Source organism: Pseudomonas sp. 2822-17 (assembly GCF_002742485.1).
Classification (GTDB): domain Bacteria; phylum Pseudomonadota; class Gammaproteobacteria; order Pseudomonadales; family Pseudomonadaceae; genus Aquipseudomonas; species Aquipseudomonas cyclaminis.
This window is the reverse complement of record NZ_LJRZ01000350.1, coordinates 57,554-114,208: the sequence shown is the minus strand read 5'-3', so window position 1 is coordinate 114,208 and position 56,655 is coordinate 57,554. Positions and strand designations below refer to the sequence as shown.

54 protein-coding genes, 1 pseudogene and 1 riboswitch (2 of these 56 only partly in view) are annotated in these 56,655 nt (G+C 61.1%); of the genes and pseudogenes, 18 read left to right on the top strand and 37 right to left on the bottom strand.

The features are described 5' to 3' along the window. The 9 genes from AOA60_RS08950 to AOA60_RS08910 form a co-directional block, all read right to left on the bottom strand. Nucleotides 1-916: the 5' portion of a ketoacyl-ACP synthase III gene (locus AOA60_RS08950; RefSeq protein ID WP_099584110.1), read on the bottom strand. 14 nt of this gene lie to the left of the window's left edge; 916 of the gene's 930 nt are visible here — the first part of the coding sequence; the start codon lies at nt 914-916; its stop codon lies off the left edge, out of view. A gap of 276 nt (nt 917-1,192) precedes the next feature. Continuing rightward, a complete protein-coding gene (locus AOA60_RS08945) occupies nt 1,193-2,833 on the bottom strand; it encodes a flagellar hook-associated protein 3 (RefSeq protein WP_099584109.1) in 1,641 nt (546 codons plus the stop codon). 14 nt (nt 2,834-2,847) lie between these two features. Continuing rightward, nucleotides 2,848-4,899, bottom strand: a complete 2,052-nt coding sequence (gene flgK / locus AOA60_RS08940; protein ID WP_099584108.1) for a flagellar hook-associated protein FlgK — start codon at nt 4,897-4,899, stop codon at nt 2,848-2,850. 10 nt (nt 4,900-4,909) lie between these two features. Continuing rightward, the gene (flgJ, locus tag AOA60_RS08935; protein WP_099584107.1) at nt 4,910-6,181 is read right to left on the bottom strand and encodes a flagellar assembly peptidoglycan hydrolase FlgJ; all 1,272 of its coding nucleotides are present in this window, start codon (nt 6,179-6,181) and stop codon (nt 4,910-4,912) included. Between the two features lie 4 nt (nt 6,182-6,185). After that, complete coding sequence (locus AOA60_RS08930; RefSeq protein ID WP_081797739.1) at nt 6,186-7,274, bottom strand: flagellar basal body P-ring protein FlgI; 1,089 nt, start codon at nt 7,272-7,274, stop codon at nt 6,186-6,188. A gap of 27 nt (nt 7,275-7,301) precedes the next feature. Continuing rightward, complete coding sequence (gene flgH / locus AOA60_RS08925; protein ID WP_099584105.1) at nt 7,302-7,997, bottom strand: flagellar basal body L-ring protein FlgH; 696 nt, start codon at nt 7,995-7,997, stop codon at nt 7,302-7,304. 53 nt (nt 7,998-8,050) lie between these two features. Then, nucleotides 8,051-8,836 carry a flagellar basal-body rod protein FlgG gene (gene flgG / locus AOA60_RS08920; RefSeq protein ID WP_076952969.1) on the bottom strand — a complete coding sequence of 262 codons (786 nt, stop codon included), beginning with the start codon at nt 8,834-8,836 and terminating at the stop codon, nt 8,051-8,053. Nucleotides 8,837-8,898: 62 nt separating this feature from the next. Beyond that, nucleotides 8,899-9,639, bottom strand: coding sequence for a flagellar basal body rod protein FlgF (locus AOA60_RS08915; protein WP_099584104.1), 741 nt, complete (start codon nt 9,637-9,639; stop codon nt 8,899-8,901). A gap of 326 nt (nt 9,640-9,965) precedes the next feature. After that, complete coding sequence (locus AOA60_RS08910; protein ID WP_099584103.1) at nt 9,966-11,528, bottom strand: sigma-54-dependent transcriptional regulator; 1,563 nt, start codon at nt 11,526-11,528, stop codon at nt 9,966-9,968. A gap of 257 nt (nt 11,529-11,785) precedes the next feature. Between AOA60_RS08910 and phhA the strand changes: the two genes are divergently transcribed. From phhA to AOA60_RS08895, 3 genes are all read left to right on the top strand, one after another. Further along, nucleotides 11,786-12,577: a phenylalanine 4-monooxygenase gene (gene phhA, locus AOA60_RS08905; protein WP_099584102.1), complete on the top strand. Its 792-nt coding sequence runs from the start codon at nt 11,786-11,788 to the stop codon at nt 12,575-12,577. 99 nt (nt 12,578-12,676) lie between these two features. Continuing rightward, nucleotides 12,677-13,033: a 4a-hydroxytetrahydrobiopterin dehydratase gene (locus AOA60_RS08900; RefSeq protein ID WP_017134918.1), complete on the top strand. Its 357-nt coding sequence runs from the start codon at nt 12,677-12,679 to the stop codon at nt 13,031-13,033. Further along, entirely contained in the window at nt 13,033-14,226 is a 1,194-nt protein-coding gene (locus AOA60_RS08895) for an amino acid aminotransferase (protein WP_099584101.1), read from the top strand. Before AOA60_RS08900 ends, AOA60_RS08895 begins: the two co-directional genes overlap by 1 nt. A gap of 62 nt (nt 14,227-14,288) precedes the next feature. Here AOA60_RS08895 and AOA60_RS08890 read toward each other — a convergent pair whose 3' ends face one another. Then, nucleotides 14,289-15,098: a UDP-2,3-diacylglucosamine diphosphatase gene (locus tag AOA60_RS08890; RefSeq protein WP_099584100.1), complete on the bottom strand. Its 810-nt coding sequence runs from the start codon at nt 15,096-15,098 to the stop codon at nt 14,289-14,291. 75 nt (nt 15,099-15,173) lie between these two features. On the opposite strand from AOA60_RS08890, the pseudogene AOA60_RS08885 reads away from it, so the two are divergent. The 3 genes and pseudogenes from AOA60_RS08885 to AOA60_RS08875 form a co-directional block, all read left to right on the top strand. Next, nucleotides 15,174-15,314, top strand: a pseudogene (locus tag AOA60_RS08885) (AraC family transcriptional regulator); the annotation flags it as partial. A gap of 147 nt (nt 15,315-15,461) precedes the next feature. Further along, nucleotides 15,462-16,346 (top strand): DMT family transporter, encoded by an 885-nt coding sequence (locus AOA60_RS08880; protein WP_099584099.1) that lies wholly within the window; start codon nt 15,462-15,464, stop codon nt 16,344-16,346. A 132-nt stretch (nt 16,347-16,478) separates the two neighbouring features. After that, entirely contained in the window at nt 16,479-16,760 is a 282-nt protein-coding gene (locus AOA60_RS08875) for a hypothetical protein (protein WP_099584098.1), read from the top strand. Between the two features lie 39 nt (nt 16,761-16,799). On the opposite strand, the gene AOA60_RS08870 is transcribed toward AOA60_RS08875, so the two are convergent. Beyond that, nucleotides 16,800-17,087 carry a SelT/SelW/SelH family protein gene (locus AOA60_RS08870; protein WP_099584163.1) on the bottom strand — a complete coding sequence of 96 codons (288 nt, stop codon included), beginning with the start codon at nt 17,085-17,087 and terminating at the stop codon, nt 16,800-16,802. Nucleotides 17,088-17,171: 84 nt separating this feature from the next. Between AOA60_RS08870 and AOA60_RS08865 the strand changes: the two genes are divergently transcribed. Further along, entirely contained in the window at nt 17,172-19,361 is a 2,190-nt protein-coding gene (locus AOA60_RS08865; RefSeq protein ID WP_099584097.1) for a patatin-like phospholipase family protein, read from the top strand. Nucleotides 19,362-19,464: 103 nt separating this feature from the next. Here AOA60_RS08865 and AOA60_RS08860 read toward each other — a convergent pair whose 3' ends face one another. Both AOA60_RS08860 and recQ read right to left on the bottom strand, forming a co-directional pair. Beyond that, entirely contained in the window at nt 19,465-19,899 is a 435-nt protein-coding gene (locus tag AOA60_RS08860) for a MarR family transcriptional regulator (RefSeq protein WP_028617350.1), read from the bottom strand. A gap of 121 nt (nt 19,900-20,020) precedes the next feature. Next, nucleotides 20,021-22,147, bottom strand: coding sequence for a DNA helicase RecQ (gene recQ, locus AOA60_RS08855; protein WP_099584096.1), 2,127 nt, complete (start codon nt 22,145-22,147; stop codon nt 20,021-20,023). 279 nt (nt 22,148-22,426) lie between these two features. Here recQ and AOA60_RS08850 point away from each other — a divergent pair, with 279 nt between their 5' ends. The 3 genes from AOA60_RS08850 (at nt 22,427) to AOA60_RS08840 (ending at nt 27,009) form a co-directional block, all read left to right on the top strand. Continuing rightward, nucleotides 22,427-23,014: a YecA family protein gene (locus AOA60_RS08850; protein WP_099584095.1), complete on the top strand. Its 588-nt coding sequence runs from the start codon at nt 22,427-22,429 to the stop codon at nt 23,012-23,014. A 20-nt stretch (nt 23,015-23,034) separates the two neighbouring features. After that, nucleotides 23,035-23,418: a YbaN family protein gene (locus AOA60_RS08845; RefSeq protein ID WP_099584094.1), complete on the top strand. Its 384-nt coding sequence runs from the start codon at nt 23,035-23,037 to the stop codon at nt 23,416-23,418. A 120-nt stretch (nt 23,419-23,538) separates the two neighbouring features. After that, on the top strand, nt 23,539-27,009 hold the full coding sequence (locus tag AOA60_RS08840; protein WP_099584093.1) for a PAS domain-containing hybrid sensor histidine kinase/response regulator: 3,471 nt from the start codon (nt 23,539-23,541) through the stop codon (nt 27,007-27,009). Nucleotides 27,010-27,071: 62 nt separating this feature from the next. Here the strand turns inward: AOA60_RS08840 and rmuC are convergent, their stop codons facing one another. Both rmuC and AOA60_RS08830 read right to left on the bottom strand, forming a co-directional pair. Next, nucleotides 27,072-28,436: a DNA recombination protein RmuC gene (gene rmuC / locus AOA60_RS08835; protein ID WP_178075336.1), complete on the bottom strand. Its 1,365-nt coding sequence runs from the start codon at nt 28,434-28,436 to the stop codon at nt 27,072-27,074. A 175-nt stretch (nt 28,437-28,611) separates the two neighbouring features. Continuing rightward, nucleotides 28,612-28,935 carry a hypothetical protein gene (locus tag AOA60_RS08830; RefSeq protein WP_099584091.1) on the bottom strand — a complete coding sequence of 108 codons (324 nt, stop codon included), beginning with the start codon at nt 28,933-28,935 and terminating at the stop codon, nt 28,612-28,614. Nucleotides 28,936-29,392: 457 nt separating this feature from the next. On the opposite strand from AOA60_RS08830, the gene AOA60_RS08825 reads away from it, so the two are divergent. The 4 genes from AOA60_RS08825 (at nt 29,393) to AOA60_RS08805 (ending at nt 32,555) form a co-directional block, all read left to right on the top strand. Then, nucleotides 29,393-29,698 carry a hypothetical protein gene (locus AOA60_RS08825; protein WP_099584090.1) on the top strand — a complete coding sequence of 102 codons (306 nt, stop codon included), beginning with the start codon at nt 29,393-29,395 and terminating at the stop codon, nt 29,696-29,698. A gap of 444 nt (nt 29,699-30,142) precedes the next feature. After that, nucleotides 30,143-30,367, top strand: a complete 225-nt coding sequence (locus AOA60_RS08815; RefSeq protein WP_003175353.1) for a hypothetical protein — start codon at nt 30,143-30,145, stop codon at nt 30,365-30,367. Nucleotides 30,368-30,648: 281 nt separating this feature from the next. Then, complete coding sequence (locus tag AOA60_RS08810; RefSeq protein WP_099584089.1) at nt 30,649-31,131, top strand: hypothetical protein; 483 nt, start codon at nt 30,649-30,651, stop codon at nt 31,129-31,131. Between the two features lie 146 nt (nt 31,132-31,277). Further along, nucleotides 31,278-32,555, top strand: a complete 1,278-nt coding sequence (locus tag AOA60_RS08805; protein WP_099584088.1) for an OmpP1/FadL family transporter — start codon at nt 31,278-31,280, stop codon at nt 32,553-32,555. Nucleotides 32,556-32,620: 65 nt separating this feature from the next. Here AOA60_RS08805 and AOA60_RS08800 read toward each other — a convergent pair whose 3' ends face one another. The 18 genes from AOA60_RS08800 to AOA60_RS08715 all read right to left on the bottom strand — a co-directional run bounded on the left by AOA60_RS08800 (nt 32,621) and on the right by AOA60_RS08715 (nt 48,923). Further along, nucleotides 32,621-33,172, bottom strand: a complete 552-nt coding sequence (locus AOA60_RS08800; protein WP_099584087.1) for a glutathione peroxidase — start codon at nt 33,170-33,172, stop codon at nt 32,621-32,623. A gap of 151 nt (nt 33,173-33,323) precedes the next feature. Further along, nucleotides 33,324-34,523 (bottom strand): MFS transporter, encoded by a 1,200-nt coding sequence (locus tag AOA60_RS08795; RefSeq protein ID WP_160385062.1) that lies wholly within the window; start codon nt 34,521-34,523, stop codon nt 33,324-33,326. Between the two features lie 63 nt (nt 34,524-34,586). Beyond that, entirely contained in the window at nt 34,587-34,991 is a 405-nt protein-coding gene (locus tag AOA60_RS08790; protein WP_099584085.1) for a MarR family winged helix-turn-helix transcriptional regulator, read from the bottom strand. Between the two features lie 42 nt (nt 34,992-35,033). Next, entirely contained in the window at nt 35,034-35,762 is a 729-nt protein-coding gene (locus tag AOA60_RS08785; protein WP_099584084.1) for an adenosylcobinamide-GDP ribazoletransferase, read from the bottom strand. A 2-nt stretch (nt 35,763-35,764) separates the two neighbouring features. Next, entirely contained in the window at nt 35,765-36,340 is a 576-nt protein-coding gene (cobC, locus tag AOA60_RS08780; protein WP_099584083.1) for an alpha-ribazole phosphatase family protein, read from the bottom strand. Continuing rightward, nucleotides 36,337-37,392 carry a nicotinate-nucleotide--dimethylbenzimidazole phosphoribosyltransferase gene (cobT, locus tag AOA60_RS08775; protein WP_099584082.1) on the bottom strand — a complete coding sequence of 352 codons (1,056 nt, stop codon included), beginning with the start codon at nt 37,390-37,392 and terminating at the stop codon, nt 36,337-36,339. Before cobT ends, cobC begins: the two co-directional genes overlap by 4 nt. Beyond that, a complete protein-coding gene (gene cobU / locus AOA60_RS08770) occupies nt 37,389-37,910 on the bottom strand; it encodes a bifunctional adenosylcobinamide kinase/adenosylcobinamide-phosphate guanylyltransferase (protein WP_099584081.1) in 522 nt (173 codons plus the stop codon). Before cobU ends, cobT begins: the two co-directional genes overlap by 4 nt. 82 nt (nt 37,911-37,992) lie before the next feature. Next, nucleotides 37,993-39,444 (bottom strand): cobyric acid synthase, encoded by a 1,452-nt coding sequence (locus AOA60_RS08765; protein ID WP_099584080.1) that lies wholly within the window; start codon nt 39,442-39,444, stop codon nt 37,993-37,995. After that, nucleotides 39,441-40,430: a threonine-phosphate decarboxylase CobD gene (cobD, locus tag AOA60_RS08760; RefSeq protein ID WP_099584079.1), complete on the bottom strand. Its 990-nt coding sequence runs from the start codon at nt 40,428-40,430 to the stop codon at nt 39,441-39,443. Before cobD ends, AOA60_RS08765 begins: the two co-directional genes overlap by 4 nt. Continuing rightward, entirely contained in the window at nt 40,423-41,331 is a 909-nt protein-coding gene (gene cbiB / locus AOA60_RS08755; RefSeq protein ID WP_099584078.1) for an adenosylcobinamide-phosphate synthase CbiB, read from the bottom strand. Before cbiB ends, cobD begins: the two co-directional genes overlap by 8 nt. Continuing rightward, nucleotides 41,328-41,978 carry a 5,6-dimethylbenzimidazole synthase gene (gene bluB, locus AOA60_RS08750; protein ID WP_099584077.1) on the bottom strand — a complete coding sequence of 217 codons (651 nt, stop codon included), beginning with the start codon at nt 41,976-41,978 and terminating at the stop codon, nt 41,328-41,330. The genes cbiB and bluB overlap by 4 nt, the downstream gene beginning before the upstream one ends. Next, complete coding sequence (locus AOA60_RS08745; RefSeq protein WP_099584076.1) at nt 41,975-43,339, bottom strand: cobyrinate a,c-diamide synthase; 1,365 nt, start codon at nt 43,337-43,339, stop codon at nt 41,975-41,977. Before AOA60_RS08745 ends, bluB begins: the two co-directional genes overlap by 4 nt. Continuing rightward, nucleotides 43,336-43,947, bottom strand: a complete 612-nt coding sequence (gene cobO, locus AOA60_RS08740; protein WP_099584075.1) for a cob(I)yrinic acid a,c-diamide adenosyltransferase — start codon at nt 43,945-43,947, stop codon at nt 43,336-43,338. Before cobO ends, AOA60_RS08745 begins: the two co-directional genes overlap by 4 nt. A gap of 78 nt (nt 43,948-44,025) precedes the next feature. Next, nucleotides 44,026-44,279: riboswitch (cobalamin riboswitch) on the bottom strand. 47 nt (nt 44,280-44,326) lie between these two features. After that, a complete protein-coding gene (locus tag AOA60_RS08735; protein ID WP_099584074.1) occupies nt 44,327-44,863 on the bottom strand; it encodes a C40 family peptidase in 537 nt (178 codons plus the stop codon). 144 nt (nt 44,864-45,007) lie between these two features. Continuing rightward, nucleotides 45,008-45,652, bottom strand: coding sequence for a C40 family peptidase (locus AOA60_RS08730; RefSeq protein ID WP_099584073.1), 645 nt, complete (start codon nt 45,650-45,652; stop codon nt 45,008-45,010). 213 nt (nt 45,653-45,865) lie between these two features. Next, entirely contained in the window at nt 45,866-46,570 is a 705-nt protein-coding gene (gene hda, locus AOA60_RS08725) for a DnaA regulatory inactivator Hda (protein WP_099584072.1), read from the bottom strand. Nucleotides 46,571-46,773: 203 nt separating this feature from the next. After that, nucleotides 46,774-47,847, bottom strand: a complete 1,074-nt coding sequence (locus tag AOA60_RS08720) for an AI-2E family transporter (RefSeq protein ID WP_032887781.1) — start codon at nt 47,845-47,847, stop codon at nt 46,774-46,776. Nucleotides 47,848-47,882: 35 nt separating this feature from the next. Then, nucleotides 47,883-48,923, bottom strand: coding sequence for a DUF2066 domain-containing protein (locus AOA60_RS08715; RefSeq protein WP_099584071.1), 1,041 nt, complete (start codon nt 48,921-48,923; stop codon nt 47,883-47,885). Between the two features lie 343 nt (nt 48,924-49,266). On the opposite strand from AOA60_RS08715, the gene purM reads away from it, so the two are divergent. The 4 genes from purM (at nt 49,267) to AOA60_RS08695 (ending at nt 52,164) form a co-directional block, all read left to right on the top strand. After that, the gene (purM, locus tag AOA60_RS08710; protein WP_017527563.1) at nt 49,267-50,325 is read left to right on the top strand and encodes a phosphoribosylformylglycinamidine cyclo-ligase; all 1,059 of its coding nucleotides are present in this window, start codon (nt 49,267-49,269) and stop codon (nt 50,323-50,325) included. Continuing rightward, nucleotides 50,325-50,975, top strand: a complete 651-nt coding sequence (gene purN / locus AOA60_RS08705; protein ID WP_099584070.1) for a phosphoribosylglycinamide formyltransferase — start codon at nt 50,325-50,327, stop codon at nt 50,973-50,975. Before purM ends, purN begins: the two co-directional genes overlap by 1 nt. A gap of 8 nt (nt 50,976-50,983) precedes the next feature. After that, entirely contained in the window at nt 50,984-51,697 is a 714-nt protein-coding gene (locus AOA60_RS08700) for a DUF3108 domain-containing protein (protein WP_099584069.1), read from the top strand. Between the two features lie 278 nt (nt 51,698-51,975). Further along, nucleotides 51,976-52,164: a hypothetical protein gene (locus AOA60_RS08695; RefSeq protein WP_003175379.1), complete on the top strand. Its 189-nt coding sequence runs from the start codon at nt 51,976-51,978 to the stop codon at nt 52,162-52,164. Between the two features lie 99 nt (nt 52,165-52,263). On the opposite strand, the gene AOA60_RS08690 is transcribed toward AOA60_RS08695, so the two are convergent. The 4 genes from AOA60_RS08690 to rlmD all read right to left on the bottom strand — a co-directional run. Then, entirely contained in the window at nt 52,264-52,809 is a 546-nt protein-coding gene (locus AOA60_RS08690) for a DUF2058 domain-containing protein (RefSeq protein WP_099584068.1), read from the bottom strand. 25 nt (nt 52,810-52,834) lie between these two features. Further along, on the bottom strand, nt 52,835-53,668 hold the full coding sequence (mazG, locus tag AOA60_RS08685; protein ID WP_099584067.1) for a nucleoside triphosphate pyrophosphohydrolase: 834 nt from the start codon (nt 53,666-53,668) through the stop codon (nt 52,835-52,837). Next, the gene (relA, locus tag AOA60_RS08680; protein ID WP_099584066.1) at nt 53,668-55,911 is read right to left on the bottom strand and encodes a GTP diphosphokinase; all 2,244 of its coding nucleotides are present in this window, start codon (nt 55,909-55,911) and stop codon (nt 53,668-53,670) included. The genes mazG and relA overlap by 1 nt, the downstream gene beginning before the upstream one ends. Nucleotides 55,912-56,032: 121 nt before the next feature. After that, a protein-coding gene (gene rlmD, locus AOA60_RS08675) for a 23S rRNA (uracil(1939)-C(5))-methyltransferase RlmD (protein ID WP_099584065.1) crosses the window boundary here: on the bottom strand, nt 56,033-56,655 show its 3' end. Its footprint extends 730 nt past the window's final position; the window shows 623 of its 1,353 coding nt (coding positions 731-1,353); its start codon lies beyond the right edge, outside the window; the stop codon is at nt 56,033-56,035.

Below are 56,655 nucleotides of genomic sequence, written 5' to 3'. Positions count from 1 at the left end.
AAATCGCCGAACCCCACGACAGGCCCACACCAAAACCGCTGATGGCCACGCGCTTCCAGGTGGCGTCCATCACATGCTTTTCCAGCAGCAGTGGAATGCTCGACGACACGGTGTTACCGGTCTCGACCATGTCCTTGATGAACTTCTCCACGGGTGCATCTTCAAAGCGGCGCGCCACGGCGTCGACAATCGCTGCACTGCCCTGGTGGATGCAGAACGCGTCGATCTCATCGGCCTTGAGGTCCGACTCGTTGAGCAGCTCATGCAGATGCGCGGGCACCTTGAGCAAAGCGAAGTTGAACACCTGGCGGCCGTTCATGAAGAACACGCCATCGCTGACCTTCAAGTGCGGCGCGCCGGAACCGTCGGTGCCGAACTTGGACTTGCCCAGCAACCACGGCGCGTCTTCGCCCATCCAGGTGGCGGTGGCGGCATCGCCGAACAGCATGGTGGTGTTGCGGTCTTCCGGGTCGACGATCTTCGAATAGGGGTCGGCGGTGATGAGCAGGCCGTTTTTCAGGCCGGTGGCTTCCATGAAGCCCTTCATCGCGTAGATGCCGTAGACGTAGCCGGAGCAGCCCAGGGAAATATCAAAGGCCGCCACATGCGTCGGCAGGCCCAGCTTGTCCTGGACGATGGCGGCGGTGTGGGGCAAACCCTCTTCATCACCGTTCTGGGTGACGACAATCAGCGCGTCAATCGATTCGCGCTTCAGGTCCGGGTTGTTGGCAAACAAAGCGTTGACCGCCTCGACACACAGATCGGAAGTTTCCTGGGCGGCTTCCTTGCGCGGCAGGAACGCCGAACCGATCTTGCCAATGATGAATTCTTCATCCTTGGCGAATTTGGCACCCTGGGCGTAGTTATCGATCCCGTCTGCCGGCACGTAACTGGCGATGCTTTTTATGCCAATCATTGTGGCTTCCCAATACTAAATAGCTGGAGAACACCCCGAGGACTGCGCCCGGAGTGCTGACAATAAAGGGGATAACCCCATAACAATCTCGCTGAAAGCCGCCCCGCAAGGACCCTGTGACGACTTATCCTTTTCACACGATACAGTGAAGATGCGCTTTATGACTCACAGGTCACTCAATTTTGTGTGCTTTATGCAAAACGTTTCAACAATTTAGCCCCAGAAACGACAACGGCCCGCTCTGTTTCCAGAGCGGGCCGCTTGACTTGAAGCCACTTACATCTTGTTGAACAGACTCAACTGCGAGACTTTCACGAAGGCCAGCTGCGAGGCTTCGAGCATGGTTTGCTGCAGCGTCAGGTTGATCGCCGCCTCGCCCATGTCGACGTTGGCCAAGGCGCTCATGGTGGTGTTGTTGGCCAAACTGATGCTGGCGTTTGCGCTGGCCTGCACCGTCAACGCATTCTCCCGCGCACCGATGGAGCCACGCACGTTGTCCACCTGGTCGGCCGAGCTGGTGAGGTTACTGACCGCAGCGTTCAGTGCGTTCTGAAGCTTGACCCGCGCCCCCGGAATACCGTCCGCCGGTAGTTCCAACGCCTTGCGCAGTTGGCCCAGGGTATCGAGGGCGTTCTGGGTTTTCTGGGTGGTGTTGCCTACCGAAAACTGATCGCCGACGTTCGGCGTACCGCTCAGTTCGAAGGTGACGCCCGCTGCCGTGATGGTGCTCGGGCCCGGCGGGGTGCCGGTGCCAGGGGTGACCACGCCATTGTCCACAATCGGCTTGCTGCCAGCAGTGTACGGCTGGGCATAGACCTTATAGGCGTTCGGGTCGGTGTCGTCGAACTTGATCAATACGCCGCTGTTGGGAAAGGTGCTCGAATAGCTGGCCGCACTGCTGACGCTGGCGTTGGTCAATTGCGCACTGGACGTGTTGCTCGCGGTCCGCGCGATGTTGAACCCATCAGGCTTGGCGCTGAGGCTGAACTCACGCCCCTTGACCAGCGCATCGGCATCAGGCCCGGTGGCGCGGTCGGTGAGGTCTACCGTGATATCGAACTTGACGCCGCGCAGGTTGACGCTGGCGCTGCCTTCCTTGGTGGAGTCGAACGTGCCGTTACCGTCAACCTGCGACGTAATGTCGTTGTTGTCTTTGTCGGTAATGACGTACTGGGTGCTGCTGGTGAAGGTCAGCTTGTACGGCTGGCCATCGGCAAACTGCCGGGTGTAGTCGGAGCCCGACGTGACCAGGCCGCTCGATATAGCGACCTTGTGGTCGTCGACCAACGGCGGCGAAATCGCCGGCGCCACCGGCGCAGCGGTCGGCGCGAGGTAATTGGCCTGGGTGCGACTGGTGTTGACCGCCCCTTCCAGGATCGTCTTGCCGGTATCGCCGGTGCGCACCGTCAGGGTCTCGGAAACCTGCAGGCTGAGCTCGTTCTCATCACCCTGATAGCTGTAAGTGCCATCGTTGTTGCGCGAGTACGGCGGCGTGTCGGTCTTGGAGCCGGAGAACAGGTAGTTGCCGGCCGAATCCTTGCTGTTGAGCAAGCCCAACAGTTGATCCTCAAGCGCGCCCACTTCGACCGAAATGGACTTGCGGTCAGCATCGCTGGTCACGCCGCCGGCACGCAGCGCCAGTTGGCTGCCGGCCTGGATTGTGGTGTTGATCGCATCCAGGATGCTTTCTTCGTTGGTCAGCTTGTTCTGGATACTGGTGATATTGCCGCTGTACTGCGACAGCATGTCTTTCTGCTGTTGCAGCATCAGCAAACGCTGGGCAGCCACCGGATCGTCCGAAGCGGTCTGCACACGCACGCCGGAACTCGCTTGCTGCTGGGCCTGCACCACACCCGAATAGTTGTTCTGATACTTGCTGGCACTGGTGTCGAAATACTGCTGTGTAGAAATGCGCATCGTCCCAGACTCCCTTAAAGACTATTGATCAGCGTGCTGAAGGTTTCTTGCGCAGCCTTGATGATCTGCGACGACGCTGTGTAGTACTGCTGGAACTTGATCATGTCGCCCGCTTCTTCATCCAGGTTGACCTGGGAGACGGAGTTGCGCGCGTTCTTGTTGGCCGTCAACAGCGCGTTGGTGGCCGTGGTGTCCGTGGTGGCCGCTGCGGCCTTGGCGCCAACGGTCGAGACCAACTTGCTGTTGGCCCCCACCAGGCTGGTGCCGCCACTGCCATCGGCCGCCAGGCCGACCGTTGCCTTGGTCTGCAGGTTGAGCAGGGCCTGGGCGTTGCGGTTGTCGGACTTGCCGGTGGCATTGAACGAGAAGGAGGTGCTGTCGCCGTTGGCCGGCGAACCGCCCACCGTGGTGTCGAAGCTGAAGTTCTTGGCCGGCGACAACAAGGTTCCGCTGGCATCACGCATCGGTACGCTGATGCTGATCTTGTTGGTCTGCCCCGGCACGATGCTGCCGGAACCGATCGGATCACCCTGGGCGTTGCTGAGGGTGTAGGCCTGCGTGCCATCGGCTGCCGGTTTGGCGAAGACCATTGTCACCGGCATCGAGTGTTCGATGCCGGTGCGCAGTTGTGCGGTGTCGGCGCCGCCCTGGATGTCCAAGGGCACGGTGAGCGTCGGCGGCGTAAAAGTGCCGGTGCCCTGGTTGGTTTTACCCGCCTCGCCCTGCAACGGCGCGGCAAACGCAATCTTGCTCGGGTCGGTCAGGATGGTGCCGATTTCCTTGGCGCCGTTGGCCGTCGGGCTGACCTTGAAGCTGTCGCCCGCCTGCACGTTTGTTCCGGTCTTGACCGCCAGGGTGAACCCATCGATAACCGGCGGCGGCGTGGCACTCAGGTCATACGTGCCCATGGCCTTGCCGTCGGAACGCAGCACCGTGACCTTATTGAGGTTGGCACCATCGTTGAAGCTGACCTTGTAATCGAAGTTGGTCAGTTGGCTGCTGTCCTTGATCGTCACACCCAGCGCGCCATCGCCCAGGTTGCCTTGGGCTGCCTGGCTGCGCAGGGCAACGGAGGCCGCGTTGTTGATGTCGGTGAACATCGAGGCGCCGAACTCGCCATTGAGGTCCAGGCCCTGGCCCAACTGACTGTTGAGGGCATCGGCAGTGACAAGCGCGATACGCCCCAGGTCATTGATGGCTGGCATCAGCGCATCGCTGCGATAACGCAGCAGGCCACCGATGCTGCCGCCACTGATCACATTGCCCAGGTCCAGGGTCGTGCCGCCCGGCGCATTGAGCTGGATCGTGTACTGGCTGGTGTCGCTGTTGCTCGGCACGGCGGAAATGCTGCTGGACTGATCGCCCAGCACCAGGGACTGGCCGCTGCCGGTGCTGACGCTGAACACGCCGTTCTTTTCCGTGGCGGTCACGCCGATCAACTCATTCAGCGAACGCACGGCCTCAGCCCGGGAATCGAGCAGGTTGGCCGGAGTGGTGTTGGACGACCCCTGGACCTGGGCGATCTGCTTGTTGAGGGACGCAATCGACGACGTCAGTTGGTTGACCTGATCGCTCATCGAGGTCAACTGGCTGTTGATGGTCTCTTTCTGCTGGCTCAACTGGCTGGAGATCGCATTGAACCGGTTGGTCAGCGTCTGGGCGTTAGTGAGCAGGATCTGGCGGGCCGACGTATCGTTCGGGCTGGCCGAGGCGGTCTGCACTGCGGCAAAGAACGAGCTGAGCACGGCGGACATGCCGGTGGTCTTGTCCGACAGCGTCTTGTCGACCGCACTGACCTGGTCCAGATACGCCTTGGCGTCGCTGTTGAGCGAGGTGCTGTTCTGGTAGGCGGTGTCCAGGTATTCGTTATAGACCCGGCGCACGTCGGCCAGGGTGGTGCCGCTGCCGATGAATACGCCGCCGTACTGGTTGTTCGCGTTCGCACTCTGGGTGGTCTGCTGACGCGAATAGCCCGCGGTATTGGCGTTGGCGATGTTGTTACTCAGAACCGACAACGATCCTTGAGCGGCGTTTAGCCCCGACATCCCGATATTGAGCAAACTCATGGTTCAGACCTTATAAATGAGTGGTCGCGCCCGCGGCAGCGTAATCCTGATAACTGTTCATCGTTTTTGCGATCTGCGAAATCTTGCTGGCGTAGGCCGGATCGGTGGCGTAACCGGCTTTTTGCAACTCACGCACAAACTGTTCCGGGTTGTCGGCCGACTTCACAACTTCTTTATAGCGATCATTGCTTTGCAGCAAGGTCACGAGGTCGTGGAAGCTGTCTTGGTAGGAGTCGTAGGAACGGAACTGCGCCGTTTCCTTGACCATCGCGCCATCGCGAAACTCGCTGGTGATTGCGCGGGCCTGACCGCCCTGCCAACTCTGGCCGGCCTTGATACCGAACAGGTTGTGGCTGCTGCTGCCATCTTCGGCGCGCATCACCGATTTGCCCCAACCGGTTTCCAGGGCGGCCTGGGCCACCAGGTACTTCGGATCCACGCCAATACGCGCTGCCGCGGCCTTGGCCATCGGCAACATGGTGGCGACAAATTCATCCTGCGAGCTGAACGCCTTTTTCGCCGGTGCCAATGGCGGCTGGGCCACGGCGCGGCTGTAGATCTGCATACGGTCGTTGGGCACGGCAAAACTGCGTGCGGTGCTGTTGATGACGTTGTCGTCGGCGGCACTGTTACGCAGCGGCGCGGTCTTGGCCTCGGCCGCCACTTGGGTGCTCGGCACAATACCGGCGAGCAGGCGATCGGCCAGCTTGCTTGGCAAGGCAATGCGGCGCTGGTTCATCAGTTCCATGTCGTTGCTGTGGGCAGCGGCGGCACCGGCCTGGGGCTCGGCTACACGGTAGGCCCACAGCGGACGCTGGCCATTGGAGCGACCCAGCGGACCTTCGGCCTGGGTGCCGGCGGCAATTTCCGTCGGCACGTCGACTTTCTTGACGGGTTCTGCGGCTGCCGGACCTTGCAAGGTGGCCGCAGCAGCGTCCACCGGCTTGTTCTTCTGCATCTGGCGCATGAGCACGTCGGCCAGGCCGATACCACCGCCCTCGCGCGACATCGACACCGCCAGTTGCTGGTCGTACATCTCCTGGTACTGCTTGGCCGCCGGGGTGTTCATCGGGTTGTCTTTGCCCAGGGCCTCGGTGGCCGAACGCATCGATTTGAGCATCTCGCTCACGAACAGCGACTCGAACTCCTGCGCCACTTTGCGCATGTTGCCTTCGCTGTTCTTGTCGCCGCCGACCTTGAGCTGGTTAAGCCGGTTCAGGTCGGAGTAAGACCCCGAATCCGCCGTACTGCTGATCCCGCTCTTGCGCATATCCATGGCCATGGCCTCAGATCACAATCAGGTCGGCTTGCAAGGCGCCGGCCTGTTTCAAAGCTTCAAGGATTGCCATCAGGTCGCCAGGCGCCGCGCCCACTTGGTTCACCGCGCGGACAATCTCATCCAGCGTGGTGCCGGGGCCGAACTTGAACATCGGCTTGGCTTCCTGTTGGGCATTGACCCGCGAGCGCGGCACGACCGCCGTCTGGCCATTGGACAACGGCCCAGGCTGGCTGACGATCGGGTCTTCGGTGATGGTCACGGTCAGACTGCCGTGGGTCACCGCAGCCGGCGATACCTTGACGTTCTGGCCGATCACAATGGTGCCGGTGCGCGAGTTGATGATGACTTTGGCCACTGCCTGGCCTGGGTCGACTTCAAGGTTTTCCAGGATCGACAGGTAATCCACGCGCTGGCTTGGGTCCAGCGGCGCGGTCACGCGGATCGAACCGCCGTCGATGGCCTGGGCCACGCCAGGGCCGAGCATGTCGTTGATCTTGTCGACCACGCGCTTGGCGGTGGTGAAGTCGGACCGGTTGAGGTTCAGGGTCAGGCTGTTGCCCTGGTTGAAACCGCTGGGCACGGTACGTTCCACCGTGGCGCCGCCAGGAATCCGACCGGCCGAGGGCACGTTGACGGTGATCTTCGAACCGTCACGACCTTCGGCGTCAAACCCGCCCACCACCAGGTTGCCCTGGGCGATGGCGTAGACGTTGCCGTCGATACCTTTGAGCGGCGTCATCAGCAAGGTGCCGCCGCGCAGGCTTTTGGAGTTACCGATGGAGGCCACGGTGATGTCCACCACCTGGCCCGGCTTGGAGAACGCCGGCAAGTCGGCACTGATGGACACGGCCGCGACGTTCTTGAGCTGCACATTGCCCGAGCCCGCCGGCACCTTGATGCCGAACTGCGAGAGCATGTTGTTGAAGGTCTGCAAGGTAAACGGGGTTTGGGTGGTTTGGTCGCCCGTACCATTGAGCCCCACCACCAGGCCGTAGCCGATCAACTGGTTGGAACGCACGCCGGAGATGCTCGCGATGTCTTTCAGGCGTTCGGCCTGGGCGACAGCGCTCAACGAAAGCAGGAGTGCGGCCGCCATCAGCTGTTTGAATTTCAAAGTGGCCACCTAGAAAGGGAACAGCGGGCTAAGGAAGAAACGGTCGAACCAGCCCGGCTGGCTCGCATCGGCAAAGGCGCCAGTGCCGGAATAAGTGATGCGCGCATCGGCAATCCGCGTGGACGGTACGGTGTTGTCGGTGGAGATGTCATCGGCGCGCACCATGCCGGCGATGCGTACCAGCTCGTCACCGGTATTGAGGGTCATCCACTTCTCACCGCGCACGGCGATGATGCCGTTGGGCAATACATCGGCCACGGTCACGGTGATCGAACCGGTCAGGCTGTTGCCCTGCCCTGCCGCGCTCTTGCCGTCGGTGGCACGGGATCCGCTGTAGCCGGCGTTCAGGGTCAGGTCACCATCGCTCAACGGGTTATTGACGTTGGGCACAGCGCCAAACAGCGAGCTCAAACCAAGGCTGGCGGTGCTGTTCTTGCCCACTTGGGAGTTGGCGTTCTTGCTGGCCTGGGTGCGCTCGTTGAGGGTGATGGTGATGATGTCACCCACCCGGAACGCCTTGCGGTCGCTGTACAGGTTCTGTTCGAAACCGGCCTGGTAGATCGAGCCATTGTTGGCAGCCGCCGGCAGCGGCGTGCGCGGCAACACCGGCGCGTAGTACGGGTCATTGGGTTTGGGCGTCGGGGCGACACAGCCCGCGAGCACGGCAATCCCACTCAATGCCAAAACGGAAACAAAGCGATTCATGACCCATACCTCACGGTGTAGCAGGCGCCCTCAAGAGCGCCCCATAGACTTGATTACAGATTCTGCGTTACGAACGAGAGCATCTGGTCGGCGGTGGAAATCACCTTGGAGTTCATTTCGTAGGCGCGCTGAGTGGTGATCATGTTGACCATCTCTTCCACGGTGCTCACGTTGGAGGTTTCCAGGGTGCTTTGCAGCGTGGTGCCGAAACCGTTCAGGCCAGGGGTGCCGATTTGCGGCGCGCCGCTGGAGGCGGTTTCCAGGAACAGGTTGTTACCCATGGCCTGCAGGCCGGCCGGGTTGATGAAGTCGGCGGTTTGCAGGTTGCCGATCACTTGCGATGCCGGGTTGCCGGCCACGGTGATGGACACGGTGCCGTCGTTGCCGACGGTGAAAGTCTTGGCATCGGCTGGCACGATCACGGCCGGCTCCAGGGCGAAACCGTTGGCGGTGACGATCTGGCCATTGGAATCCAGGTGGAAAGTACCGTCGCGGGTGTAGGACGTAGTCCCATCCGGTTGCAGGATCTGGAAGAAACCACGGCCGTTGATGGCCATGTCCAGCGGCTGACCGGTCTGTTGCAGGTTACCGGCGCTGAAGTTCTTCTGGGTGCCGACGATTGCCACACCGGTACCCAATTGCAGGCCCGACGGCAGTTCGCTGTCCTGGGTCGACTGGGCACCCGGCTGCTTCTTGATCTGATAGAGCAAGTCCTGGAACTCGGCGCGGTCACGTTTGAAGCCCGTGGTCGATACGTTCGCCAGGTTGTTGGAAATGGTCGTCAGGTTGGTGTCCTGGGCGGACAGACCTGTTTTGGCAACCCATAGAGCCGGAAGCATGGTGTTCTCCTTCGTGCGCCTGTTTGTTGGCGCCGTTTAGCAAATTAGTGAGTGAGCGCTGATCAGCTCATCTGCATGACGCGAGTCATGGCCTGGTCGTCTTCCTTGGCGCTGTTCATCATCTTGATGTGCAGCTCGAACTGCTTGGAAAGCGCCAGCACTGCCGTCATCTCTTCCACGGCATTGACGTTGCTTGCCTGCAGGAAACCCGAGGTCAGCTTGACAGTCGCATCGGCTACGGCAGGCTGGCCATCCTTGGTGTGGATGGTGCCGTCGAGGCCTTTATTCATATTCTTGAGGTCGGGCTGGACCAGCTTGATCCGGTCCACTTCCGCCATCACCCGTGGGCCTTCGCCCATGGCGCGGATGCTGATGGTGCCGTCGGAGCCGACTTCGATCTTCTGCTGGGGCGGCACGGCAATCGGGCCACCGTTGCCCATGATCGGCATGCCGTTGCCGGCGCGCAGCACGCCCAATGCATCGACGTTCATGCTGGCGCTGCGCACGTAGGCTTCGCTGCCGTCCGGGGTCTGCACCGCCATCCAGCCGTCGCCGCTGACGGCCACGTCCAGGTCACGGCCGGTCTCGATCATCGCGCCAGGGGTGAAGTCAGTGGCTGGACGCTCGGTCAAGGCAAACGCCCGCGCCGGAAAGCTGTCACCGAACACCGGCATCGAACGCGCCTGCTCCAGGTCACGTTGAAAACCGTTGGTGGAAATGTTCGCCAAGTTGTTGGCATGGGCCTTCTGCGCCAGTGCATTCTGGCTGGCGCCGGTCATTGCCACATAAAGGTACTTGTCCACACTCTTTCCTCTTTCTGACGCAGGCTTGCCGCCCACCGCTGTACTGATGAGGCTTAAGCAATTTGCGAACCAACTTTGTGAAAGTGGCTAAAGTGCAGGCAGGGCAAGGGTTTTAACGGACGCGCAAGTATTTCGAGGTTGTACCAGAGTCGAAAAAACGGCGGACTACTGCCGCTTCCGGCAACTACCGGTCAGGAAAACGACGAAGATCAATTGTGGGAGGGGGCTTGCCCCCGATGACGGTGGTTCAGTTGCTGATGTATGAGTGACACACGGCTATCGGGGGCAAGCCCCCTCCCACATTTTGCCCCCACAGTGTCAGTTGATTATTTTTCGACCTTGAGAATTTCGTGATCGCGCAGTTTGTTGGCGATGGTGGTGTGCGACACCCCCAAGCGCTTCCCCAACTGGCGGCTGCTCGGATGCTCGGCATACAAACTTTCCAGCACCGCCTTCTCAAAGCGTCCGACAATCGCCTCCAACCCACCCTCCAGGGAAAAATCGCCAAGTGGCTGACGCACGCCGTAATCCGGCAAGCGAATATGCTCGACCTTCACCGTCCCGCCCTCGCACAGCGACACCGCCTGGAACAACACGTTTTCCAACTGCCGCACATTGCCCGGCCAATGGTAGTGGCTGAGCCGCTCCATCGCCGCCGGCGCGAGCTTGGGCAGCGGGCAACCGATCTGGCGGCTGGCCTGATCGAGAAAGTGTTCAACCAAAGGCCCCAGTCCATCCAGGCATTCGCGCAGCGGCGGGATGTGCAGCGACAGCACGTTAAGGCGGTGATAGAGATCCTGACGGAATTCGCCACGGGCGCAGAGTTCGGACAAATCCACCTGGGTCGCACAGATCACTCGCACATCCAGATACACCTCTTCATCACTGCCCACCCGACGAAAGCAACCGTCCTGCAGAAAGCGCAGCAGTTTCACCTGCAGGCGCGCACTCATTTCCCCCACACCATCGAGAAACAACGTACCGCCCGCCGTCAACTCCAGCAGCCCCAGCTTGCCTTCGGCCCGCGCGCCTTCGAACGCGCCGGGGCCGTAGCCGAACAACTCGGTCTCGGCCATCGACTCCGGCAGACCGGCACAATTGAGCGCCATCAGCGGCGATTGCCCACGGGGGCTGGCCAGGTGACAGGCGCGGGCCAGCAGTTCCTTGCCAGTGCCGGTTTCGCCTTCTATTAATAGCGGCGCATCCAACGGTGCCATGCGCCGGGCTTCACGCACTACCGCCGCCATGACTTTGGAGCTTTGGAAGATGCTGTCAAAGCCGCGTAACTCCTGCTTGCGCACGTTATAGATGCGCTCGCCCACGCGGTCGGCGCGGTGCAAGGTCAGCACGGCGCCGGCCATGGCTTCGCTGTCATCGTGCTCGGAGGACTGCAGCGGCGCGATGTCCGCCAGGAACACGTCACCCTTGACCTTGACCCGCAATCCATTGATCCGCGACTTGCTCGCACGCACCAGTTCCGGCAAGTCAAAGTCCTCGGCGTAGCGCGACAGTGGAATGCCCGGCACCTCGTCCACCCGCACCCCGAGCAACTGCGCCGCCGCACGGTTGGCAGCGACGATGGAGCCGCCCATGTCGATGGACAGCACTGGAAATTCCAAGGCGCCGAGCAAGGCATTGAGCTCCATGTGCCTACGCTCACTGGGCATCAGCCCTACCCTTTTCACGCCAAACACCCCGGCAATCGCCTCGAACTGCGGGCGCAGCGCCTGGAACTGCATGTTCACCAGGTTCGGGCAAAACAGGTAAATGGCATTGCCATGCTCGCCGCCGACTTCGCCCTTGGCGACATTGACGCCGTACTCCACCAGCAGGTTGAGGATGTCCCGCAGGATGCCGATGCGGTTTTGGCAGTGCACTTTGATACGCATGAAAGGGCCCGAACAATGGGTAGGCGCCGGGTCTTTTTGACGCTGGGCGCAGATAGTCGTCAAGATTATGTGACAGTTTGTGTGCCTTTCCCAGCCCAATGCCGCGACGAACTGCACATGCGTAACGATTACTTTACGAAAATCCGCGTTATTTCCTACAAATCCACTTTACCGGCGGATGGAATCTCGCCTTGCAAGGGTTATCAATAGGTTCATCGCAGGACATAACAAGAACGAATGCCTAGCAGGAGAGCCGTATGAAACAGACGCACTACGTGGCCCGCGAGCCCGATGCGCAAGGTTTTATCCATTACCCGCCGGAAGAACACGCGGTGTGGAACACCCTGATCACGCGCCAGTTGAAAGTGATCGAAGGCCGCGCCTGCCAGGAATACCTGGACGGCATCGACAAACTCGGCCTGCCCCTGGATCGCATCCCACAATTGGGCGAAATCAATAAAGTCCTGGCCGAGACCACCGGCTGGCAAGTCGCCCGCGTCCCTGCGCTGATCCCCTTCCAGACCTTTTTCGAACTGCTCGCCAGCAAGCAATTTCCGGTGGCGACGTTTATTCGTACCCGCGAAGAACTGGATTACCTGCAAGAGCCGGATATTTTCCACGAGATCTTCGGCCACTGCCCGCTGCTGACCAACCCCTGGTTCGCCGAATTCACCCACACCTACGGCAAGCTCGGCCTGGCGGCCACCAAAGAGCAACGGGTGTACCTGGCGCGCCTGTACTGGATGACCATCGAGTTTGGCCTGGTGGACACGCCCGCAGGTCGACGCATCTACGGTGGCGGTATTCTGTCGTCGCCCAAGGAAAGCGTGTACTGCCTGTCGGACGAGCCCGAGCATCAAGCCTTCGACCCGCTGGAAGCGATGCGCACGCCGTATCGCATCGACATCCTGCAACCGCTCTACTTCGTACTGCCCGAACTCAAGCGCCTGTTCGACGTGGCGCAGGAAGACATCATGGGCATGGTCGAGCACGGCATGCAGCTTGGCTTGCACGCCCCCAAGTTCCCGCCCAAACCAAAGGCTGCTTGAACTGCGTCTTTTAAGGCCAGGTGAGTCTGTTCCCTGGCCCCGCGTTGCTTTAGGGTAACGCCCACTGATCTTCACTCATTCGAATTCAGGACATCCCACATGACCACCTTGAACCAAGCCCACTGCGAAGCCTGCCGCGCCGATGCCCCGCAAGTCAGCGATGAAGAGTTGCCGGTGCTGATCAAGCAGATCCCCGACTGGAACATCGAAGTCCGCGACGGCGTAATGCAGTTGGAAAAGGTTTTCCTGTTCAAGAACTTCAAATTCGCCCTCGCCTTCACCAATGCCATGGGTGAGATCTCCGAAGCCGAAGGCCATCACCCTGGCCTGCTCACCGAATGGGGCAAGGTCACCGTGACCTGGTGGAGCCACTCCATCAAGGGCCTGCACCGCAATGACTTCATCATGGCCGCGCGCACCGACGAAGTGGCCAAGGACGCCGAGGGCCGCAAGTAATGCACTTCGATGCCATTGGCCGCGTGCCCGGCGACCCGATCCTCGGGTTGATGGACCTGTATGCCCAGGACACCAACCCAGACAAGTTCGACCTCGGCGTAGGCGTCTATAAAGACGACCAGGGCCTGACGCCGATTCTGCACTCGGTGAAGCTCGCCGAGCAGCGTCTGGTCGACACCCAAACCACCAAGACCTACATCGGCGGCCATGGCGATGCCCGCTTCGGCGCGCTGATCCGCGAACTGGTGCTGGGCGCCGACTCCACACTGATCCGCGACCGCCGCGCCGGCGCCACCCAGACCCCAGGCGGCACCGGCGCGCTGCGCCTGAGCGCCGACTTCATCGCCCATAGCCTGCCAGGCCGTGGCGTGTGGCTGAGCAACCCGACCTGGCCGATCCACGAAAGCATTTTCGCCAAGGCCGGGCTCAAGGTCAGTCACTATCCGTATGTAGGCGCCGACAATCGCCTGGATGTGGCAGCGATGCTGGCCACCCTGTCCAGCGTGCCCCAGGGCGACGTGGTCCTGCTGCATGCCTGCTGCCACAACCCGACCGGTTTCGACCTGTCCCAGGACGACTGGCGCCAGGTGCTGCAGATCGTGCGCGAGCGCCAGTTGCTGCCGCTGATCGACTTCGCCTACCAGGGTTTTGGCGACGGCCTGGCGCAGGACGCCTGGGCAGTGCGGCTGTTTGCTGCAGAATTGCCGGAAGTGCTGGTCACCAGTTCCTGTTCGAAGAACTTCGGCCTGTACAGCGACCGGGTCGGCGCACTGATCGTGTGTGCGGCAGATGCCGAGAAGCTCACGGATGTGCGCAGCCAACTGGCGAATATCGCGCGTAACTTGTGGTCCACGCCGCCGGATCATGGTGCTGCGGTGGTCGCGACCATCCTCGGTGATGCGGAGCTGAAAAAACTCTGGAGTGAAGAAGTCGAAACCATGCGTGCGCGGATCGCCCAGTTGCGATCCGGACTGGTCGAGGCGCTGGCCCCCCATGGTCTGGCCGAACGGTTTGCGCACATTGGCGCGCAGCGCGGGATGTTTTCCTATACCGGCTTGAGTGCCGAGCAGGTCAAGCAACTGCGTGAGAAGCACAGCGTGTATATGGTCAGTTCAGGGCGGGCGAATGTGGCCGGGGCGGACGCGACGCGATTGGCTCAGCTGGCCCAGGCCATCGCCGACGTCTCCAACTGAAAAAATCAGGACTCAAGGTGGGAGAGGGCAAGCCCCCTCCCACTTTTAGACTGCGTTGACCGCTAGCCCGCGACCATTTCTGCCTTGAGCAGCGCTTCCTTGGCCTGTGCATCCGCCAAGCGATACAACTCGATGCTCCCATCCCAGTGTTCGATCAACGCCGTGCACGACTCCACCCAATCACCGCAATTGAGGTAGTCCACCTCGCCGACCTTGCGAATCTCCGCATGGTGAATATGCCCGCACACCACGCCATGTAATTCGCGCTTGGTCACTTCATGGGCGATGGCTTCTTCGAAATCACTGATAAAGCTCACGGCGGTTTTGACCTTGTGCTTCAGGTACGCCGACAGCGACCAATAGCCATAGCCGTACCGCGCACGCCAGTGGTTCAACCAGCGGTTCAACGTGAGGGTAAATTCGTAGGCCGAGTCGCCGAGAAAGGCGAGCCAGCGGTGGTAGCGGGTGATGACATCGAACTGATCACCGTGGATCACCAGTAAATGCCGGCCATCGGCGGTCACGTGCACCGCCTCATCCACCAACTGGATATTGCCCAGGATCAGTTTGGAATAGCGGCGCAGGAACTCATCATGGTTGCCGGTGACGTAGATCACCTCAGTGCCACGCTTGGCCATGGTCAGCAAGCGGCGGATCACGTTGGTGTGGGCCTGGGGCCAGTACATGCCGCCGCGCATTTTCCAGCCGTCGATGATATCGCCCACCAAATACACCTTGTCGGCGTGGTAGCCCTTGAGGAAGTGCGACAAATGTTCGGCCTGGCAATCCCGGGTGCCCAAGTGCACGTCGGAAATCCACAGGGTGCGTACGCGCTGCTTGCGGCTGGGTTTGGTGAACTCGGCACTGGTCATGGGCATCCCTCGACGCTGTTTTCGCGAGCTTGCGCCCTGGCGATTAATAGCCCATGACAACTGTGCGTCAGTCTGATGACAGCGTCTGTCGCCCACAGCCATGACCATGCGCAGTTGGTGTTCGGGCTGTCCGGTCATCTGGACCTGGAAGTCGATGGCCGTGGCAGCCAGGTGCGCGAAAGCAGCGTGATGGTGCTGCCCTTTTCTGCCCACCACGTTGCGCGAGTTTGGCGCCTCTCCCGGCGCGTTGCGGCGCTCGGCATAAGGCGAGTCTTACGCTAAAAATCGCGAGCTGCGCGACAGACGTCCGCACCCGTACCCTCTAGACTGCGATTCTGTTAACCCGTTGGTTCAAGGATCGCAATGACTCCCCGTTCAGCCCTCGGCGCCTTGCATATCGGCGCATTGATGTTTGGCCTTACCGGTGTATTCGGCAAGCTGGCGGCCGCCTCGCCGGCCATTATCGTCTTCGGTCGCGCCGCGTTCGCCGTCATTGCCCTGGCCGTGTTTGCGCGCTTCGCCAGCAATGCCCCGTGGAAAACCCTGGAACTGCGCGACTGGAAACGCCTGCTGGTCAGCGGCGTATTACTGGCCGCGCATTGGGTAACCTTCTTTATCGCAGTCAAGGTGGCGGGCGTGGCCGTCGCCACCCTTGGCTTCACCGCGTTCCCGGCGTTTACCGTGATCCTTGAAGGGCTGATCTTCCGCGAGCGCATTCGCGCCAATGAAGTCGTGCTGGTGGCGCTCGTCACCGTCGGCCTGGTGCTGGTGACGCCGGACTTCAACCTGGCCAGCGAGGCCACCGGCGGTTTGCTCTGGGGCATCGCCTCGGGGCTGCTGTTCTCGTTGTTGTCGCTGAATAACCGCGCCAGCTCCGGGCGAATTCCTGCCGTACAGGCTGCACTGTGTCAGAACGTGGTAGTCGCGGTGTGCCTGCTGCCCGTAGCCGCACCGGGACTTGCGGATGTGCGTGCGCTGGACTGGTTGTGGATCGGCCTGCTCGGCGTGTTCTGCACCGGCCTGGCCCACAGCCTGTTTGTCGCCAGCCTCGCGGTGATCAAGGCGCGTACCGCCTCCGTGGTTTTTGCCATGGAGCCGGTCTACGGCATCACAGTGGCCTGGCTGCTGTTCGCCGAAACCCCGACACTGCGCATGCTGTTGGGAGGCGCGCTGATCATCGTCGCCATCGTGCTTTCAGGGCTGATGGGTAGTGCCAGCCAGGCCAAACAGCCGACTGCAACGGCCTGATCTATACTTTAAACATCCGCAACAGTCTGTAGTCGTTCAACGGATAACTGACCGCCCGACAACAGCCTTGATGTGCTCTGCAGTTGCTGCAAGCGAGTGGTCACTCCTTAAACGCAATGCAGGGGTTACACCATGGAAATGTTTATCAGCTTGCTGGTTCAAATCATCAGCGGTGTCGTCGGCGGCAATGTGGCCGGCATGACCAAACAAAGCCTGGGCACCGGGCTCAATACGATGCTGGGCGGTATCGGCGGGCTCGTACTGGGCCAAGTCGCTGCGGCACTGACGGGCACTTCGGGCGGCGAGGCGCTGGATGTGGCGGCGGTTGGCAGCAATATTGTCGGCGGCGGCGTCGGCGGCCTGGTGCTGACGTTGATCGTGGGTTTCATCAAAAGCAAGATGGCCGCCAAGTAGCGGCCTCCATCCGTCACCGCCAGCCGATGGCGGTGACCTTCACGGCGTGCGGTCGTTGTGCCCCAGGTCACGCTGCGGGTCGATCTGATCGCGCACGCGCTGCTTGAGCACCTTGGCCTCAGGGAAACCGCCGTCAGCCTTGCGCTCCCAGATCTGCACGCCATCGCAGGTGATGCGAAACGCACCACCGGTTGCCGGCTCCAGCGACACTTTGCCCAAGTCATCGGCAAAGGTGCTTAACAGCTCCTGCGCCAACCACGCGGCGCGCAGCAGCCACTGGCACTGGGTGCAATAGGTGATCACGATCTCGGGTTTGCTGGCGGACATCATTTGACAAGTTCCTGGCATGACGAGGGATGAGGTTCGAGTGGCTATAATACCGGCCTTTATCGCCCAGCCCTGAGATTCCTGATGCGCCGCCTGCTGTCCTGCCTGTTTCTGTGCCTCGTCCCCCTGCTTGCCGATGCCGTAGAGCCGCCCCGCCCGAAAATCGGCCTGGTACTGTCCGGCGGTGCCGCCCGCGGGCTGGCGCACATTGGCGTGCTCAAGGCCCTGGAGGAACAGGGCATCCATATCGACGCCATCGCCGGCACCAGCATGGGTGCGGTAATTGGTGGGCTGTATGCCTCAGGCTACAAGATCGACGAACTGGAAAAGCTCGCCCTCGGCATCGACTGGCAGCAGGCGTTGTCCGACGCACCGCCGCGTGAAGACGTGCCGTTTCGGCGCAAGCAGGATGACCGGGATTTCCTGGTCAAGCAGAAGCTCAGCTTTCGCGATGACGGCAGCCTCGGCCTTCCGCTCGGCGTGATCCAGGGCCAGAACCTGGCGCTGCTGCTGGAAAGCATGTTCGCCCACAGCAGCAACACGCGTAATTTCGACAAATTGCCGATCCCCTTCCGCGCCGTGGCCACCGACATCACGACTGGCGAGAAAGTGGTGTTCAGCAAGGGCCATCTGCCCCAGGTGATCCGCGCCAGTATGTCGATTCCGGCAGTGTTCGCCCCGGTCGAGCTGGATGGCCGGCTACTGGTGGATGGCGGCATGACCGATAACATCCCGCTGGATGTGGCGCGGGAGATGGGCGTGGATATCGCCATCGTGGTCGACATCGGCACCCCGCTGCGCTCGCGCAAGCAACTCGCCACCGTGGTGGACGTACTCAACCAGTCCATCACCCTGATGACCCGGCGCAACTCCGAGGAACAACTCAAGGCCCTCAACCCCAAGGACGTGCTGATCCAGCCGCCCCTGGCGGCCTATGGCGTGACCGACTTTGGCCGCGCCAAGGACATGATCGACGCCGGCTACCGCGCCACCCGCGCCCTCGATCTGCGCCTGGCCCATTTACGCCCCGCCGAACCGGTTGACCCCCAACTGGCGGCCGCGCGTACGCCGGGCGAGCGCACCCCGGTGATCACTGCGATCCGGCTGGAAAACGACTCGAAAGTCAGCGACGACGTGATCCGCTATTACATCCGCCAACCGCTGGGCGAACCCTTGAACCTCGGCCGCCTGCAAACCGACATGGGCACCTTGTATGGCCTGGATTACTTCGAGCAGGTGCAATACCGCGTGGTGAAAAAGGGCCAGGACAACACCCTGGTGATCAGTGCACGCGGCAAGCGCAGCGGCACCGACTACCTGCGCCTGGGCTTGAACCTGTCAGACGATATGCGCGGCGACAGCGCCTTCAACCTTGGCGCGAGCTACCGCATGAACGGCATCAACCGCCTCGGCGCTGAATGGCTCACGCGGGTACAGATCGGTGATCGGCAAGAACTGTACAGCGAGTTCTACCAACCGATGGACGCGGGCTCACGCTACTTCATCGCGCCCTACCTCAGCGCCCAGGCGCAGAACGTCGAGCTGATTCTGGACAACGACCCCATCTCCGAATACCGCCTGGAGCGCTATGGTTTCGGCCTGAACGTGGGGCGCCAGATCGGTAACAGTGGCGAGATCCGCTTCGGCGTCGGCGAGGCCTGGGGCAAGGCGGATGTGCGCATCGGCGACCGCGACCTGCCGAGCGTGAGTTTCAGCGAAGGCTTCTATGAGCTGAAGTACTCCTTCGACTCCCTCGATAACGTGTACTTCCCGCATACCGGCGAAGACATCGGCCTGGCCTACCGCGAGTTCGAACCGGGACTGGGTTCGGACCAGCGCTATCGACAGTGGGAATTCAAACTGGACAAGGCCATGAGCCATGGCCCGGACACGCTGGTGCTGGGCGGTCGCTACGGGCGCACCCTGGATGATTCGGATGTGGTGATTTCCAGCTTCCTGCTGGGCGGTGCGCGGCAGTTGTCGGGCTTCCGCCAGGATGCAATTTCCGGGCAGAACATCAGCCTGATGCGTGCGGTCTACTACCGCCGACTGACGCCGCGTTCCTACTTGCCGTTGGATTTCCCACTGTATATGGGCGCATCCCTGGAGCGGGGCCGGGCATGGAACAACGACAATGAGTTCGACAGCGGATATATCAACGCTGCAAGTATTTTCCTGGGGTTTGATACGCCGTTGGGGCCCCTGAATTTCAGCTATGGGTTCAACGACGATAATCAGAAGGCGGTGTACCTGAACCTGGGGCAGACGTTCTGACGCTACGCCGAACCCGTGTTGAAGCGCTTAATTGTGGTTAGCCCGCTCACCACAACAGGCTCGCTAACCACAGCAAGCCAGCCGGGCATAATCAGCGTTTAGATCAGGACTTTTCCAGATTCGCCAGAATGTGCCCATGCACGCGCATGCACACGCTCAAATCCGCTTCATCCACGCCCACGAACAACTCGTGGCGCAGCGCGGTGGCAATGGTTTCAATCTGTTCGATCAACGGCCGTGCGGTGTCACACAGCAGGATGCGTTTGGCGCGCCGGTCTTCCACCACCGCCTGGCGTTGCACCAGGCCCTGGCCTTCAAGGCTGTCGAGCAAGCGCGCCAGGGTCGGCCCTTCTACACCAACGCTTTGCGCCAGTTCACGCTGAGTGGGGGCTTCTTCGAAACGGGCCAGGTGCAGCAGCACCAGCCAGCGCGCCTGGGACAAGCCCAGCCCCGCCAAACGGCGGTCGAGCTCGGCGCGCCAACCTCGGGACATTTGCGCCAGTTGCATGCCAAAGCGGTGTTGATCGGTTAACGGCATAAAAAACTCATGGGTTAGACTGAAAATAAAGTGTGGCTAATTATTAGCCAGCTAAGCATGAGCCCCGCCACTAGGCAAGAGTTGCTATGTACTGAATCGTTACGTTGTCGTAATTGGCACACTAAATTTCGAATTCAGACTGCAAAGCGGCCCGCACGCAGTACAAAACGCCCTCAGGCACACGTCCGGCAAACAGGGGTGCGATCTCAGCAACGGGTGGCAATTCGCCTTCTCCGTCGAGGAATGCGTCCTGGATTTCACCGAGCAAATCTTCCGGTAAATCAAGGGCCTGCTCCAAGGACAGCTGCTGCTTGCCGATCGATTCAGCGAGCAAGGTGTAGACGTTCTTCTCCGAGCATTGCAGCTGGCCGGCGATCTGGATCGGGGTCATGCCGGCACGTGCCAGACTGATGAGTTCGTGGCGGATATCGGCGATTTCCTTCGGTGCTTCGGCCTGGCCGCCGAGCACTTCGAGGAACGCCTGGCCGTAGCGCTCCAGCTTGCGCGCACCGACACCGCTGACCCGCGCCATCTCGGCCATGGTGGTGGGCTGCTCGCGCAGCATTTCCAGCAACGTGGAATCGGGGAAAATAACGTACGGCGGCACGCTGTGTTCCTGGGCCAGCTTGCGCCGCAGGGTACGCAGGGCTTCCCACTGTTCGCGCTCCTCGCCGCGTACAAGCTGGCTGGCCTGACTGGTGCTGGTCTTGACGGTGGTTTGCGGCTTGAGGTCGCGACGCAGTTCCAGGCTCACTTCACCCTTGAGCAGCGGGCGGCAGCTGTCGTTAAGACGCAGACCGCCGTAGCCTTCGATATCGATGTCCACCAGGCCGCGTGCGACCATCTGACGGAACAGCGAACGCCACTCGCCCTCGGCGCGGGCTTTGCCGACACCGTAGACCGAGAGTTTCTCGTGGCCGAAACTGCGGACTTTTTCGTTGTCCTTGCCCAGCAACACATCCACCAGATGGCCCACGCCGTAGCGCTGGCCAGTGCGGTAGATAGTCGACAGCGCCTGGCGCGCCGGCTCGGTGGCGTCCCACGTCTGCACGCCATCCATGCAGTTATCACAGTGGCCGCACGGCTGCGGCATGTCTTCGTCGAAATACGCCAGCAGGGTCTGGCGGCGGCAGCGGGTCTCTTCGCACAGCGAGAGCATGGCGTCGAGCTTGTGCTGCTCCAGGCGCTTGTGGCGCTCGTCGCCTTCGGAGTTCTGCAGCATCTGCTTGAGCATCACCACGTCCTGCAGGCCGTAGACCATCCATGCATCCGCCGGCAGGCCATCACGGCCGGCGCGGCCAGTTTCCTGGTAGTACGCCTCAAGGGATTTGGGCAGGTCCATGTGGGCCACGAAGCGCACGTTGGATTTATCGATGCCCATGCCGAACGCGATGGTGGCCACCATGATCAAGCCTTCCTCGTTGAGGAAGCGCTTCTGGTGAGCAGAGCGGGTTTCGTTGGGCAAACCAGCGTGATACGGCAGCGCCGGATAGCCTTGTTCACAGAGAAATGCAGCGACTTCATCGACCTTCTTGCGCGACAGGCAGTAGACGATGCCCGCATCGCTGCGCCGTTCAGAGAGGAACGCGAGCAACTGCTTGCGCGGCTGCTCCTTGGGCACGATGCGGTAGAAAATATTCGGCCGGTCAAAGCTCGACAGGAAACGCTCGGCATTCTGCAGGTGCAGGCGTTCGACGATTTCTTCACGGGTGCGCTTGTCGGCCGTGGCGGTCAGGGCAATGCGCGGAACGTCGGGAAACAGCTCGGCCAATTGACCCAGCTGCAAATACTCGCGGCGGAAATCATGACCCCACTGGGAGACACAGTGGGCTTCGTCGATGGCGAACAGGGCAATTTCCAGGCTCTGCAAAAACGCCAGCATGCGCGGCTGCACCAGGCGCTCGGGGGCCAGGTAGAGCATTTTGACTTCGCCGCGCTTGATGCGTGCGGCCAGGTCGCGCTGCTGCTCGGCGCTGAGGGTGGAGTTCAAGGCAGCCGCGGCGACGCCGAGCTCTTCCAGGGTCGCGACCTGGTCGTCCATCAGCGCGATCAGCGGCGACACCACCACGGCCAGCCCGTTGCGCAACAACGCCGGCACCTGGAAACACAATGACTTGCCGCCGCCGGTAGGCATCAGTACCAGGGCATCACCACCCTTGGCCACGCGCTCAATGATCGCACCCTGGCGGCCACGAAAACTGTCGTAGCCGAAGATGTCCTTGAGGACGCGTTGAGCCTGATCGAGCATGTATAACTCCAACAAAATAGTGCCGAAATCCCTCTGTACAGGCTGGTCGAAAAAACGCGGATTCACGAAAAATAATCCGTAAGCGAAGTTTTCTCGACCTGGCGCTTGGCCTGCAGGGGCATCACAAAACGCGGCAGTATACCCGAGCGCCATCCGGCAAAGGGCGCCGCTGACGAATTGCAGCCCGTCTCTAAAACCTGGCAAATGTGCACGCCGACTGGCTTGGGCGCGCAAGAAAGCCTAGAATTCAGCATCGTTTATTCCCAAGGTAATTCTTCAATGTCCTTCGCTGAGCAACTAACCCGCCTGCAAGCCTTCCTCGACGCCGATGAGCTGCATGACGAGGCGCTGGACTACGTGGCCGCCCACGGCTACCTGACCGCCCTGTCGATCTGCTCCGAAGTCGTTCCCGACCGCGAATGGATCGATGCGCTGTTCGCCGAAGAGCCGCATTACGAACACGACGCCCATCGCGAAGAAATCGAATCCACCCTGCTGGCCCTCAAGGCCCACATCGCTCGCCAACTGGCGTCTGATGAAGAGTTCGAGCTGCCTTGCGAACTGGACCTGGGCGACGACCCGGACGACTCCGACCTGCGCGGCTGGTGCATCGGCTTCATGGAAGGCGTATTCCTGCGTGAAGCCGCCTGGTTCGAAACCGCCGAGGAAGAAGTCAGCGAAATGCTCCTGCCGATCATGGTCGGTTCAGGGCTGTTTGAAGAAGAAGCTGAATTTTCGGACATTGCCGCCGACGCCAACCTGATGGACGACATGATCGTCCAGATTCCGGAAGCCCTGACCGCCCTGTACCTGCTGTGCAACGCCCCTGACGAAAAACCGGCGATCCTCAAGCCACGTCACCACTGAGTCCCTTGCCCGTGACACCCATGGGCAATCGCTCGCTGCTCCTGCGCTACGTGCTGCTGGCTATCGGCTGGCTGAGCGTAGCGCTGGGGGTGATCGGCATTTTCCTACCGGTATTGCCGACCACGCCCTTTCTGCTGCTCGCCGCCGCCTGCTTCGCCCGAAGCTCCCCACGTTTCTACCACTGGCTGGTGCAACACCCGCGCCTGGGCCCGTGGATTCGAGATTATCTGGACGGCAACGGCATCCCGCTCAAGGGCAAGGTCTACGCCATCGGCTTGATGTGGCTGAGCATCGGCCTGTCCTGCTACCTCGTGCCACTGCCATGGGCACGCGGGTTCATGCTGACCAGCGCGGTATTGGTGACGATCTACATCCTGCGTCAGAAAACCCTGCCCCCACGCTAGGCGCCGCCCTGCGACATTAGATCCCACACGACCTTGGTCGACACTGACTAACCCCAGCCATCATGCGAGACTGTCCAACCGGGCCTGGAATGCCTGGGTGTTCCTATGCTCGGAGTTACCATGACGCTGTCCAGCGGGCTGATCGCCGCCGTTGCCCTGGCCTATATGGCCATTATGTTTGCCATCGCCTTCTACGGTGACCGCCGCCGTGCGCCTTTGCCGCCGCGCGTGCGCGCCTGGGTGTACAGCCTGTCGCTCGCGGTATATTGCACCAGTTGGACCTTCTTCGGCGCCGTAGGCCAGGCCGCCGAGCAGTTGTGGGCGTTTTTACCGATCTACCTCGGACCGGTGTTGTTGCTGGTGTTGGCGCCCTGGGTGCTGCAGAAGATGATTCTGATCAGCAAGCAGGAAAACATCACCTCCATCGCAGACTTTATCGCCGCACGCTACGGCAAGTCCCAGTCCCTGGCCGTGGTGGTCGCGTTGATTTGCCTGGTCGGCGTGCTGCCCTACATCGCCCTGCAACTCAAAGGCATCGTGCTGGGGGTGAACCTGCTGATCGGCGCTGGCGCCGACACCACCGGCACGCGGGCCCAGGACACGGCGCTGATCGTGTCGCTGGTGTTGGCGCTGTTCACCATTGTGTTTGGCACGCGCAACCTCGACGCCACAGAGCACCACCGTGGCATGGTGCTGGCGATTGCGTTTGAATCCCTGGTCAAGCTATTCGCGTTTCTCGCAGTGGGCGCGTTTGTGACCTACGGCCTCTATGACGGTTTCGGCGACCTGTTCAGCCAGGCAATGCTCGCGCCACGCCTGGAGGAGTACTGGAAGGAAACCGTCAACTGGCCGTCGATGGTGGTGCAGACCGGCGTGGCGATGATGGCAATCATCTGCTTGCCGCGACAGTTTCATGTGACCGTCGTCGAGAACATCGACCCACAGGATTTGCGCGTCGCCAAATGGGTATTCCCGGCGTATCTGATCCTTGCCGCGCTGTTCGTGATCCCCATCGCCCTCGGCGGCAAAATGCTGCTGCCGGGCTCGGTGTTGCCGGATTCCTATGTGATCAGCCTGCCCATGGCCGAAGCCCATCCGGCGCTGGCGGTGCTGGCATTTATCGGCGGCGCCTCGGCGGCCACCGGCATGGTGATTGTGGCGAGCATTGCCTTGTCGACCATGGTTTCCAACGACATGTTGCTACCGTGGCTGTTGCGCCGCTCCAGCGCCGAGCGGCCGTTCGAGGTGTTCCGCCACTGGATGCTCTCGGTGCGTCGGGTCAGCATTGTGATCATTCTACTGCTGGCTTACGTGAGCTACCGTTTGCTGGGTTCTACGGCGAGCCTGGCGACTATCGGTCAGATCGCGTTTGCCGCCGTGACCCAGCTCGCCCCGGCCATGCTCGGCGCGCTGTATTGGAAACAGGCCAACCGGCGCGGGGTGTTTGCCGGATTGGCGGCGGGCACATTCCTGTGGTTCTACACCTTGGTCCTACCCGTAACGGCGAAAAGCCTGGGCTGGTCCCTCAGCCTTTTCCCCGGCCTTACGTGGATGCATTCCCACCCACTGGGGTTGTCCGTCACACCCCTCACCCTGGGCACCGTGTTCTCCCTGGCGGGCAACTTCACCTTGTTTGTGTGGGTGTCGATGCTGTCGCGCACGCGGGTGTCGGAGCACTGGCAAGCCGGGCGTTTTATCGGTCAAGAGATCAGCCAGCGTGCCAACGCCCGTTCGATGCTGTCGGTACAGATCAGCGACCTGCTGAGCCTGGCGGCGCGTTTTGTCGGTGAAGAACGGGCCCAGCAAAGTTTTATCCGCTTCGCTTATCGCCAGGGCAAAGGCTTTAACCCCAATCAGAATGCCGATAACGACTGGATCGCCCATACCGAGCGCCTGCTGGCCGGTGTGCTCGGTGCCTCTTCGACTCGCGCGGTAGTAAAAGCTGCGATTGAAGGGCGGGAAATGCAACTGGAGGACGTAGTACGCATCGCCGATGAAGCGTCGGAAGTCCTGCAGTTCAACCGTGCGCTGCTGCAGGGCGCCATCGAGAACATCACCCAGGGCATCAGCGTGGTCGACCAGTCGCTCAAGCTGGTAGCCTGGAACCGGCGCTACCTGGAACTGTTCAACTACCCCGACGGGTTGATCAGCGTGGGCCGGCCTATCGCCGACATCATCCGCTACAACGCCGAGCGCGGCCTGTGTGGCCCCGGCGAGGCTGAAGTGCATGTGGCGCGACGCCTGCACTGGATGCGCCAGGGCCGCGCGCACACCTCCGAGCGCTTGTTCCCGAATGGACGGGTGATCGAGCTGATCGGCAACCCGATGCCCGGCGGTGGGTTTGTCATGAGTTTCACCGACATCACCGCGTTCCGCGAAGCCGAGCAGGCCCTCACCGAAGCCAACGAAGGCCTGGAGCAGCGGGTGACCGAGCGCACCCATGAACTGTCGCAGCTGAATGTGGCGCTCACCGATGCCAAAGGCGTGGCCGAATCCGCCAGCCAGTCGAAGACACGCTTTCTCGCGGCCGTCAGTCATGACCTGATGCAACCCTTGAACGCCGCACGCCTGTTTTCCGCCGCCCTCTCCCACCAGAACGACGGCCTGTCCACTGAAGCCCGGCAACTGGTGCAACACCTGGACAGCTCGCTGCGCTCGGCTGAAGACCTGATCAGCGACCTGCTGGATATCTCGCGCCTGGAAAACGGCAAGATCAACCCACAGCGCCAGCCCTTTGTGCTCAACGAACTCTTCGACACCCTGGGCGCGGAATTCAAGGCGCTGGCCCAGGAGCAGGGTTTGCGTTTCCGCCTGCGCGGCAGTCGCCTGCGGGTCGACAGCGACATCAAGCTGCTGCGACGGATCCTGCAGAATTTCCTGACCAACGCTTTCCGTTATGCCGATGGCCCGGTGCTGCTTGGCGTACGCCGGCGCAAGGGTGGGTTGTGCCTGGAAGTGTGGGACAGAGGCCCCGGCATTCCGCAGGATAAACAGAAGGTGATCTTCGAAGAATTCAAGCGTCTGGACAGCCACCAGACCCGCGCCGAAAAAGGCCTGGGCCTGGGTCTGGCAATCGCCGACGGCCTGTGCCGCGTGCTGGGCCATCGCCTGAGCGTGCGCTCGTGGCCAGGCAAAGGCAGCGTATTCAGCGTGCGCGTGCCGCTGGCGCGCAACCAGGCCAGCCCGCAGCCCAAGCCGACAGCGGAAAACGGCCAACCCTTGAGCGGTGCGCAGGTGCTGTGCGTGGATAATGAAGAGAGCATCCTGATCGGCATGCGCAGCCTGCTGACGCGCTGGGGCTGCGAGGTGTGGACCGCCACCGACCAAGCGCAATGCGCGGCATTGTTGGCTGAAGGGGTGCGGCCGCAACTGGCGCTGGTGGATTACCACCTGGACCATGGCGAGACCGGTACGCAATTGATGGGTTGGCTGCGCGCGCAATTGGCGGAGCCGATTCCCGGCGTGGTCATCAGTGCCGATGGCCGCCCGGAGATGCTGGCCGAGGTGCATGCGGCGGGGTTGGATTACCTCGCCAAGCCGGTGAAGCCTGCGGCGCTACGGGCGTTGTTGAGTCGGCATTTGCCCTTATAGGCTGTGTGTACTCAACCAAAATGTGGGAGGGGGCTTGCTCCCTCCCACACTTCGATCTGCGTTTACTCGGGGACGTGCGCTACTCCATCTGAATCGGTCATCGCCCGCTCCAACAGATCGGCCGGCAGGCTTTTACTCGCGCGAGCGCCGAGCAACCGCAATTGCTCGGTACGACTGACCAGATTTCCGCGCCCATCTGTCAGCTTGTTTCGCGCCGCGCTGTAAGCCTTATCCAACTGCTGCAGACGGTTGCCCACTTCGTCCAGATCCTGAATAAACAGCACAAACTTGTCATACAGCCAACCCGCACGCTCGGCGATTTCACGGGCGTTCTGGCTTTGGCGTTCCTGCTTCCACAAGCTGTCGATCACCCGCAGCGTAGCGAGCAATGTGGTGGGGCTGACGATCACGATATGGCGGTCGAAGGCCTCCTGAAACAGATTCGGCTCGGCCTGCAACGCGGCGGAAAATGCCGCTTCGATCGGCACGAACAGCAACACAAAGTCCAGGCTGTGCAAACCTTCCAGGCGTTTGTAATCCTTGCCGGCCAAGCCTTTGACGTGATTGCGCAGCGACAGTACGTGCTGCTTCAGTGCCGCCTGGCCGATCACTTCATCATCGGCCGCGACGTACTGCTGATAAGCCGTCAGGCTGACCTTGGAGTCCACCACCACCTGCTTGTCGCCGGGCAACATGATCAGCACATCCGGCTGGAAGCGCTCGCCGTCCGGCCCTTTGAGGCTGACCTGGGTCTGGTATTCGCGGCCCTTTTCGAGACCTGCATGTTCCAACACCCGCTCAAGGATCAGTTCGCCCCAGTTGCCCTGGGTTTTCTGGCCCTTGAGGGCGCGGGTGAGGTTGGTGGCTTCGTCTGACAGGCGCAGGTTCAGTTGCTGTAGGCGCTCAAGCTCCTTCGCCAAGGAAAAACGCTCACGGGCCTCGTTCTGATAGCTCTCTTCCACGCGCTTTTCAAAGGACTGGATGCGCTCTTTCAACGGGTCGAGCAGCTGGCCCAGGCGTTCCTGACTGGTTTCGGCAAAACGCTGTTCACGTTCGTCGAAGATTTTGCCGGCCAACTCGGCGAACTGTGCGCGCAGCTCATCCCGCGAGCCTTGCAGGTCAGTGAGGCGCTGTTGATGGCTGTCCTGCTGCTCGCGCAGCTCAGCGCGCAAGCCGGCCGCCAGGGCGTCGAGGCGGCGCAATTCGGTGTCCTTCGCGCTGCGGTCGAGGTTCCAGGCGTGGGCGGCGTCGCGGGCGTTGTCACGGTCGATCTGCAACAGCTCGACTTCACGGCGCACGGCGGCAAGGTCGGCTTGCTTGGCGGCGTTGGCTTGGCTCAGGTCGCTGATTTCATCGCGACTGGCATCCAGTTGGGCGGCGAGCCCCTCCTGCGCCAGTTGCGCGTTGGCCAAGCGCTCTTCGAGCAGTTCCCAGCCGGTGGTGCGCGCGCTCAACCGCCGCTGGATCTGCCAGCACACGGCCAATAAAGGCACTGCAGCGCCAGCAACGCCCAAGGCGATACTGGTCCAGTCAAAAGCCATAGCCATTTCTGCCATCACCGAAAAAGAGCAAGGTTAACCAAGCATAGGGCGCGAAGACAGCTCAGTCTTCGACCTGGCCCAGTTCGCGTTGGGCGCGACGGTCACCGGCACGGGCTGCCAGGCGCAGCAGGTCGTGGCCGATGCGGCGGTCGCGGGCGTTGCCGCACTCACGGCACATCAATTGGCCGAGGCGGCTCTGCGCGGCGACCACGCCTTCACGGGCCGGCTGCTTGAGCAAGCGCCCGGCGAAATGTTTGACGTTGTTGCTGTGTCCCAGGCGCGGGCTGTCGAGCAACCACAGGGCAACCTTCAAGGAGAAGCGCTTGGGTGCGGTAACAGTCTGTGGGGTATCGGTAACAGGAGTTGATACTGAGCGAAACTTCATAAAGCACTGTGGGGCAGAACAGAAGGCGCGCCACTCTACTCTTTTTTTCGTACAGGTAAAGCTGAAAAAACCGTGCACGCCCGTTCTAGAGCAAGCGCTCGGGACAATCCACAGAAGCTGTGGATAACTCAGTGGACAACCCACCTTTAACTCGCGCAAAGGCCCATGGAACGGGGCTCGCAGTCAAACTGACGATTTTTTCACCAATAAAAAAAAGCCAGATTTTTCATTGACTTAAATTTCCATTGCAGGCAAATGCCGGCCCGGCGACGCAGTTGACAGCTAGGTTACACACCTCGCAACTAATGTGCACAAGTACCGCTCCGATGGTTATATCCCCGGCTTTTTTTGAAGCGACTGACTTCAAAAATGTTACCGCCGCCGCAAAACGGGGACTTTTCAAATCCATACCGGCTCGCCACACTGCCCGACGGGCAACGCAACGCTGGGTAGGTCGATGAAAGGAATTCTGTTATTCGCCGTGTGGTTACTGGCCATCTGCGCCATCTCATTGGGGATCAATGTCGCGCTGCCATCCCCGGATGGGGCGCTGTTTGCCATCGCTATCCTGCTGTCGGCCGCTTTCACGGCCGTAAGCCTGTGCATCGAGTTGGGTGAAGGCCGCATCAACGATATGGCCGATGTGATGAAGGCGGTCGAGACCGGCCAATCACTGCGTCTGACCCTTGCCGCGTACGGGCTGGGCTGCTCGATGGCGGCGGCCGTCACCGTATTGGTCTACCGCAGCCTGCTGGGCAGCTGATTGAAGTTTTTTGGCTAACACACTTCCCTTACCTGTTTCAATCCGTTACTATCCGCGGCGTTAGTACCAAGCTGAAAGTCAATTCTGGTCGAACAACTCCCCTGAACAACACGGGATCGACCACCTCGATGGTTTCCAGGTATCACTTGCGACGACACTGCCTTTGAACAAGCAAAGGGTGTTGCGAAGTTTCCATACTCTGACCGAACCAACCTGCAAATTGATCAGGATCTTCACCCTGGGCCCAGAACCTTTGCCCCTGTTGTGTTGCCTGCCCTCCTAAGTACCTACCTGCCAGCCCAAGCGCGCCTAACTTATTAGCGCTTCAAACTGGCTGCTTTGTTCCAGTCGGGTTCTTCGTTTGATCAATGGTGATCAACGTTACTGGAACGTTTTAACGTTGCACGGTTCTTAATCCGTGTCATTTGTAGGAACACCAATAATATGAACGCTCAAATCCATACTCAGGATGCCATTCGCACCCTCACCAATGCTTTTGCTCCAATGAACTGCCTGATCATGGCCGCTCGCAAAGGCTGCTTCAGCTTCACTCTGGTCAACGAACACGGCATCGCTCGTCACAGCGAACGCCTGTACCCCGATCAATACTCCAGCGCAGAACCGCTGCAGGCCGTGATCGAGCGTACCCGTCAGGCACTGGTTGCCTGATCGACCCGAGTCGCTGAAACACAAAAAACCCTGTTTAAAACACAGGGTTTTTTATTGCCCGCGATTTGAGTTTTGAGGAGATTCACTAAGTTCAAATCGATATAAACGTTATAACTGGATGAATAAGATGTTTTAAAAACAGTCCTTTACATCACGAATATGACACTACACTTCAACTCAAGCGGCATGATCCGCTTGCGGCGAGCCTGAGATCCGATCCACTGCTGCCAAGCCCCCTCCTTCTCAGGCCTCGCCCACCACTTTCACGGATTGAGGCTTGTATGGGTATCGCTGCCAGTGAATTGTGTCGTTATGTAATCCGGCCGACGTTGATGTACCTCGGCCGGGAAAGTCCTACGGCTGAGTCCCTGCTGCTGGGTATTGCGGCCAGCCAGTCGGAATTGGGTTCAGCCTTGCACGATCGACGCGGCCACGGCCTGTACAGCATCACCGAACCCCGCCATCGCGCCTTGTGGGACACCTATCTGGCGCTCGATCCGGAACGTGCCAGCCTGGTACGCGGTTTGGCCAGCCAACATGCGTTCCTCAGCGCGCCCCAGTTGGAGCTCACCGTCAACCTGCGTTACGCCACGGCAATCGCCTGGCTCCTGGTAGAACAACACAGCCCCGCACTGCCGGCGGCCGGTGATGTTTTAGCCATGGCACGTATCTGGAAAGAAATATTTCATCCGCAGGGAAGGCTGCGCGATTTCACTCAAACCTGGCAAACCTGTGTTTCACCCATGAATCACGCGGTTTGCTGACCGGGCAATTTGCAAGATTCGCCAAAAACGCTGAATTTTGGTCGGATTGTCCTACAAAACCGCTCTATCTCCTACATTACAGCCTATAGCGCGATGTTAATTTTATTGGTACTTTCCGCAGCGGTGATCACCACGGAGTTCTAATAATGAAAAAAGTAATGCTCAAGACCACACTTAGCCTCGCCGTTGCCATGGCATCCTCCCAACTGTTCGCGAGCGGTTTCGCACTGAACGAACAGAGCGTCAGCGGGATGGGTACGGGTTTCGCAGGTCGCTCTTCTTCTGCCGATGATGCAAGCACTGTTTACGGTAACCCTGCCGGTATGTCTCGCCTTAATGGCCAGCAGATTACGGGCGGTGTTGCGGCGATTGATGCCTCGACCAACATCAAGGATACGGGCGGCGCCTCCAGCGGCTCGAACAAAGGTGACATGGTACCGTTCACCGCCGTGCCATTCGGTTTCTACACCAACAAACTTGACGACCAGTGGGCCATCGGCTTCGGTGTGTATGCACCGTTCGGCCTGGTGACCGACTATGAAAGCGGCTTCCAGGGCCGTGGCTTCGGCAGCAAGAGCGAAGTGAAGGTCATGACCTTCCAGCCAACTGTCAGCTACGCGTTCAACGACCGGGTGTCGATTGGCTTTGGTCCGACCATCAACCGGATTTCCGGCGTGCTGGAATCTGACAAGACTTTGTCCCCTGCATTCTCCGATACCAATGTCAAAATCAAGGGCGACGATACCGCGCTGGGCTTCAACGTCGGCGTGCTGGTCCAAGCCACCGATACCACCCGCGTCGGCCTGACCTACCACTCCAAGGTGAAGTACAAGCTCGAAGGTCACACGACCGTCAGCGGCCCGGCTGCCACCCAAGGCTTCCTGCGTAACAACCGTTACGACGCCTCGTTGAAAATCGAAACGCCGGAATCCTACGATCTGTCGGTCACTCAAGACCTGACCGATGCCTGGAAACTCTACGGCGGTGCAACCTGGACCCGCTGGAGCCGCCTGAAAGAAATCACCGTCAACAACGAAGGCGTGACGGGTGCCAACGGCGGCATCCTGGCCCCGAGCCGAATCAGCAGCATCACTGAAGAGCAGAACTGGCACGACACCTGGGCCTACGCCGTGGGTACTTCGTATCAGTTGACCAAGCAGGTCGTGCTGCGTACCGGCCTGACCTTCGACCAGTCACCAACCAACAACACCGACCGTTCGCCACGTATTCCTACTGGCGACCGTACTATCTTCAGTGTTGGCCTGGGCTACAAAGTGATGGATAACATGACGGTAGACCTGGCTTATTCCTACCTCAAGGAAGAAGACGTCAAGATCAACAACACGGCTGCCCCGTCCAGCTACCGCGCCAAATACGAAAACAGTGCCAACGGTTTCGGCCTGGGCATGACCTACACCTTCTAATTCAGACAGGTGTAAAAAAGCCCCGCTCTCCTGCACAGGAGGCGGGGCTTTTTAGTGACCGACGTTCAGGGCTTGGACGCTATCGCCGCCTCAACGGCCTTGATCAGCTCCGGGCTGTCCGGCTTGGTCAGGCTGGAAAAATCGCCGATCACCTTACCCTGGCGATCCACCACATACTTGTAGAAATTCCACTTCGGCGCATTGCTTTGCTGCGCCAACACCTTGAACAGATTCACCGCGTCCGGCCCCTTGACCTTCTGCGGTTCCGTCATGGTGAAGGTTACCCCGTAGTTCACGTAGCAGACCTTGGCGGTCTCCTCGCCGGTCTTGGCTTCCTGCTTGAAGTCATCGGACGGTACGCCGATCACTTCCAACCCTTGATCCTTGTAGCGCTGATACAAGGCTTCGAGACCTTTGAACTGCGGCGCGAACCCACAGAAACTCGCGGTATTGACGATGACCAGAGGTTTACCGGCAAAACGCTGACACAGGTCGATGGACTCCTTGGCGCGCAGTTTGGGCAATTGGCCTTCAAGCAAAGGTGGGCAATCGGCAGCCAACGCCACACCACCAAAAGCCGCCATCAGCACAGGTACAGCCAGCCAGCGCATCTGCATGTCGAAACGTCCTTTCTAGAGTTCAGGGATCGAACTTAACAGATCGACATACCCAGTTGCATCAATGCCAGCCCACCGCGTTGCCAGCCCCACCATGCCAGTATCAGCAGGATCAGCCCCGCAGTGATCAATAAACCCCGTGCTGTCAGGCTCATGCCGCCTCCATTTGCGCCTGCAAACGCGCCACCGGCCGCTCGCGAACCGGCCAATTGAGGGCGGCTGCGAGCAGGCTCAACACAATGGCACCCTGCCAGATCACATCGTAGTTACCGGTTCGATCATAGACCACCCCGCCCAACCAGCCGCCGAGGAACGAACCGATCTGATGGAACAGGAACACAATCCCACCGAGCATCGAAAGATTTCGCACACCAAACAAGGTGGCTACGGTGCCGTTGGTCAGCGGCACGGTGGACAACCACAATAAGCCCATCGCCATGCCGAACAGATAGGCGCTGATTTGCGTCACCGGCGCCCACAGGAACAGCACAATCACCAACGCGCGCAGCAGGTACAACCCGGTCAGCAAGCGCGGCTTGGACATGCGCCCACCCAACCAACCGGCGGTGTAGGTGCCGACGATATTGAACAGGCCAATCAACGCCAGCACCGTGGTGCCCGTGCTGGCCGGCAAGTGCTGATCGACCAGATAGGCCGGCAGGTGCACACCGATAAACACCACCTGGAAACCACAGACGAAAAAGCCAAAGGCCAGCAACCAGAATCCGGAATGTCCGCAGGCTTCGTGCAAGGCCTCGCGCAGGGTTTGCTGCCCGGCCAGCACCGGCAGCGGCCGGTCCTTGAGCATGCTGACCAGCGGCAGGATCAACGCGACCATCAGGCCCAACGCAAGCAGCGCCGCCGACCAGCCCAGCCAACTGATCAAGCCCAAGGTGCCAGGCACCATCGCGAACTGGCCGAACGAACCGGCGGCACTGGCGATGCCCATGGCCATGCTGCGTTTTTCCGGCGCCACGGCACGCCCGACAACGCCCAGAATCACCGAAAACGAGGTGCCGGACAGACCGATACCAATCAGCAGGCCAGCGCTCAGCGAAAGCGACCACGCGGAATCGGACAAGCCCATCAACACGAGGCCCACGGCGTACAGTACCCCGCCGACAAAGACCACTTTGGTCGCGCCGAAACGGTCGGCCAACGCGCCGGCAAATGGCTGCGCCAGGCCCCAGATCAGGTTTTGCAGCGCGATTGCCAAGGCGAAGGTGCCTCGGCCCCAACCGAATTCGCTGCTCATCGGCGCCAGGAACAGGCCGAACCCGTGTCGAACGCCCAGCGACAACGCCAGGATCAGCGCACTCCCTACAAGGATCCAACCACTGGTGCGCCACATCGAGGTCATTTCTTATTCTCCGCTCGCGGGTATATACCCGCTTGTGTTCGAACAAACTCACCTTCAGGCGAGTTCATCCAGCAAGGCCAACAAGGTTTCGCGTTTATCCGCGCCGAGTTGATCGATCAATTTCTGTTGCGCCGCTTCCCAGGCCGGCAAGGCGGCGGCCAGTCGTTCTGCACCGGCGTCGGTCAGCAACACCAAGCGATTGCGCAAATCATTGCCCTCGACCAACTGCACCAGCCCTTCGCACTCCAACACCCGCAAATTACGCCCCAGGGTGCTGCGATCCAGGCCCATGGCATCCGCCAGGCTTGAGATGCTCGGCTGATCGAGACGCTGCAAGTTGCACAGTAAAGAATACTGGGCAACGTTGATCCCGAAGCCGTCGAGGGCGCCGTCGTAATGCCTGCTGACGCCACGGGCGGCACGTCGCAGGTTGGTGCATAAACATTGGGAGGCAAGCATGGAACGTGTATATACCCGCGATTATGGAAATGCAAGAAAGTGTTACAGCGCCAGGCCGACCAGTACGACGACTTCCAGCAGCTCCAACAAGGCCCCTGCAGTGTCGCCTGTGGTGCCGCCGAGGCGATTGACCATCAACTGGCGCAGGCCCATGAAGCAGATAGCCGCGAGCAGCACGGCAATCCCACCGCTGAAACCTGCGATAAGAATGCAGGCCAGGCCACTGAGGATCAGCACCTGTTGGCCGACGAGCCGAGGTAAGTGATCCGACAATGCCTGACCCAATCCACCTGCACGTACGTAACGTGTGGTCAGAAACAACGCCAGCATCGACGCCCGCCCGATCAGCGGCGCCAGAATCAGTGCAGCGCCGTTGTGCTGCTCGATCAAGGCTACCAGTGCCGTGAACTTGAGCAGCAACACCAAGCCCAGGGTGACCACCGCAATCGGCCCGCTGCGCGGGTCTTTCATGATGGTAAGGGTGCGCTCACGGTCGCCGAAACCACCGAGCCAGGCGTCAGCGCTGTCCGCGAGGCCGTCCAAGTGCAAGCCGCCACTGAGCAGCACCCAGGCCGTCAGCAGCAGTGCGGCATGCAGCAACAGCGGCGCGCCCGTCAGCACCGTATTCAGCCCCCACAGCAACAGCCCGAACAGCAACCCGACCACCGGATAAAACAGCAACGAGCGCCCCAGCTCCTGAGGTTGCGGCATACCCGGCAACCGAATCGGCAAACTGCTGAGAAATTGCAGCGCGATCCAGAACGGCAGCATCGTCAGATTCCTTCCTTCAACACGCCATCGGCGCAGACCTGCAAGCTGAACAGCCCGCCATGGCCAACTTCGACATTCAGCAATTGCTCGCGAGGCAAACCTCGGGCCTGGGCCAGCAGCAAACGCATCACCCCGCCATGACTGATCAACAGCACCCGCTCACCGGCATAAGCCTGATGCAAGCGTGAGACGGCGGCTAAAACCCGTTCGGAAAAATCCCTGACCGGCTCGCCTTCGGGTGGCGTGAAGCTGTAGGGGTCGGCCCAGAACAGGCCCAGACCATCGGCGTCGGTTTCCATCAACGCCGCCGCGCTCTGCCCTTCCCAGGCGCCGAAGTGCAACTCTTGCAGATCCTTTTCCAGACTTACCGGCACCTTCAGCCGCGCCCCCAACTCATCAGCGAACTGCGCGCAGCGTTGCAGCGGCGAACTGACCAGCCGGTCCCAAGGCCCCTGCGCAACCACGGCGGCGCGCATCTGCTCCCAGCCCTTGACGGTGAGCGCATCGTCCAGGCTACCGCGCAGGCCGCCGCCCAGCTCGGTTTCGCCGTGGCGCAGCAGGTCCAGGTGCAAGGTCATGCCGGACGATCTGCCACGGCCGCCTCGGCAAACGTCGCCATCTGCCCGTGCAGCGCACACGCCAGGCGCAACAACGGCACAGACAATGCGGCGCCGCTGCCTTCGCCCAGGCGCAGGCCCAGTTCCAGCAAAGGCTGTGCATCAAGGCTTTGCAGCACATGACGATGGCCCGGCTCCGCGCCACGATGGCCAAACAGCAGCCAGTCGCGGCAGCCCGGATTAAGGCGCGTAGCCACCAGCGCGGCGACCGTGCAGATAAACCCGTCCACCAACACCACCACGCCTTCCTGGGCACACGCCAGATAAGCCCCTACCAACGCGGCAATCTCAAAGCCGCCCAGGTTGAACAGCGTGTCCAGCGCATCACCGCGCTGCGTGGCATGCAACGCCAATGCACGCTCGATCACGGCAACTTTGTGGCTGACACCTGCGGCGTCAAGCCCGGTACCGGGGCCCGTCAGGTCACTGACCTGGCAGTCGAGCAACGCACACGCCAACGCACTGGCGGCGGTGGTGTTGCCGATGCCCATCTCGCCGCCGATAAACAACTGCGTACCGCTTTCACGGGCACGCAAAACGCTGTCGCGACCCGCTTGCAGCGCCAGTCGGCCTTGGGCACTGGTCATGGCCGGGCCATTGACGAAGTTGGCAGTGCCCGCGCCGAGATTCAAATGACGCACGCCCGGCAGGCTCAGCGACGGGTTGACCGTACCGAGGTCGACCACTTCCAGCTGCGCCTCCAACTGCCGCGCCAAGACACTGATCGCCGCGCCGCCGGCGACAAAGTTATGCAGCATCTGCCCGGTCACTTCCTGGGGAAACGCCGACACACCTTCGGCAACCACACCATGGTCGCCGGCAAAAATGGCAATCCACAGCTGATCAACCGTCGGTTTGACCTGCCCCTGCAAACCGGCCAATTGCACCGCCAGCGCTTCCAACTGGCCTAGGGAACCGGCCGGCTTGGTCAACTGCTGCTGGCGCGCCAGGGCCTGTTCGTACGCCGAGGCGTCAATCGTCTTACAAGGGTTGAGCCACCAGGTGTCAGTCATAACGCAGTACCTTTCAAAGTCAGGGGCAGGCCGGCAACGGTCAGGACAACACGCTGACATCGCTCGGCCAAGGCTTGATGCAGCCAACCGGCTTCATCCACATAGCGGCGAGTCAATTCGCCCAGCGGCACGACACCCATTCCGGTCTCGTTGCTGACAAAAATGATTTCCCCCGGCAGCGAAGCCAGGGTTTGCAACAGCTCATCGCGCTCGAACGCCAGGCGCACCGAGTCGTCGAGCATCAGCAGATTGGTCAGCCACAGGGTCAGGCAATCCACCAACAGGCAGCGGTCGACGGCGGCATTCTCACGCAGCACGCGCGCCAGCTCGACGGGCTCTTCGATCAAGCCCCAGTCATCAGGACGACGCTCGCGATGCAAGGCAACGCGGGCATTCATCTCGCCATCAAGCGGTTGGCTGGTGGCGATATAAATAACCGGCAACGCACTATCAACTGCAAGCCGCTCAGCCAGTCGGCTCTTACCCGAGCGAGCACCGCCCAAAATCAGCTGAAGCATGAACCGCCCCCCACTCCACCAGCACCTGATACACCGCTATCGGGGGCAAGCCCCCTCCCACATTTGAACCGTGTGTACACCATTAAACCCCACACAGTTTGCGCAACAAATCGGTGTCCAAGTGGTTCTCCACCAGATCCGCCAGGCGTTCGATATCGCGCTCGCGCAGGGCGTGGTAGTCCACCTCCTGCACATCCGGCAACCCGGCCCAACGCAGCAACGCACTGCACGCCGCCGGGGTCTCGAACAATCCATGCAGATACGTGCCAAGAATCTGCCCGTCAGCGCTCAAAGCCCCATCACTGCGCCCATCGTCCAGCCTCACTGCCGCATGAGACAACGCATCGCCCGACGTCACCCCCGCATGAATCTCATACCCACTGACCTCTGCATCCTCCAGCACCAAGCGCCCACGCACATTGCGCAGCTGCTTCTCCTCTTCCAGGGTCGTGCTGAACGCCAGTAACCCCAGCCCATCACTAGACCCGGCGCCCCCCTCCAACCCCAGCGGGTCATGCACCTGCTCACCCAACATCTGCAACCCGCCGCAAATCCCCAGCACCTTGCCGCCATAGCGCAAGTGCCGCGCCACGGCCGTATCCCAGCCATTGGCACGCAGATACGCCAAGTCACTGCGCACACTTTTGGAGCCCGGCAAGATAATCAGGTCGGCAGCAGGGATCGCCTGACCCGGCCCGACAAACTGCAAATCCACCTGGGGATGCAGGCGCAACGGGTCAAAGTCGGTGTGATTGCTGATGCGCGGCAATACCGGCACCACCACCTTGAGCACCTGCGCCACTTTGTCGATCTGGCGTTGGTCAATACCGTCTTCGGCTTCCAGGTGCAGGTCCATCACGTAAGGCAACACACCCACCACCGGCTTGCCGGTGCGCGCTTCCAGCCAATCAAGGCCCGGTTGCAGCAGCGCGATATCGCCACGAAAGCGGTTGATGATGAAGCCCTTGACCCGCGCCTGTTCACTGGGGGAAAGCAACTCAAGGGTGCCGACCAGATGGGCAAACACACCGCCGCGATTGATGTCGGCGATCAGCAGCACCGGGCAGTCCACCGCTTCGGCGAAGCCCATGTTGGCGATGTCGTTGGCGCGCAGATTGATCTCTGCCGGGGAGCCCGCGCCTTCCACCATCACCACCGGGTAGGCTTGGCTCAAACGTGCGTGGGAGGCGAGCACCGCCTGCATGGCGATGGCTTTGTAGTCGTGATAGGCCACGGCGTTCATGGTGGTCACGGCGCGGCCATGGATGATCACTTGGGAGCCAGTGTCGCTATTGGGCTTGAGCAGCACCGGGTTCATGTCGGTGTGGGGCGCCAGGTTGGCCGCTTGCGCCTGCACCGCCTGGGCGCGGCCGATCTCGCCGCCTTCGGCCGTCACGGCACTGTTGAGCGCCATGTTCTGGGGTTTGAAGGGCGCCACGGCGATGCCTTGGCGCACCAGCCAGCGGCACAGCGCAGTCACCAGGGTACTTTTACCGGCGTCGGACGTGGTGCCCTGCACCATCAGCGTACTCATGAAGCGTCCTTATAGGCGGCCAGGGCGGCGTCGAGGCGCAGCCAATCGGCTTCGGTGTCGGGCAGGCCGAAGCGCAGGCTGCTGTCGTGGACGAACAGCCGCAGCAGGATGCCGCGCTGGGCCATGAATTCGTGCATGCGTTCAGCGTGGGGTGTGATCAGCCATTGGAATAACGCGCAGCCGCCCTGGGGCTGAAAGCTGTGGTGCTCAAGCAGTGTGAACAAACGCTGGCCAGCCTCGACGCAACGCACCCGCTGGCGCGCATGCCCGGCGGTGTCGCGCAAACACACCTGCCCCAGCACCCGCGTCGGCCCGCTGACGGCCCACGGGCCGACCTGTTCAGCAAGTAACTTGAGCAACTTGCGTTCGGCCAGCACAAAGCCCAGACGCACACCGGCCAGGCCGAAGAACTTGCCGAACGAACGCAACACAATAAGGCCGACCTGATGGGCCTGGCCCGCAAGGCTCAACTCCGGCGTCACGTCCATAAACGCTTCGTCCACCACCAGCCAGCCGCCACGCTGGGCCAGCCGCGTGTGCCAGTCCAGCAGGCGCTGGGGCGTCAGGCTCTGGCCCGTGGGATTGTTGGGGTTGACCACCACCAGAACGTCGAGGCCATCGAGGAAGAAATCGACTTCCTGCTCCTGCACCTCGCGCACCACATACCCGGCGCGGCGCCAGGCTTCGGCATGCTCGGCGTAGCACGGCGACAGCACGCCGACCTTGCCGGACCGGCGCAGGCGCGGCAGCAACTGGATCGCCGCCTGGGAACCGGCCACCGGCAATAAATGCGCGGCACCATAGTATTCGCTGGCGGCCTGCTCCAAGCCGTCGTCCGTCTCTGGCAACCGCGCCCAGGCCCGCAGGGGAATCTCCGGGATCGGCCAGGGCCAGGGCGCGAGGCCGCTGGACAGGTCGAGCCAATCGGCCTCGGGGATCCCGTATTGAATGGACGCCTTGCGCAGTCGGCCACCGTGTTCAAGCATAGAATTGCGCCCCCGCACATAGGATCAGCAGCCATAACCATACGCCGCGCTGCACCAGTTGCCAGCCTCGGTCGATGGAATCGGCATCCGCCGCCGGACCTTCGCCCAGTTGCGGGCGCTGGTGCACTTCGCCGTGATAGATGGCAGCGCCGCCCAATTCAACACCCAAGGCGCCTGCGCCGGCAGCCATCACTGGCCCGGCGTTGGGGCTGTCCCACGTCGGACCTTGGGTGCGCCAGCATTTGAGGGCCAGGCGGGTGTTGCCAAGTACGGCGTAGGTCAACGCCACCAGGCGTGCAGGAATGTAGTTGAGCGCGTCGTCGATTTTCGCTGCGGCCCAGCCGAAGCGCTCGAAGCGTTCATTGCGATAGCCCCACATGGCGTCGAGGGTGTTGCTTAGGCGGTAGAGCACCACGCCCGGCACGCCCGCGACGACAAACCAGAAAATCGCGGCGAACACCGCGTCGCTGCCGTTTTCCAGCACCGACTCGGTGGCGGCGCGGGCGACTTCGGTGCGGTCCAACTCGCTGGTCTGGCGGCTCACCAGGTAGCTGACCCGTGTGCGCGCTTCATCCAGGTCATCGCTGCGCAACGCCTGGGCCACCGGGATTACATGTTCGCCGAGGCTGCGCATGCCGAGGGCGCAGTACAGCGCCAGGATCTCCAGCACCCAACCGATATAGGGCGCCCACGACAACGCGGTGGCCAGCAGGGTCAACGGCACCACGGCGATAAACCACGCGGTCACGCCGTGGCTGCGCCAGCCACGACCACCACTGTTGAAACGCTGCTCGATGCGCCCGGCGAAATTGCCGAACGCCACCAGCGGATGCCAGCGCCTGGGCTCGCCCAACAACGCATCCAGCGCCACTGCGGCGACACACAGCAAGGCCACACTCATTGACTCACTCCCCACGTATTCTCATACAACATGTCACTCAGCGGACGCGGTTCGGTCCAGCCTTCGAGCTGCAACATCGGTGCCGGATAGAACTCGGCGACCGGCCCCAGGCACAACACGGCCAGGGGCTTGGCGCCGGGCGGCAGGCCCAGCAGATTGGCCAGGGCCTGGGGTTCGAACAACGACACCCAGCCCATGCCCAGGCCTTCCACACGGGCCGCCAGCCACAGGTTCTGGATCGCACAGGACAGCGAAGCCATGTCCATTTCCGGTAAGGTGCGCCGGCCGAAGATATGGCGCTCGCGATCATCCATCAGCGCCGCCACCAGTACTTCGGCACAGTCATTGATGCCCTCGACCTTGAGTTTCATAAACTCGTCGGAGCGCTCGCCGAGGGCCTCGGCGGTGCGCACACGTTCTTCTTCGACCAGTTGCTGGATCTCCCCGCGCAGGTGACGGTTGCTGATGCGGATAAAACGCCACGGCTGCATCAGGCCCACACTTGGGGCCTGGTGCGCGGCCTGGAGCAGGCGGTGGAGCAACTCTGGGGCGACCGTGCCGCCGCTGAAATGGCGCATGTCGCGGCGCTCGGCGATGGCGCGGTAGACGGCATCGCGGTCGGCCTCGGGGAAGGCGTTGTCGGTCATGGCCTCACCGGGGGCAAGTCGAATCGTCGCACCGCCCCTCCCACATTTCGGATGCATTCCCCTGTGAGAGGCAAAAACAATGCGGCCACCGCAAGCGGGTTCGACGGAAAGTAAAAGTGCACGTAGGAAGCCGTCATGCGCCCTTGTCGGTAAACCGCTTCGGCGCCGCGCCCTCCATTGGGGCTCAGGCCGCGAGCAATCGGTTCCCACGCGGTCGTGGTCAACGAATGGTGATAGGTATGCCCGCGCAATGTGCCTTCCGGCAAGTCGACACTTTGCAGGGCCAGTGCCGCCAATTTTTTCTGCATCACCGCATCACCCTGCAACAAGCCAAGCAGTTCGGCGCGGTGGCCATCGACGTCGGTGAGCGAGTCCAGCAGGTAGAGCATGCCGCCGCACTCAGCAAGCAACGGCTTGCCCGCCGCGTGGTGCGCGCGAATGGCGTCGAGCATCGGGGTATTTTCAGACAGCGCCTGGTGGTGCAACTCCGGGTAACCGCCGGGCAGATAGAGACTGTCGGCGTCAGGCAACGCGTGGTCATGGATCGGCGAGAAAAACGTCAGTTCAGCGCCCATCGCCCGCAACAGGTCGAGGCTGGCGCCGTAGGTAAAGGCGAAGGCTTCGTCGCGGGCCACGGCAATGCGGACACCGGCCAACAGCGGCTCGGCGTCGATCACTTCAGGCGCGGCGAAGGTAACGGGCGGCGGCAAGGCGACTTCGCAACTGCTGCCCAAGGCTTGGGCGGCGGCATCCAGGCGTGCATCGAGGTCATTCAGTTCGCTGGCTTGCACCAGACCCAGATGACGGCTCGGCAGCTCGATTCCGGTCTCGCGGGACAGTGCGCCATACCAGCGCAGGCCTTCGGTGAGACTGCCTTCAAGCAACTGCGCATGGCGCAACGTGCCGACGCGGTTGGCCAGCACGCCGGCGAACGGCAGATCCGGCTGGTAGCGCGCCAGGCCCAGTGCCAGGGCCCCAAAGGTCTGGGCCATGGCGGTGCCATCAATCACGCCCAGCACCGGCACGCCGAAGTGGCGCGCCAGGTCGGCGCTGGAGGGCGTGCCGTCGAACAGGCCCATCACGCCTTCGATCAGGATCAGGTCGGCCTCCCCCGCTGCTTCCCACAGCAGGCGGCGACTTTCCTGTTCACCCACCATCCACATGTCCAATTGATACACCGGTGCACCGCTGGCGCGCTCATGGATCATCGGATCGAGGAAGTCCGGGCCGCATTTGAACACACGCACCTTGCGCCCCAGGTTGCGGTGCAAACGCGCCAGCGCAGCGGTGACGGTGGTTTTGCCCTGGCCGGACGCCGGTGCGGCGATCAATACGGCTGGGCAATGACGGGGCTGATTCAAAGTTCGACGCCCTTCTGTGCCTTGATACCGGCCTGGAATGCGTGCTTGAGCATGCCCATTTCGGTGACGGTGTCGCCCATCTCGATCAGTTCCGGCTTGGCGCCACGGCCGGTGACCACCACGTGTTGCATCGGCAGGCGGGCTTGCAGGTCGCTGAGCACTTGGTCCAGGTCGAGGTAGCCGTGCTTGAGGGCGATGTTCAGTTCGTCCAGCACCACCAGGCCGATGGATGGGTCTTGCAGCAGCTCGCGGGACACCGCCCAGGCAGCTTCGGCGGCGGCGATATCGCGCTGGCGGTCCTGGGTTTCCCAGGTAAAACCTTCGCCCATGACATGGAAGCGCACTTGCTCGGGGAAGCGGCGGAAGAACAACTCTTCACCTGTGCTGTTGCGCCCCTTGATGAACTGCACCACGCCGCACTGCATGCCATGGCCCATGGCGCGCGCGAGCATGCCAAACGCCGAGCTGCTCTTGCCTTTGCCGTTGCCGGTAAGTACCAGCAGCAAGCCGCATTCGTTGGGGGAATTGGCAATGCGCTCGTCGATCACGGCTTTTTTGCGCAGCATGCGCGCCAGGTGGCGTTCGTCGCGGTCGGGGGTATCGGTCATGGCAGCTCTCCGTTGGGGCTGGACAAAAACGGCGGGCAGGAAAAAGAAAAAACAGACAGCCAAGCATCGCCCACCGTGATGCTGTTGGATGATCCAGGCCGGTCTCCGGGCTCATGAGTGGCGCTGCTCTTATAGAGAGCACACAGGCCAACGCTGCGCCTTCCCATATCGCGAGCGATACAGTGGCAAAAGCAGCGTCTTGACTCATTTACCGTTGCGGGGGCAGCGCCGGAATTGCGGCGGCGCTGTGTACAAGCGCGCTCACTCACCGGCTTCCCTGTTTCACTCCGTCGACCCATGGGTCACAGAGCACCTGGAACAAGCGGCGAAGGTTAGTGGGTTGAGGGGCTAGCTGCAAGCTTCAAGCTTGCAGCTGCTTTTAAGGATTGCGCGCCAGATTCCCCGGCAACACACGCTTGGCGCTCAGGTAGGCATTCTGCCAATACGCCTTGGACAAGGTATCCAGCTTCACCGTACCGCCGGTTTGCGGCGCATGGACAAATCGGCCTTCGCCCACGTAGATCCCAGCATGACTGACCTGCGAACCACCGCCGGTGGCGAAGAACAGCAGGTCGCCGGTTTGCAGGTTCTGCTCGCTCACGTCCAGGGCGCGCATCACGATCAGTTCGCGGGTGGTGCGCGGCAGGGAAATCCCGGCGGCGTCGCGAAACACAAAGCCGATCAGGCCGCTGCAATCAAAGCCCGAGTCTGGCGTGTTACCGCCCCAGCGATAAGGCGTGCCGACCAGGCCCAGCGCACGGAAGAGCACGTCTTCGGCAGCAGGTGAGAAATTCTGGGTGGAGTAGTTGAACACCGGCTTGGGCTTGACCGCGACAGGAGCGGGCGGTGGACGGCTGGCGCAAGCGCTGAGCAGCGCGGCGCACACGAGGAGAACAAGGCGGGCTGACGTCGACATGTGCAAAACAATCCTGGTCTGGATGCGGCTTTCGCTGCCGAACGCTGAAAACCAGAACGCGCAAGCAAGGCTCGCGCGAACGGATTACAACAATGTCCAGGGATTCTAGCGCTTACACGTCAAACTTCAAGTATCACTTTAAGTTTACTTGCTAGCGGTAACTGTCGTCGGGGCCATGGCGAGTGCACGCTTGGCTTCGATGAAGGTTTTGCTCCAGTAGCTATCGCCCAGGCTGTCGACTCGAACACCGCCACTGCGACGGCTGCTGGAGTGGATGAACTGGTTATCGCCCAGGTAGATACCGGCGTGGCTGACACGACCACGGCCTGCAGTACTGAAGAAAAGCAGATCACCGGGCTTGAGGTTGTTGCGCGCGACCAACGGTGCTTTCACGTTGATCATTTCGCGAGTGGAGCGTGGCAGGTTCATGCCAGCCTCTTCACGAAACAGATAACCGATGAAACCGCTGCAATCGAAACCGGCTTCAGAGGTACCGCCGAAACGGTAACGGGTACCGATCAGGGACATGCCACGTTCGAGGATGCTGTCGGCCAGAACTGGAAGCTGATAAGGCTTGTTGCCGGAGAAGTCGGCCAGTTCTTTCTCGGTTGCCTGCTCTTCTTTATAAAGAGCTTCCTGATAGACAGTGGAAGACTGCGCTGCAACGAATTTTGCCTGGGCATGTTGTTGAGGCTTTTGCTGCTCAACCACCTGTTGAGGGTGGGAGGCGCAACCAAACAACAGGGTAACGAGTGCGAGAGGCACGAGGGGTGCGAAGCGATTTAGCATGGGCACGACCGTGGCTGATGTGTAAAGAAGCCGAGACTATGCCCTCTATCACATCGATTTGCAAATTCAATCGTGATCTATGTGACTTCTTGTTTGGACTATGACATCTAAGCCCTTAACACCCTATAGACGCCTTTCGCGTGGCCAAACCGGCCCAAACGCGGGTTTTCTGACGCCTGGAATTTGCCAAAACCCTTGAAAACAAAGGGCTGGCTACCAGCCTAGGGTTTCTTTGAGGAACGGGATGGTCAGCTTGCGCTGGGCCTGCAAGGAGGCCTGATCGAGCTGTTCGAGCAAGTCGAACAGCGCACTCATGCTGCGAGTGCCACGGGTGAGGATAAAGTGCCCGACTTCGTCGGTGAGGTGCAGGCCGCGACGGGAGGCACGCAATTGCAGGGCGCGCAATTTATCTTCGTCGGACAGCGGGCGCATCTGGAAGATCAGCGCCAGGGTCAGGCGCGACTTGAGGTCAGCCAGCTTGACGGGCAACTCGCGCGGCGAGGTGGAGGCAGCGATCAACAAACGCCGACCGCTGTCACGCAAGCGGTTGAACAGATGAAACAGCGCCTCTTCCCAATCGGCCTTGCCGGCAATCGCCTGAAGGTCATCCAGGCACACCAGTTCGTATTGCTCAAGGTTATCGAAGATGCCGATGCCGCGATCCATCAACTCAGCCAAGGGCAGGTACACCGCCGGCTCGCCGATCTGCTCGAAGCGCAGGCAAGCGGCCTGCAACAGGTGAGTACGCCCCACGCCGTGCTTGCCCCACAGATAGATCAGGCTTTCAGTCCACCCGGCGTCGGCTTCGCAGAGCCGCTCGACATAGCCGAGTGCAGCGGCATTGGCGCCTGGGTAGTAATTGATAAAGGTGGCGTCATCACGCAGACGCACACCTAAGGGCAGCTGAATCGGTTTCATGCTGACTGAACGGCTCCCATCGAACCGCTAGTGGCCTCTGTGTAAAGTTTGCAAAGTTTATACCCGTGACGCCGGGTGCACAATGCAGCAGACCACAAGCAAAATCAAAGGTTTGCGTTAACTTGCCGGTTTTACGCGGATTGTTTGACGCCACCACCCCATAAACAACAAACCCGGCCGGAGCCGGGTTTGTGACGCAGCGGTTACAGGTCGGGGTCTTCGACGCCCGTGTACACATCCGAATCCTTGTACAGATCGTGCATATGGCGCACCAGCACCATGATCACCGCGGCCACCGGCAATGCCAGCAAGATACCAGTAAAGCCAAACAGCTCGCCGCCCGCCAGGATCGCAAAGATCACCGCAACCGGGTGCAGCCCGATCCGATCCCCCACCAGCAACGGCGTCAGCACCATGCCTTCAAGGGCCTGGCCGACCATGAACACCGCCACAATCCCGAGCATCGGGTACAGGTCGCCGCCAAATTGGAACAGACCAGCTACCAGTGCCGCACCGATACCAATCACAAAGCCCATATAGGGAACAATGGCGGCCAGACCAGCGATCAAGCCAATCAACAGGCCCAGCTCCAGGCCGATGGCCATCAGGCCGGCGGCGTAGATAACCCCCAGGGCCAACATCACCAACAACTGGCCACGCACGAATGCACCCAGTACTTCATGGCATTCACCGGCCAGGGATACGATGCGCTCCTCACGATCACGCGGCAGCAGGCTACGAATCTTGGCCATCATGATGTCCCAGTCGCGCAGCAGGTAGAACGCAACCACCGGAATCAGCACCAGGTTGGTCAACCAGCCGATCAATGCCAGGCTCGACGCCGTGGCCTGACTGAGTATCACACCGACGATATCGGTGGTTTGCCCCATATGCTCGCTGATCGCCGCCTTGACCTTGTCGAACTTCCAGAAACCGTCCGACAGCCCCAACTTGGCCTGGGCCCACGGCATTGCCGTGTGCTGCAACCAGTCGAGCATCTGCGGCGCCAGCTCATAGAGGCGAAACAGTTGTTTGGCCAGCATCGGCACCAGCACCAGCACCAGCGCGGTGATGATCAAGGTGAACAGCGCAAACACTGCCACTACGCCCAAGGTCCGCGACAGGCCGGCTTTTTCCAGGCGATCCACCACCGGATCGAAAAGATAGGCCAGCAACAACGCAACCAGGAACGGCGTCAGGATCGAATGCAGCAAGAACACAAAAACGCACAGCAGGACGATCCCGCCAAGCCACACCCAACGACGCGTATCCGCCATAAACCACTCCATTGCTTCTATATAAGGAAGAACTGTTACCAACGAAAACGCAGTTGTGCCTGAGGCTCAGGGGCGCCAGCCGGTTGCGCGCCTTCAACGACCGGCTGCGCGGCCTGCGCCTCACCCGCAGGAATCTCCTGCAACTTGGCCAGGCTCAACTGGGTACGCAACTGATCGGCGCTGCCATTGACCCGGTACACAATGCGGTTGCCATCCACCCACTGCGGCTGGCCACCAAACGGCTCCAGCAGATGACCCAGCGCGGCATAACGCTCCAGGGTCATCCCCTGTACCTCCAGCAATTGTTCGGTGCTCACGCCCGGCTTGACCGCAAAACGCGGTGCCAGTTTTTGACTGACCGCCAGCATCACGGCATCGGCGACCGCGCCGGTGTCGGCGCCCTGCACAGTGCCCTGATCGCTCTTCTCACCCAGCCAGAGACGCCATTTGGCCTGCCATTGATTGCCTTCCTGACGCGCGTGCACGGCGAGCAAGGCATCAGCGCCATAGCGCTCGGACGCGGCGCGCAACGGCGTGGCGTCAGCGCTCTCCAGGTTCGGCGCCGTGGCGACGACCTGTTCATCCAGATCCCCCAGCGGCAGACGCAACGGCAAGCCACGGTGTTGCGCGGCACGCCGCAGCGCCTGGGCAACGGTCTGGCCATCGCCCACCAGACTGCTGCCTTCGGTGGAATCGTTCAGCCACCAGCCGAGGATCGACGGCCGATTGCTACCCCAGATCGACAGGCCCGCATCACGCAGCGCACGGTCAGTGGTGACGGGGTCGAAGTCCACTTGCAAGCTCTCGGGCGGGCCGGCGTCGTAGCCGTACTGAGTGATGATTTGCTGCGGATCCTTGCGAATCGCCGCCAGGCCTGCGCCATCGGCGGCCTTGGCGTCGCCGGTCAGGCGGATCACCAGGGTCTGCACAGCGCGCTGGGTCGCCTGATCGCGCTCTTGGGGCGATTGGCTGGTGACGGGTTCAAGTACTTGATACAGGCCATTGAGGGTTTCGGCATGACTCGCCAGGCTGACCAACGACAAGCAGCCCACAAAGAAGAATTTACACAGACGCATGGAAGATTCCCGAACGACAAATTTAGCGGCTGGAACAGACCGCGTGAACTCGGTTTGCCATGGCTGTGACCACGGCGACCGGCAAAACATTCACAGGGTCCTGGTAAGTTTTCATGCTGTCATAACGATAGCGGGTTCAAGGCTATACCTTAATACGCGCCACGGCTGAGGCGATTAGCATTTTTTTAACCTATATGGCCCTGCCCGTCGGCCCGAGGATGGCCGCTGCCCCTCAAGCCTGATAAAATCGCGCGCCTTCGCAGACCGTCCCCGGCCGGGCCTTTTACCAAAAGCGCCTGCCCGCTCGGTCGTTACCCCTGAATCCCCCCTAAAGGCCTGGATCATGAGCAAGCAACCCTCCCTGAGCTACAAGGACGCCGGTGTAGACATCGACGCCGGTGAAGCATTGGTCGAACGCATCAAGAGCGTCGCCAAGCGCACTGCGCGCCCCGAAGTCATGGGCGGCCTGGGCGGTTTTGGCGCCCTCTGCGAAATCCCGGCCGGCTACAAGCAGCCTGTTCTGGTGTCCGGCACCGACGGCGTGGGCACCAAGCTGCGCCTGGCACTGAACCTGAACAAGCACGACAGCATCGGCATCGACCTGGTTGCCATGTGCGTCAACGACCTGGTGGTATGCGGCGCCGAGCCGTTGTTCTTCCTGGACTACTACGCCACCGGCAAGCTCAACGTCGAGACCGCTACCCAAGTGGTTACCGGCATTGGCGCGGGTTGCGAACTGTCGGGTTGCTCCCTGGTCGGCGGCGAAACCGCTGAAATGCCAGGCATGTACGAAGGCGAAGACTACGACCTGGCCGGTTTCTGCGTTGGCGTTGTCGAGAAAGCCGACATCATCGACGGCTCCAAAGTGGCTGCCGGCGACGCCCTGCTCGCCCTGCCGTCCTCCGGCCCGCACTCCAACGGCTACTCGCTGATCCGCAAGATCATCGAAGTGTCCGGCGCCGACATCGAGAACATCCAACTCGACGGCAAGCCGCTGACCGACCTGCTGATGGCCCCGACCCGCATCTACGTCAAGCCACTGCTCAAGCTGATCAAGGACACCGGCGCGGTGAAGGCCATGGCCCACATCACCGGCGGCGGCCTGCTGGACAACATCCCGCGCGTGCTGCCAAAAGGCGCCCAGGCGATTGTCGACGTGGCCAGCTGGCAGCGTCCTGCGGTCTTCGACTGGCTGCAAGAGAAAGGCAACGTCAACGAAACCGAAATGCACCGCGTGCTGAACTGCGGCGTGGGCATGGTGATCTGCGTGGCGCAAGAGCACGTGGAAACCGCGCTGAACGTCCTGCGTGAAGCCGGCGAGCAGCCTTGGGTCATCGGTCAGATCGCCACCGCTGCCGAAGGCGCGGCCCAGGTTGAACTGAAGAACCTCAAGGCTCATTAATGTCCCAGACCTGTGATGTCGTGGTGCTGCTCTCCGGCACCGGCAGTAACTTGCAGGCCCTGATCGACAGCACGCGCACCGGCGACAGCCCGGTGCGCATCGCGGCGGTGATCTCCAACCGCAGCGACGCCTACGGCCTGCAACGCGCCAGGGACGCGGGTATCGATACCCGCTCGCTGGATCACAAGGCCTTCGAGGGCCGCGAGGCCTTCGACAGCGCCTTGATCGAACTCATCGACGCCTTCAACCCCAAACTCGTGGTACTGGCCGGTTTCATGCGCATCCTCAGCGCTGATTTCGTACGGCATTACGACGGGCGCCTGCTCAATATCCACCCTTCCCTGCTGCCCAAATACAAAGGCATGCACACCCATCAGCGCGCCCTCGACGCCGGTGACAGCGAGCATGGTTGCAGCGTGCACTTTGTGACCGAGGAACTCGATGGCGGGCCTCTGGTCGTACAGGCAGTGGTTCCGGTAGAGTCTGACGACTCGGCGCAGACACTTGCGCAACGGGTTCATACCCAGGAACACAGGATTTACCCGCTGGCTGTGCGCTGGTTTGCCGAAGGGCGGTTGATTCTCGGTGACCAGGGTGCATTATTGGACGGTCAGTTACTCGCGGCCAGCGGCCACTTGATTCGAACCTAGGAGATTTTATGCGTCGCGCCTTGCTCTTCGCTTTTGCGCTGTTCGCCTTGCCTGCCGTGCAAGCGGCAGACCTTCACCCCTTCTCCGTCAGCTACACCGCCGACTGGAAACAGTTGCCCATGAGTGGTTCGGCTGAACGCAGCCTGACCAAGAATGACAACGGCGCATGGACCTTGAATTTCAAGGCATCCATGATGATCGCCAGCCTGACCGAAACCAGCGTGATCCGTTTCGACAAGGACACCCTGCAACCCGTGAGCTACAGCTTCGAGCGTGGCGGCCTGGGCAAGGCGAAGAAGATCAACCTGGACTTCGACCAGACCGCCAAGAAAGTCACCGGCTTTGAAAACAAAGACCCGGTCAACGTGCCCCTGCAAAGCGGCATGCTCGACAAGTCGACCTACCAGCTGGCATTGCAACGCGATGTGGCGGCCGGCAAAAAGAGCATGAGCTACAACGTGGTGGAAGGCACCGACGTCGACACCTACGACTTCCGCGTGATCGGCCCGGAAAAGGTCCAGACCAAAGTAGGCTCCATCGACGCAATCAAGGTCGAGCGCGTGCGTGACCCGACCCAAAGCAAGCGCATCACCCAGATGTGGTTTGCCAAGGACCAGGGCGGCATCCTGGTTGCCCTGCGCCAGGTTGAGACTGACGGCAAGGAGTACAACATCATGCTGCAGGACGGTACCGTTGACGGCAAGGCTGTCAAAGGCAACTGATTGCGCGGATGAGCTGAACGGGAGCCTCGCTGAATGCGGGGCTTTTTTTCGCCTGGTGGTTTTGCCTTGAAGCTTCTGGCGCTATCGGGGGCAAGCCCCCTCCCACATTCGAGCGCATTCTCAAGTGTGGGAGGGGCTAGTACATTTCTTCAAAGCCTGACACCAACATGAAACTTCTGTCATAAACCGCTAAAGCGGTTTACTTAGCAAGCTAACAAATCGTATAAAAAAGGCCTGCGACGACTTGCCGCAGACCCACCAGAGATTGGAGCAAGCAGATGACTGTAAAAGTAACTGAACGCGACGACGAACATATGTCCCACGAAGCCTTGGGCCATGGGATTCACATCTGGGATGTACACCAACAAGACCTGCTGGTCGGCATGTTTCACAACGAGAGCGATGCTCATAATTATAAAAACGAGCTTGAATCGCTTGAGATGAAACGCCAGGCACAAAGCTCCTGAAACACTGAAATCCCGCAGGCACCCGGCCCCACACAGCAGCTGGAGTGCCTGCAAACAAAAACCCCGCCTGTTAAGTGCGGGGTTTGTTGTTTTACAGCCTTACCACATCAGATCATCGGGGATCTGGTAGGCCGCGTATGGATCGTCTTCATCCGGCACCTGGCTTTCGGTGAGGATGTTGAGCTGCACGATACGCTCCGGTGCGCGCTCCTGGATCTTCAGCGCCGCTTCGCGCGGGATCACCTCGTAGCCGCCACCGTGGTGCACGATCGCCAGGGAGCCGTTGCTCAGCTTGTTGCGCATCAGCGTGTTGACCGACAGGCGCTTGACCTTCTTGTCATCCACGAAGTTGTAGTAGTCCTCGGTGGTCAGCTTGGGCAGGCGCGAGGTTTCGATCAATTGCTTGACCTGGGCCGTGCGGGCCTTGGCCTCGGCTTTTTCCTGCTGCTGGCGGTTCAGTTCCTGGTCGCGCTTGACCTTCTCGGCGTGCGCCGCAATGGCCAGGCGAGCCTGGGTGTCATCCGCCTCGATCTGGCCTTTGTGGACCAGGCGCTGCTGCTTCTGTTTCTCTTTGCCGACCTGTTTGGCCTGCTTTTGGTTGACCAGACCTGCTTTGAGCAACTGGTCGCGAAGGGAAAGGCTCATGGTGCTTACTCACTTAGGCAACTGCTCAACCGCAGCTGGACACATTCTTTTCCTGACGTTTGGCTTCGCCCCACAGGGCGTCCAACTCTTCGAGGGTGCAATCTTCTATGGGACGACGGGTGTCGCGCAATGCCTGTTCGATAAATCGGAAACGTCGTTCGAACTTGGCATTGGCGCCACGCAGCGCGGTTTCCGGGTCGACCTTGAGGTGACGGGCCAGGTTGACCGCCGCAAACAGCAGGTCACCGACTTCATCGGCAATGGCCACCGAGTCGTTATCGGCCATGGCTTCGAGCACTTCATCCAGCTCTTCGCGCACGTTGTCCACCACCGGCAACGCCGATGGCCAGTCGAAACCAACCTGACTGGCGCGCTTTTGCAACTTGGCGGCACGGGATAAGGACGGCAGCGCGGTGGGCACATCATCGAGCAGGGACAGTTGCTCCGGCGCGTCGGATTTTTCCGCGCGCTCCTCGGCTTTGATCTGCTCCCAGCGTTCCTTGACCTGCTCTTCGCTCAACTGCGGGGTATCCAGCGGCGCGTACAGATCGCCGCTGGGAAACACGTGAGGATGGCGTCGGATCAGCTTGCGCGTGATGCTGTCGATCACTCCGGCAAATTCGAAACGCCCTTCTTCCCGCGCCAGCTGGCTGTAATACACCACCTGGAACAACAGGTCGCCCAGCTCACCTTGCAGGTGATCGAAGTCGCCGCGCTCGATGGCGTCAGCCACTTCATACGCTTCTTCCAGCGTGTGCGGGACGATGGTCGCGTAGGTTTGCTTGATGTCCCACGGGCACCCGTATTTCGGGTCCCGCAGGCGACTCATCAAGTGCAGTAGGTCTTCCAGCGAATACATCATGGTGTGCGGTTACGCCGTGTCTCGATGATGTTCGGCAGCTGGGAAATCCGCCCCAGCAACCGGCCCAATGCGTCCAATCCCGGAATCTCGATGGTCAGGGACATCAATGCGGTGTTGTCCTCTTTGTTCGAGCGGGTGTTGACCGCCAGCACGTTGATCCGCTCGTTGAGCAGCACTTGCGACACGTCTCGCAGCAAGCCGGAACGGTCGTAGGCGCGGATGATGATGTCCACCGGGTAGGTGAGCACCGGCACCGGGCCCCAACTGACCTGGATAATCCGCTCCGGCTCGCGCCCGCCCAGTTGCAGCACCGAGGCGCAGTCCTGGCGGTGGATGCTGACGCCACGGCCTTGGGTGATGTAGCCGACGATGGCGTCGCCGGGCAACGGTTGGCAGCAACCGGCGATTTGCGTCAGCAGGTTGCCCACGCCCTGGATCTGGATATCGCCGCGCTTGCCGGGCTTATAGCCGGTGGCTTTGCGCGGGATCAGCTCAAGCTGTTCGTTGCCGCGTTCCGGCTCGACCAGTTGCTGGGCCAGGTTGACCAGTTGCGCCAGGCGCAAGTCGCCAGCCCCGAGGGCAGCAAACATGTCTTCGGCGATCTTCATGTTGGCTTTTTCGGCCAGCTTGTCGAAGTCCACCTGAGGCAGGCCCAGGCGGCCCAGTTCGCGTTCGAGCAGGGTCTTGCCGGCAGCGACGTTCTGGTCCCGCGCCTGCAACTTGAACCAATGGACGATCTTCGCCCGCGCCCGCGAGGTGGTGATGTAGCCCAGGTTCGGGTTCAGCCAGTCGCGGCTCGGCGTGCCGTGCTTGCTGGTGATGATCTCGACCTGTTCACCGGTCTGCAGGCTGTAGTTGAGCGGCACGATGCGCCCGTTGATCTTGGCGCCACGGCAGTTGTGGCCGATCTCAGTGTGCACGCGATAGGCGAAGTCCAGGGGCGTGGAGCCTTTGGGCAAGTCGATGGCGTGGCCGTCAGGGGTGAAGATGTAGACCCGGTCCGGCTCGATATCCACCCGCAGTTGTTCGGCCAGGCCGCCGATGTCGCCGAGTTCTTCGTGCCATTCCAGCACTTGGCGCAGCCAGGAGATTTTCTCTTCGTACTGGTTGGACCCGGCCTTGACGTCGGTGCCCTTGTAGCGCCAGTGCGCGCACACGCCCAGCTCTGCTTCTTCGTGCATGGCATGGGTGCGGATCTGCACTTCGAGCACCTTGCCCTCGGGGCCGATCACCGCTGTGTGCAGCGAGCGATAGCCGTTTTCCTTGGGGTTCGCGATGTAGTCGTCGAACTCCTTGGGAATGTGCCGCCACAGGGTGTGGACGATGCCCAGCGCGGTGTAGCAGTCGCGCATTTCCGGCACCAGCACGCGCACCGCACGCACGTCATAGATCTGGCTGAAGGCCAGGCCCTTGCGCTGCATTTTGCGCCAGATGGAATAGATGTGCTTGGCGCGGCCGCTGATGTCGGCGTCGACACCGGTGGCCTGCAACTCGGCGCGCAGCTGGCCCATCACGTCGCTGATAAAGCGCTCACGGTCGAGCCGCCGCTCATGCAGCAACGTGGCAATCTGTTTGTATTGATCAGGTTCCAGGTAGCGGAAGGACAAGTCCTCCAACTCCCATTTGATATGACCGATGCCCAGGCGGTGGGCCAACGGCGCGTAGATGTCAAAGACTTCGCGGGCGACGCGGTTGCGTTTCTCGTCGTCGGCGGTCTTCACAGCACGGATTGCGCAGGTGCGTTCGGCCAGTTTGATCAGAGCGACGCGCACGTCGTCGACCATGGCGACCAGCATCTTGCGCAGGTTCTCGACCTGGCCCTGGGTGCCCAGCACCATGGACTGGCGCGGGCTGAGGCTGGCGCTGATGGCGGCCATACGCAGCACGCCGTCGATCAGTTTGGCTACCACGGCGCCGAAACGCTGGCTGACGGTCGGCAACTGGATGTGCCCTTCACGCACGCCGCGATAAAGCACGGCGGCGATCAGCGAATCCTGGTCCAGCTTGAGATCGGCAAGGATCTCGGCGATCTCCAACCCGGTGCGAAAGCTGGAAGTGCCTTCGGCCCACAGGTTCTTGGCCGCATTGTCTTGTTGCTCAGACTCGCGAGCGAACTCGCAGGCTGCTTTCAAGGCTTCACGGTCCAGTGCCGGGTCGACACTGATGGCATGATCCAGCCATGCCTCCAGGTTGATACTGCCGTCAGTGTTGATCGGCTGGTGTGCTCTCACCTGTACCATCTTGCTTACCTTCCCTACGACGCACCTTGGATGCGCCAAAAATCATGCCGACCTTTTGCTGCAAACTCCCTGGCAGATCACGGCCTTGGAGAATGCAGGCCAGTCGGATTAAACGGGCATCCTAGCCCGCTTCAAATAACGCCATGGCCTCGACATGCGCTGTCTGCGGAAACATGTCGAGGATCCCGGCACGTTTTAGCCGGTAGCCTTGCTTGACCAACTCAACCGTGTCCCGCGCCAGCGTCGCCGGGTTGCAGGACACATACACCAGGCGCTTGGCCCCCAGGGTGGCGAGCTTGCGCACAACCTCTTGGGCACCATCGCGGGGTGGATCCAAGAGTACCGCAGAAAAGCCCTGTTTGGCCCAATCTGCGTCAGTCAAAGGCTGGGACAAATCGGCCTGAAAAAACTGCGCATTATGCAAATTGTTGCTGATAGCGTTCTGTGCGGCCCGGTCCACCATGGTCTGCACACCTTCCACCGCCACCACTTCTCGCGCCTGTTTTGCCAGTGGCAGGGCAAAGTTGCCCAGCCCACAAAACAGGTCCAGCACCCGTTCATCGGGCTGCGGCGCCAGCCAGTCCAGGGCCTGGGCAACCATCGCCTCGTTGACCCCGGCGTTGACCTGGACAAAATCCCCTGGTCGATATGCCAGCGCCAAGTCCCAGGCGTCCAATCGAAACCCAAGTGACTGATCGGGCTCAACCGGTTCCGGCTGGCCTTCGCCATGCAGCCACAATTGGG

Excerpts from the sequence above, each read along its gene's own strand:
- AOA60_RS08700 (WP_099584069.1), top strand. The coding sequence starts at position 50,984 with ATGCGTCGCGCCTTGCTCTTCGCTTTTGCGCTGTTCGCCTTGCCTGCC.
- AOA60_RS08890 (WP_099584100.1), bottom strand. The coding sequence starts at position 15,098 with ATGACCAGTGCCGAGTTCACCAAACCCAGCCGCAAGCAGCGCGTACGC.
- relA (WP_099584066.1), bottom strand. The coding sequence starts at position 55,911 with ATGGTACAGGTGAGAGCACACCAGCCGATCAACACTGACGGCAGTATC.
- AOA60_RS08715 (WP_099584071.1), bottom strand. The coding sequence starts at position 48,923 with ATGCGTCTGTGTAAATTCTTCTTTGTGGGCTGCTTGTCGTTGGTCAGC.
- AOA60_RS08815 (WP_003175353.1), top strand. The coding sequence starts at position 30,143 with ATGAACGCTCAAATCCATACTCAGGATGCCATTCGCACCCTCACCAAT.
- flgG (WP_076952969.1), bottom strand. The coding sequence starts at position 8,836 with ATGCTTCCGGCTCTATGGGTTGCCAAAACAGGTCTGTCCGCCCAGGAC.
- flgK (WP_099584108.1), bottom strand. The coding sequence starts at position 4,899 with ATGAGTTTGCTCAATATCGGGATGTCGGGGCTAAACGCCGCTCAAGGA.
- purM (WP_017527563.1), top strand. The coding sequence starts at position 49,267 with ATGAGCAAGCAACCCTCCCTGAGCTACAAGGACGCCGGTGTAGACATC.
- AOA60_RS08785 (WP_099584084.1), bottom strand. The coding sequence starts at position 35,762 with ATGCTGCCGTTCTGGATCGCGCTGCAATTTCTCAGCAGTTTGCCGATT.
- AOA60_RS08895 (WP_099584101.1), top strand. The coding sequence starts at position 13,033 with ATGCACTTCGATGCCATTGGCCGCGTGCCCGGCGACCCGATCCTCGGG.
- cbiB (WP_099584078.1), bottom strand. The coding sequence starts at position 41,331 with ATGAGTGTGGCCTTGCTGTGTGTCGCCGCAGTGGCGCTGGATGCGTTG.
- AOA60_RS08870 (WP_099584163.1), bottom strand. The coding sequence starts at position 17,087 with ATGTCCGCCAGCAAACCCGAGATCGTGATCACCTATTGCACCCAGTGC.
- recQ (WP_099584096.1), bottom strand. The coding sequence starts at position 22,147 with ATGCTCGATCAGGCTCAACGCGTCCTCAAGGACATCTTCGGCTACGAC.
- AOA60_RS08690 (WP_099584068.1), bottom strand. The coding sequence starts at position 52,809 with ATGAGCCTTTCCCTTCGCGACCAGTTGCTCAAAGCAGGTCTGGTCAAC.
- AOA60_RS08810 (WP_099584089.1), top strand. The coding sequence starts at position 30,649 with ATGGGTATCGCTGCCAGTGAATTGTGTCGTTATGTAATCCGGCCGACG.
- bluB (WP_099584077.1), bottom strand. The coding sequence starts at position 41,978 with ATGACCGACAACGCCTTCCCCGAGGCCGACCGCGATGCCGTCTACCGC.
- AOA60_RS08945 (WP_099584109.1), bottom strand. The coding sequence starts at position 2,833 with ATGCGCATTTCTACACAGCAGTATTTCGACACCAGTGCCAGCAAGTAT.
- flgJ (WP_099584107.1), bottom strand. The coding sequence starts at position 6,181 with ATGGCCATGGATATGCGCAAGAGCGGGATCAGCAGTACGGCGGATTCG.
- cobD (WP_099584079.1), bottom strand. The coding sequence starts at position 40,430 with ATGCTTGAACACGGTGGCCGACTGCGCAAGGCGTCCATTCAATACGGG.
- AOA60_RS08880 (WP_099584099.1), top strand. The coding sequence starts at position 15,462 with ATGACTCCCCGTTCAGCCCTCGGCGCCTTGCATATCGGCGCATTGATG.
- purN (WP_099584070.1), top strand. The coding sequence starts at position 50,325 with ATGTCCCAGACCTGTGATGTCGTGGTGCTGCTCTCCGGCACCGGCAGT.
- AOA60_RS08790 (WP_099584085.1), bottom strand. The coding sequence starts at position 34,991 with ATGCTTGCCTCCCAATGTTTATGCACCAACCTGCGACGTGCCGCCCGT.
- AOA60_RS08830 (WP_099584091.1), bottom strand. The coding sequence starts at position 28,935 with ATGAAGTTTCGCTCAGTATCAACTCCTGTTACCGATACCCCACAGACT.
- flgH (WP_099584105.1), bottom strand. The coding sequence starts at position 7,997 with ATGAATCGCTTTGTTTCCGTTTTGGCATTGAGTGGGATTGCCGTGCTC.
- cobT (WP_099584082.1), bottom strand. The coding sequence starts at position 37,392 with ATGACTGACACCTGGTGGCTCAACCCTTGTAAGACGATTGACGCCTCG.
- AOA60_RS08900 (WP_017134918.1), top strand. The coding sequence starts at position 12,677 with ATGACCACCTTGAACCAAGCCCACTGCGAAGCCTGCCGCGCCGATGCC.
- AOA60_RS08930 (WP_081797739.1), bottom strand. The coding sequence starts at position 7,274 with ATGGCGGCCGCACTCCTGCTTTCGTTGAGCGCTGTCGCCCAGGCCGAA.
- AOA60_RS08875 (WP_099584098.1), top strand. The coding sequence starts at position 16,479 with ATGGAAATGTTTATCAGCTTGCTGGTTCAAATCATCAGCGGTGTCGTC.
- cobC (WP_099584083.1), bottom strand. The coding sequence starts at position 36,340 with ATGACCTTGCACCTGGACCTGCTGCGCCACGGCGAAACCGAGCTGGGC.
- AOA60_RS08865 (WP_099584097.1), top strand. The coding sequence starts at position 17,172 with ATGCGCCGCCTGCTGTCCTGCCTGTTTCTGTGCCTCGTCCCCCTGCTT.
- cobU (WP_099584081.1), bottom strand. The coding sequence starts at position 37,910 with ATGCTTCAGCTGATTTTGGGCGGTGCTCGCTCGGGTAAGAGCCGACTG.
- AOA60_RS08845 (WP_099584094.1), top strand. The coding sequence starts at position 23,035 with ATGGGCAATCGCTCGCTGCTCCTGCGCTACGTGCTGCTGGCTATCGGC.
- AOA60_RS08805 (WP_099584088.1), top strand. The coding sequence starts at position 31,278 with ATGAAAAAAGTAATGCTCAAGACCACACTTAGCCTCGCCGTTGCCATG.
- AOA60_RS08730 (WP_099584073.1), bottom strand. The coding sequence starts at position 45,652 with ATGCTAAATCGCTTCGCACCCCTCGTGCCTCTCGCACTCGTTACCCTG.
- phhA (WP_099584102.1), top strand. The coding sequence starts at position 11,786 with ATGAAACAGACGCACTACGTGGCCCGCGAGCCCGATGCGCAAGGTTTT.
- AOA60_RS08840 (WP_099584093.1), top strand. The coding sequence starts at position 23,539 with ATGACGCTGTCCAGCGGGCTGATCGCCGCCGTTGCCCTGGCCTATATG.
- AOA60_RS08910 (WP_099584103.1), bottom strand. The coding sequence starts at position 11,528 with ATGCGTATCAAAGTGCACTGCCAAAACCGCATCGGCATCCTGCGGGAC.
- AOA60_RS08860 (WP_028617350.1), bottom strand. The coding sequence starts at position 19,899 with ATGCCGTTAACCGATCAACACCGCTTTGGCATGCAACTGGCGCAAATG.
- AOA60_RS08735 (WP_099584074.1), bottom strand. The coding sequence starts at position 44,863 with ATGTCGACGTCAGCCCGCCTTGTTCTCCTCGTGTGCGCCGCGCTGCTC.
- cobO (WP_099584075.1), bottom strand. The coding sequence starts at position 43,947 with ATGACCGATACCCCCGACCGCGACGAACGCCACCTGGCGCGCATGCTG.
- AOA60_RS08720 (WP_032887781.1), bottom strand. The coding sequence starts at position 47,847 with ATGGCGGATACGCGTCGTTGGGTGTGGCTTGGCGGGATCGTCCTGCTG.
- AOA60_RS08765 (WP_099584080.1), bottom strand. The coding sequence starts at position 39,444 with ATGAGTACGCTGATGGTGCAGGGCACCACGTCCGACGCCGGTAAAAGT.
- hda (WP_099584072.1), bottom strand. The coding sequence starts at position 46,570 with ATGAAACCGATTCAGCTGCCCTTAGGTGTGCGTCTGCGTGATGACGCC.
- AOA60_RS08695 (WP_003175379.1), top strand. The coding sequence starts at position 51,976 with ATGACTGTAAAAGTAACTGAACGCGACGACGAACATATGTCCCACGAA.
- AOA60_RS08850 (WP_099584095.1), top strand. The coding sequence starts at position 22,427 with ATGTCCTTCGCTGAGCAACTAACCCGCCTGCAAGCCTTCCTCGACGCC.
- AOA60_RS08795 (WP_160385062.1), bottom strand. The coding sequence starts at position 34,523 with ATGTGGCGCACCAGTGGTTGGATCCTTGTAGGGAGTGCGCTGATCCTG.
- AOA60_RS08825 (WP_099584090.1), top strand. The coding sequence starts at position 29,393 with ATGAAAGGAATTCTGTTATTCGCCGTGTGGTTACTGGCCATCTGCGCC.
- mazG (WP_099584067.1), bottom strand. The coding sequence starts at position 53,668 with ATGTATTCGCTGGAAGACCTACTGCACTTGATGAGTCGCCTGCGGGAC.
- AOA60_RS08800 (WP_099584087.1), bottom strand. The coding sequence starts at position 33,172 with ATGCAGATGCGCTGGCTGGCTGTACCTGTGCTGATGGCGGCTTTTGGT.